The 57,389-nt window shown below is 63.9% G+C and carries 55 protein-coding genes and 3 tRNA genes; 26 read left to right on the top strand and 32 right to left on the bottom strand.

The window, feature by feature from the left end; genetic code table 11:
• The 7 genes from WEB52_14035 to WEB52_14065 form a co-directional block, all read right to left on the bottom strand.
• A partial coding sequence (locus WEB52_14035; protein ID MEX2227558.1) for a hypothetical protein occupies positions 1-470 on the bottom strand: 470 nt, incomplete at its 3' end.
• Positions 471-552: 82 nt separating this feature from the next.
• Positions 553-1,875 carry a hypothetical protein gene (locus WEB52_14040; GenBank protein ID MEX2227559.1) on the bottom strand — a complete coding sequence of 441 codons (1,323 nt, stop codon included), beginning with the start codon at positions 1,873-1,875 and terminating at the stop codon, positions 553-555.
• A gap of 1,489 nt (positions 1,876-3,364) precedes the next feature.
• Positions 3,365-4,069, bottom strand: a complete 705-nt coding sequence (locus WEB52_14045; GenBank protein MEX2227560.1) for an SDR family oxidoreductase — start codon at positions 4,067-4,069, stop codon at positions 3,365-3,367.
• A complete protein-coding gene (locus WEB52_14050) occupies positions 4,066-4,581 on the bottom strand; it encodes an SET domain-containing protein-lysine N-methyltransferase (GenBank protein MEX2227561.1) in 516 nt (171 codons plus the stop codon). The genes WEB52_14045 and WEB52_14050 overlap by 4 nt, the downstream gene beginning before the upstream one ends.
• Positions 4,582-4,641: 60 nt before the next feature.
• Complete coding sequence (locus WEB52_14055) at positions 4,642-5,565, bottom strand: hypothetical protein (protein ID MEX2227562.1); 924 nt, start codon at positions 5,563-5,565, stop codon at positions 4,642-4,644.
• A 140-nt stretch (positions 5,566-5,705) separates the two neighbouring features.
• Positions 5,706-6,740, bottom strand: coding sequence for an SIR2 family protein (locus tag WEB52_14060; GenBank protein ID MEX2227563.1), 1,035 nt, complete (start codon positions 6,738-6,740; stop codon positions 5,706-5,708).
• Positions 6,741-7,166 carry a hypothetical protein gene (locus WEB52_14065; GenBank protein ID MEX2227564.1) on the bottom strand — a complete coding sequence of 142 codons (426 nt, stop codon included), beginning with the start codon at positions 7,164-7,166 and terminating at the stop codon, positions 6,741-6,743.
• Between the two features lie 66 nt (positions 7,167-7,232).
• On the opposite strand from WEB52_14065, the gene WEB52_14070 reads away from it, so the two are divergent.
• Positions 7,233-7,433 carry a hypothetical protein gene (locus tag WEB52_14070; protein MEX2227565.1) on the top strand — a complete coding sequence of 67 codons (201 nt, stop codon included), beginning with the start codon at positions 7,233-7,235 and terminating at the stop codon, positions 7,431-7,433.
• A gap of 104 nt (positions 7,434-7,537) precedes the next feature.
• On the opposite strand, the gene WEB52_14075 is transcribed toward WEB52_14070, so the two are convergent.
• From WEB52_14075 to WEB52_14085, 3 genes are all read right to left on the bottom strand, one after another.
• Entirely contained in the window at positions 7,538-7,777 is a 240-nt protein-coding gene (locus tag WEB52_14075) for a hypothetical protein (GenBank protein ID MEX2227566.1), read from the bottom strand.
• Positions 7,778-9,682 (bottom strand): AAA family ATPase, encoded by a 1,905-nt coding sequence (locus WEB52_14080; protein MEX2227567.1) that lies wholly within the window; start codon positions 9,680-9,682, stop codon positions 7,778-7,780. It lies immediately after the preceding gene.
• 418 nt (positions 9,683-10,100) lie between these two features.
• Positions 10,101-11,345 carry a hypothetical protein gene (locus WEB52_14085; protein MEX2227568.1) on the bottom strand — a complete coding sequence of 415 codons (1,245 nt, stop codon included), beginning with the start codon at positions 11,343-11,345 and terminating at the stop codon, positions 10,101-10,103.
• A 206-nt stretch (positions 11,346-11,551) separates the two neighbouring features.
• On the opposite strand from WEB52_14085, the gene WEB52_14090 reads away from it, so the two are divergent.
• Both WEB52_14090 and WEB52_14095 read left to right on the top strand, forming a co-directional pair.
• Positions 11,552-12,430 carry a hypothetical protein gene (locus WEB52_14090; GenBank protein ID MEX2227569.1) on the top strand — a complete coding sequence of 293 codons (879 nt, stop codon included), beginning with the start codon at positions 11,552-11,554 and terminating at the stop codon, positions 12,428-12,430.
• A gap of 277 nt (positions 12,431-12,707) precedes the next feature.
• Positions 12,708-13,517, top strand: a complete 810-nt coding sequence (locus WEB52_14095) for an ArdC-like ssDNA-binding domain-containing protein (GenBank protein MEX2227570.1) — start codon at positions 12,708-12,710, stop codon at positions 13,515-13,517.
• 257 nt (positions 13,518-13,774) lie between these two features.
• On the opposite strand, the gene WEB52_14100 is transcribed toward WEB52_14095, so the two are convergent.
• Together WEB52_14100 and WEB52_14105 are read right to left on the bottom strand one after the other, a co-directional pair.
• Entirely contained in the window at positions 13,775-14,008 is a 234-nt protein-coding gene (locus tag WEB52_14100) for a KTSC domain-containing protein (protein MEX2227571.1), read from the bottom strand.
• Positions 14,009-14,032: 24 nt separating this feature from the next.
• Positions 14,033-14,155, bottom strand: coding sequence for a hypothetical protein (locus WEB52_14105; GenBank protein MEX2227572.1), 123 nt, complete (start codon positions 14,153-14,155; stop codon positions 14,033-14,035).
• A 309-nt stretch (positions 14,156-14,464) separates the two neighbouring features.
• On the opposite strand from WEB52_14105, the gene WEB52_14110 reads away from it, so the two are divergent.
• The 4 genes from WEB52_14110 (at position 14,465) to WEB52_14125 (ending at position 20,547) form a co-directional block, all read left to right on the top strand.
• Complete coding sequence (locus WEB52_14110) at positions 14,465-15,721, top strand: DNA cytosine methyltransferase (protein ID MEX2227573.1); 1,257 nt, start codon at positions 14,465-14,467, stop codon at positions 15,719-15,721.
• A 668-nt stretch (positions 15,722-16,389) separates the two neighbouring features.
• Entirely contained in the window at positions 16,390-16,818 is a 429-nt protein-coding gene (locus WEB52_14115) for a very short patch repair endonuclease (protein MEX2227574.1), read from the top strand.
• Between the two features lie 121 nt (positions 16,819-16,939).
• A complete protein-coding gene (locus tag WEB52_14120) occupies positions 16,940-18,448 on the top strand; it encodes an ATP-binding protein (GenBank protein ID MEX2227575.1) in 1,509 nt (502 codons plus the stop codon).
• Positions 18,445-20,547 (top strand): hypothetical protein, encoded by a 2,103-nt coding sequence (locus WEB52_14125; protein ID MEX2227576.1) that lies wholly within the window; start codon positions 18,445-18,447, stop codon positions 20,545-20,547. The genes WEB52_14120 and WEB52_14125 overlap by 4 nt, the downstream gene beginning before the upstream one ends.
• A 67-nt stretch (positions 20,548-20,614) precedes the next feature.
• Here the strand turns inward: WEB52_14125 and WEB52_14130 are convergent, their stop codons facing one another.
• The 6 genes from WEB52_14130 to WEB52_14155 form a co-directional block, all read right to left on the bottom strand.
• The gene (locus tag WEB52_14130; GenBank protein MEX2227577.1) at positions 20,615-21,568 is read right to left on the bottom strand and encodes a tyrosine-type recombinase/integrase; all 954 of its coding nucleotides are present in this window, start codon (positions 21,566-21,568) and stop codon (positions 20,615-20,617) included.
• 58 nt (positions 21,569-21,626) lie between these two features.
• Positions 21,627-21,702, bottom strand: a tRNA-Gly gene (locus WEB52_14135).
• A gap of 52 nt (positions 21,703-21,754) precedes the next feature.
• Positions 21,755-22,687: a GNAT family N-acetyltransferase gene (locus WEB52_14140; GenBank protein MEX2227578.1), complete on the bottom strand. Its 933-nt coding sequence runs from the start codon at positions 22,685-22,687 to the stop codon at positions 21,755-21,757.
• 75 nt (positions 22,688-22,762) lie between these two features.
• The gene (locus WEB52_14145) at positions 22,763-23,686 is read right to left on the bottom strand and encodes a hypothetical protein (GenBank protein MEX2227579.1); all 924 of its coding nucleotides are present in this window, start codon (positions 23,684-23,686) and stop codon (positions 22,763-22,765) included.
• Between the two features lie 229 nt (positions 23,687-23,915).
• On the bottom strand, positions 23,916-24,734 hold the full coding sequence (locus WEB52_14150) for an SDR family NAD(P)-dependent oxidoreductase (GenBank protein MEX2227580.1): 819 nt from the start codon (positions 24,732-24,734) through the stop codon (positions 23,916-23,918).
• A gap of 200 nt (positions 24,735-24,934) precedes the next feature.
• Positions 24,935-25,438 carry a DinB family protein gene (locus WEB52_14155; GenBank protein MEX2227581.1) on the bottom strand — a complete coding sequence of 168 codons (504 nt, stop codon included), beginning with the start codon at positions 25,436-25,438 and terminating at the stop codon, positions 24,935-24,937.
• Between the two features lie 140 nt (positions 25,439-25,578).
• Here WEB52_14155 and WEB52_14160 point away from each other — a divergent pair, with 140 nt between their 5' ends.
• The 3 genes from WEB52_14160 to WEB52_14170 all read left to right on the top strand — a co-directional run bounded on the left by WEB52_14160 (position 25,579) and on the right by WEB52_14170 (position 26,519).
• Positions 25,579-25,854, top strand: a complete 276-nt coding sequence (locus WEB52_14160; GenBank protein ID MEX2227582.1) for a hypothetical protein — start codon at positions 25,579-25,581, stop codon at positions 25,852-25,854.
• A gap of 1 nt (position 25,855) precedes the next feature.
• The gene (locus WEB52_14165; protein ID MEX2227583.1) at positions 25,856-26,062 is read left to right on the top strand and encodes a hypothetical protein; all 207 of its coding nucleotides are present in this window, start codon (positions 25,856-25,858) and stop codon (positions 26,060-26,062) included.
• Between the two features lie 154 nt (positions 26,063-26,216).
• Entirely contained in the window at positions 26,217-26,519 is a 303-nt protein-coding gene (locus WEB52_14170) for a hypothetical protein (GenBank protein MEX2227584.1), read from the top strand.
• An 87-nt stretch (positions 26,520-26,606) separates the two neighbouring features.
• Here the strand turns inward: WEB52_14170 and WEB52_14175 are convergent, their stop codons facing one another.
• The 5 genes from WEB52_14175 to WEB52_14195 form a co-directional block, all read right to left on the bottom strand.
• The gene (locus WEB52_14175; GenBank protein MEX2227585.1) at positions 26,607-27,707 is read right to left on the bottom strand and encodes a deoxyguanosinetriphosphate triphosphohydrolase; all 1,101 of its coding nucleotides are present in this window, start codon (positions 27,705-27,707) and stop codon (positions 26,607-26,609) included.
• Positions 27,708-27,846: 139 nt separating this feature from the next.
• Positions 27,847-28,407 carry a hypothetical protein gene (locus WEB52_14180; protein MEX2227586.1) on the bottom strand — a complete coding sequence of 187 codons (561 nt, stop codon included), beginning with the start codon at positions 28,405-28,407 and terminating at the stop codon, positions 27,847-27,849.
• 683 nt (positions 28,408-29,090) lie between these two features.
• On the bottom strand, positions 29,091-30,665 hold the full coding sequence (locus WEB52_14185) for a sensor domain-containing diguanylate cyclase (protein ID MEX2227587.1): 1,575 nt from the start codon (positions 30,663-30,665) through the stop codon (positions 29,091-29,093).
• Positions 30,665-30,853: a hypothetical protein gene (locus WEB52_14190; protein MEX2227588.1), complete on the bottom strand. Its 189-nt coding sequence runs from the start codon at positions 30,851-30,853 to the stop codon at positions 30,665-30,667. The genes WEB52_14185 and WEB52_14190 overlap by 1 nt, the downstream gene beginning before the upstream one ends.
• 226 nt (positions 30,854-31,079) lie before the next feature.
• Complete coding sequence (locus WEB52_14195) at positions 31,080-32,258, bottom strand: acetylxylan esterase (protein MEX2227589.1); 1,179 nt, start codon at positions 32,256-32,258, stop codon at positions 31,080-31,082.
• A 59-nt stretch (positions 32,259-32,317) separates the two neighbouring features.
• On the opposite strand from WEB52_14195, the gene WEB52_14200 reads away from it, so the two are divergent.
• The 8 genes from WEB52_14200 (at position 32,318) to ligA (ending at position 40,528) form a co-directional block, all read left to right on the top strand.
• On the top strand, positions 32,318-33,070 hold the full coding sequence (locus WEB52_14200; protein ID MEX2227590.1) for a DUF3105 domain-containing protein: 753 nt from the start codon (positions 32,318-32,320) through the stop codon (positions 33,068-33,070).
• Positions 33,071-33,197: 127 nt separating this feature from the next.
• A complete protein-coding gene (locus WEB52_14205) occupies positions 33,198-33,836 on the top strand; it encodes an NADH-quinone oxidoreductase subunit B family protein (protein ID MEX2227591.1) in 639 nt (212 codons plus the stop codon).
• Positions 33,837-33,948: 112 nt separating this feature from the next.
• Positions 33,949-34,824, top strand: a complete 876-nt coding sequence (locus tag WEB52_14210; protein MEX2227592.1) for an aminoglycoside phosphotransferase family protein — start codon at positions 33,949-33,951, stop codon at positions 34,822-34,824.
• A 367-nt stretch (positions 34,825-35,191) separates the two neighbouring features.
• On the top strand, positions 35,192-36,301 hold the full coding sequence (gene recA / locus WEB52_14215; GenBank protein MEX2227593.1) for a recombinase RecA: 1,110 nt from the start codon (positions 35,192-35,194) through the stop codon (positions 36,299-36,301).
• 30 nt (positions 36,302-36,331) lie between these two features.
• On the top strand, positions 36,332-36,766 hold the full coding sequence (locus tag WEB52_14220) for a hypothetical protein (protein MEX2227594.1): 435 nt from the start codon (positions 36,332-36,334) through the stop codon (positions 36,764-36,766).
• Entirely contained in the window at positions 36,766-37,425 is a 660-nt protein-coding gene (locus WEB52_14225; protein ID MEX2227595.1) for a regulatory protein RecX, read from the top strand. Before WEB52_14220 ends, WEB52_14225 begins: the two co-directional genes overlap by 1 nt.
• Positions 37,426-37,434: 9 nt before the next feature.
• Positions 37,435-38,478, top strand: a complete 1,044-nt coding sequence (locus tag WEB52_14230; protein ID MEX2227596.1) for a hypothetical protein — start codon at positions 37,435-37,437, stop codon at positions 38,476-38,478.
• Between the two features lies 1 nt (position 38,479).
• A complete protein-coding gene (gene ligA / locus WEB52_14235) occupies positions 38,480-40,528 on the top strand; it encodes an NAD-dependent DNA ligase LigA (protein ID MEX2227597.1) in 2,049 nt (682 codons plus the stop codon).
• Here ligA and WEB52_14240 read toward each other — a convergent pair whose 3' ends face one another.
• Positions 40,529-42,256 carry an HD domain-containing phosphohydrolase gene (locus tag WEB52_14240; GenBank protein ID MEX2227598.1) on the bottom strand — a complete coding sequence of 576 codons (1,728 nt, stop codon included), beginning with the start codon at positions 42,254-42,256 and terminating at the stop codon, positions 40,529-40,531.
• Between the two features lie 128 nt (positions 42,257-42,384).
• On the opposite strand from WEB52_14240, the gene larE reads away from it, so the two are divergent.
• Positions 42,385-43,221 (top strand): ATP-dependent sacrificial sulfur transferase LarE, encoded by an 837-nt coding sequence (larE, locus tag WEB52_14245; GenBank protein MEX2227599.1) that lies wholly within the window; start codon positions 42,385-42,387, stop codon positions 43,219-43,221.
• Here larE and WEB52_14250 read toward each other — a convergent pair.
• A complete protein-coding gene (locus tag WEB52_14250; protein ID MEX2227600.1) occupies positions 43,214-44,923 on the bottom strand; it encodes a proline--tRNA ligase in 1,710 nt (569 codons plus the stop codon). The genes larE and WEB52_14250 overlap by 8 nt on opposite strands.
• A gap of 114 nt (positions 44,924-45,037) precedes the next feature.
• On the opposite strand from WEB52_14250, the gene WEB52_14255 reads away from it, so the two are divergent.
• Complete coding sequence (locus WEB52_14255) at positions 45,038-45,394, top strand: ChbG/HpnK family deacetylase (protein MEX2227601.1); 357 nt, start codon at positions 45,038-45,040, stop codon at positions 45,392-45,394.
• Entirely contained in the window at positions 45,394-46,200 is an 807-nt protein-coding gene (locus tag WEB52_14260; protein MEX2227602.1) for an SDR family oxidoreductase, read from the top strand. The genes WEB52_14255 and WEB52_14260 overlap by 1 nt, the downstream gene beginning before the upstream one ends.
• Positions 46,201-46,221: 21 nt before the next feature.
• Here WEB52_14260 and WEB52_14265 read toward each other — a convergent pair whose 3' ends face one another.
• The 5 genes from WEB52_14265 to WEB52_14285 all read right to left on the bottom strand — a co-directional run bounded on the left by WEB52_14265 (position 46,222) and on the right by WEB52_14285 (position 50,901).
• Complete coding sequence (locus WEB52_14265) at positions 46,222-47,025, bottom strand: nucleotidyltransferase domain-containing protein (protein ID MEX2227603.1); 804 nt, start codon at positions 47,023-47,025, stop codon at positions 46,222-46,224.
• A gap of 5 nt (positions 47,026-47,030) precedes the next feature.
• Entirely contained in the window at positions 47,031-47,945 is a 915-nt protein-coding gene (locus tag WEB52_14270; protein MEX2227604.1) for a sugar phosphate isomerase/epimerase, read from the bottom strand.
• 52 nt (positions 47,946-47,997) lie between these two features.
• A complete protein-coding gene (locus WEB52_14275) occupies positions 47,998-49,215 on the bottom strand; it encodes a hypothetical protein (GenBank protein MEX2227605.1) in 1,218 nt (405 codons plus the stop codon).
• A 326-nt stretch (positions 49,216-49,541) separates the two neighbouring features.
• Positions 49,542-49,865: a nucleotidyltransferase domain-containing protein gene (locus WEB52_14280; GenBank protein ID MEX2227606.1), complete on the bottom strand. Its 324-nt coding sequence runs from the start codon at positions 49,863-49,865 to the stop codon at positions 49,542-49,544.
• Positions 49,866-50,034: 169 nt separating this feature from the next.
• Complete coding sequence (locus tag WEB52_14285) at positions 50,035-50,901, bottom strand: hypothetical protein (GenBank protein MEX2227607.1); 867 nt, start codon at positions 50,899-50,901, stop codon at positions 50,035-50,037.
• Positions 50,902-51,038: 137 nt separating this feature from the next.
• Here WEB52_14285 and nadA point away from each other — a divergent pair, with 137 nt between their 5' ends.
• The 5 genes from nadA to plsX all read left to right on the top strand — a co-directional run bounded on the left by nadA (position 51,039) and on the right by plsX (position 55,678).
• Positions 51,039-52,247 (top strand): quinolinate synthase NadA, encoded by a 1,209-nt coding sequence (nadA, locus tag WEB52_14290; GenBank protein ID MEX2227608.1) that lies wholly within the window; start codon positions 51,039-51,041, stop codon positions 52,245-52,247.
• Between the two features lie 97 nt (positions 52,248-52,344).
• Positions 52,345-52,422, top strand: a tRNA-Pro gene (locus WEB52_14295).
• A gap of 286 nt (positions 52,423-52,708) precedes the next feature.
• Positions 52,709-53,899 (top strand): M20 family metallopeptidase, encoded by a 1,191-nt coding sequence (locus WEB52_14300; GenBank protein MEX2227609.1) that lies wholly within the window; start codon positions 52,709-52,711, stop codon positions 53,897-53,899.
• Positions 53,896-54,681 (top strand): class I SAM-dependent methyltransferase, encoded by a 786-nt coding sequence (locus WEB52_14305; protein MEX2227610.1) that lies wholly within the window; start codon positions 53,896-53,898, stop codon positions 54,679-54,681. Before WEB52_14300 ends, WEB52_14305 begins: the two co-directional genes overlap by 4 nt.
• A 4-nt stretch (positions 54,682-54,685) precedes the next feature.
• A complete protein-coding gene (plsX, locus tag WEB52_14310) occupies positions 54,686-55,678 on the top strand; it encodes a phosphate acyltransferase PlsX (protein ID MEX2227611.1) in 993 nt (330 codons plus the stop codon).
• On the opposite strand, the gene WEB52_14315 is transcribed toward plsX, so the two are convergent.
• Both WEB52_14315 and WEB52_14320 read right to left on the bottom strand, forming a co-directional pair.
• Complete coding sequence (locus tag WEB52_14315; protein MEX2227612.1) at positions 55,679-56,818, bottom strand: J domain-containing protein; 1,140 nt, start codon at positions 56,816-56,818, stop codon at positions 55,679-55,681.
• A gap of 416 nt (positions 56,819-57,234) precedes the next feature.
• A tRNA-Gly gene (locus tag WEB52_14320) sits at positions 57,235-57,309 on the bottom strand.
• Positions 57,310-57,389 lie beyond the last annotated feature (80 nt).

Here is a 57,389-nt window from a genome sequence, read left to right on the forward strand (position 1 = left end):
GAAGGACCCGGTCGGACTCTCACAATGAGTGGACCAAAGATCGGGGGCAGGTCAAAGACAAACGCGTCATTTCCGTCGCTGGTCAGCTTGGCCAGGCCATACCGCACAAGGTCGAGGGCAAGCTCGCACGAGCCGATGCGCCCACAGTGTTGAATCAACGAATCGGCCCATGCGTGAGGGTCGGTGGTCGATGCCGCCAATGGAACACCGACACCGCGCGCACCCTCATCCGCGAACAATGAGAGGGCCTTATTCCATCCGTTCTTTGTCAGTTCGTAGCGATCGCTTTGTAGCTCGCGCTTGCTTGCCTGAGGATCAAGACACAGCAGGTAGAAGAAATATGCATCCATGCTGCGCACGAGTTCGAATAGGGCCATGCGGCGGTCGCCGTCGCCAACGCTTCGCTTGACGCGCGACTCTTCCGCCGTCAGCAGCGTCCGCAGTTCCGACACGGGATCTGTCTCTTGCATGCCGCTCGATCTCAGGTTGCCAGGTGCATGTTGGTGGAGTCGCCACGGCTGAGCTCCTGATGGATTCTATGAGATGGCTCGGTTAGTCCGTTCGCTCCGCGGCTTCGCCATACCGCATGACACCGGCGGCGTCGAGCGTGTAGGTCAGACTCGCGCCGAATATCGTCCCATGCTGCTCCCATTCGAACTCTTCAGCTACGCCGAATTCGCATCGAATTATCGCGCTCAACACCCTTTTGCATCTCGACGCAGCTGTTTCATCGACCGCCGCCAGGTCGCCGTGAACCGCAGAGTTCCTTAGTTGCGTCGTCACTCTGAAATCATCAACGAAGGCCGTATCAAGCTTGTGGCTCTCGGCATAGAACTGGACACGCTCCGTTAGCGTCGAGTCGATCAGCCGTTGCCGGACAGCCTGCTTGACCTCATCACCCAGCGTTGCCGCAAGCTCCATCGCAGCTTCAAAGCGCGCGAGCCGCTCCTGCACCACAGGAATCGGCGAGTTGGTCGAGGCCCAGTAGTTCACGATCGCTTCGACGCCGATGAAGAAGGAAAATAGCTTGTCTGTTGGTGTCGCCGACCGAATGCCCTTCTCGTACCACCTCAGCGAGAGTGCTCTTGCCCTCGACGCTCGACTACTTTCCAGGATGAAAGGAAGCAGAGCGTCGATTGTGTCTATCTCATCGTGGCCAGCAGCCCGCGGGACTAAGGTCTTCACGGGCACGTAGACCTTTCCTTGCTGCTGCTCTCGCGAGGCCTGATAGTCCTCGGCGAAGACGACTTCCCCGGCGGCATGATCGCCCATCGCGAGTGCAATGAGCCCGAGCACCGATTGCACCAGTAGTTGTGCTTCTCGTTCGGTCTCGCCTCGCGCAACTACTTCGATGAAGCGACCCTCGGCGGACGCAGCCTCCATACCTCCGCCCTCGATCACCCACTTTGCTCCTTCCGCGGAAACCTGGTCGAATGGCGTCACTTGCTCCCCTCGCATCTCGCCAGTGACGAAGCGCACGAGGGTGCCGTCTAAGCGTATGACCGTATCCTCTGACCAATCGAGGTATGGGACGGCGATTACGCGGCGGTGAAAGACCCCGAGATCGGGAACGAAGACGAGCTTTGTGGGCGGTGCCGCGAGCCCCTCCGTCCACACCTGAGTGACGTTCTCTCTTTCCCAGCGAATGTTCTCGATGCGATCGACAGCCGTAGGATCGGCGAGCTGCAAAGCGAGCTTCGTGTATTGATGCGGTGGCGACAACACCTTGGAGCCCTGGGCGTCATTGAGCGGACCCGCTAGCGGAGCTTCCTGATCACCAGGCGAGTCTGACGTGCCGGTGAAGAACGAAACACCTTCAATGGGTGGATCCCAGTAGAGCACTCCCCGTTGGTGTTCTTCGCGGCTCAGTTTCAAGGATCCTCCCCGAGTTGCGGGCCAGGTGCGGCGCCACTTGACCTCGCACCATGGCAGGAATAGAAGAACTGTCGGCCCAGGGATGGTTGCGGTCAAGCACCCTCATCCTCACCGATTGGTATAAGTCAGACTTCACGCACGCTTCCATTCCAAGAAGGTTCGAACGGCCAGTTCGAGTGATCGCTGTTTCGCGGGGCTCAGCGCTTGGACGGGCGAGAACAAGCGGCACTGTGCTGAAAGCTCTTCCAGCCAAGCGGCGAGGCGCGGATGCTCTCCCGGTCGGAGCTTCAGGAGTTCGGCCTCCTCCTCCAGCATCTGGAGGTTGTTGGCCGCCCAAGTTGCACACCCATCGGGCGTTGCCTTATCAGGTGACGTACCAAGGAGCCATGACTTTTCACGGCATATTTCCCTGCTGTTCGCTCGACGATGCCATAACGACGACCGAAGTCAGCGTTGGCAAGGATCTCCAAGTTCGCCGAAGCGGTAGCGATTCGCTCACGCTTGTGCTCGAACATGTCGCGATTCAAGTTTCTCTTAGGCATCCTCAGCCTCCGTCTCGCTCCACTCCAACTCGACCTGATACCGCAGCCCCTCCAGCCGGAACCGGCAGCCGCTCAAGTGTCAGCCGTGAGACGACTGAATCATCGCGGAAGGCGATGGCGCGGTCAGGCTTCGCCGCGTCGGGCAGCTCGGCCCACAGGGACGGGTCCACCGGCATGCGCGGATGCACCGCCATGAGCGCGTCGCATGCCGGTCGCGAAGTTGTCCAGGTCGCCGGCGCCGGCCGGCGCGTACACGCGGACCGTTAACGACACCGGGCCGTCGCCAAGCACACGGCCGTCGAGCGCGGCGCACGCGGCAATGCGGAGCGCCTTGATGCGTGGGACCTCGGCCGGCTTGCGCCACATTGAGTTGGCGCCGTCCTTCTTCGGCGGCACGCCCCTGCACTGCGAATGCGATCTTCATGGCGCATGGTACGGCGTGGAAAGCGTGGGCGAGGCCGGCCACGTCTGGAGCGGGACATGGGACTCGACCCCACGAACCCTCTGCTCGGCAAGCAAGAGGGCACTGCGTCGTGGATCCCTGCCTGGGAGGCAAGAGGTCATGGATCGTTCCTTGAGGCATGTGCGCCGGCCCGGCGGCGGGTGCACTCTTCAACCTACACGCGACGAAGGCCGCTGTCGGTATCGGTCCCGCGCGCCGACCGGCGCCCGCGCACGACCGATGCGGCGGTCGTCGTGCGTGGTTCTCTTGGAGCGGGAGATGGGACTCGAACCCACGACCCTCTGCTTGGGAACAAGTTAGGGCTTGTGCAAGCTGCTCCAGATTCGAATTAGGCCCCGAAATCGATGCAAGCTGCACCTAATTAGGCGCACATCTCGCAGCACGTTGCCGCGTCGATCCTACCATAGATAAGAACGCTCGACAGATCGAGTAGTTTCCGCTTTCTGGAAGACTAACGGTGCACTCGCAACGCGTCCAGTGAGGCTTATTCATGCATATCGCCCAACATCGGCCGAACGATCAATTCCTCGACCACGGCTTGCTCGCTAAGGGTCAATATCGCCGCGACTAGCTTGGCGATGTCCTCCGGCTGGAGGAGACGATTCTCCGGGAGGGTCTCGCCCTCCCATAGATCCGTGAGCGTTCCTCCAGGCGAGAGGAATGTCACCCCCACACCGTCGTTCATCAGCTCCCGTCTAAGGTTGATTGCATACCCTCGGAGAGCCCACTTTGCGACTCCGTAGAGTGGCCCAATCGGATAGGGCTCATATGCCGCCGTCGAGCCCATCAAGATGATCTTTGATCCATGCTGAGTCTTTAGGTCATCGATGAACATCGTTACCGTCCGATGGATCGAGAAGAAGTTGACATCCAATGTCTCCCTTAACTCATCGATGGCGCCTCCTGAAAGCGAACCCTCTATGAAGATCCCCGCGTTCAGCACTAGAATTTCGGGCACAAACCCGGAAGTAGTGCAGAACTTGCGCAAAGCGTCCTGGTCCTCGGCCTTTGCCACGTCACACACGAAGTGCGCAATTTTCCCTCGGCAGGCGGTTCGCAATTCACCGGCGGTGCGCTCGAGCGTCTCACGGTTCCGGGCTACAAGGAGAAGTTCGTGACCCGCTCGACCCAGCTCAAACGCGATCGCCTTTCCGATCCCTCGACTGCCACCGGTTATCAGTGCTCTCATTTCGCGTTCCCTTCTCGGTCGCGCCGCATACGTTCTAGCCGTCGCTGGACGAACGGAGCCAGGTGCGCTTCGTACGTCTCATACACCTGCGGTAGACTCCAGTCCCTTCCGGTTATCTGTCCCCGACATGAGGCGGCGCCGCAATTGCAAGACGTCTTCATCACGTAGGTCTGATCCAGAAGCTCAATCGCATAGTCGATGGTTAGCTCCTCGCCGGCGTCAATGTCGCGGCGGGCGACCAGCGTGATCTCATCGTTCAGCCAGAGGTTCGGATCGCAGCTATGGTTCATGCAATCGTCCAAGCCCAAGCCATCCTCAGGCGGTGACGCCAGATAAACATCCTCAGCGAGACCCACGTTCGAGTGAGCCAGGCCCTTGCCGGCCTTGAAATCAGCCATTGTGACGACGACGCCGCCCCAGATGATTACCGTTGCGTTACGCTTGATCGGGCGCGCCGTGAACAAGCCTTCCCCCTCGACTTTGGATGGCCCGACCCACAATCCGTCGATCATCCAAGACTTACGAGGGATCCATGAGAAGTCATACGACACGGACACAGCCCCCGGCTTGCGTCACGTCAACGCACAGGAATCCGGCAAGTCTGCCTCGTAAAGGTTCAGTAGTGAGTTGAGGTAACTCTGGTACGCAAAGTCTTTCGCTGCATCGTGACGGAAAATCGGCCGATAGATTTCGAGGTACACAAAGCGAAGTATCTCCATGATTGCCGCACGACTGAGGTTGCCTTGCGCGATCGGCGTGGCATTCAAAGGTGCGTACATCAGCGCCATGCTCTCTTCGGAGTACTTGCCATTCGCCGCTACGACCATCTGAGGTTGTAAGTAGTCGACATCGACTTTGAAGATGTTGATTCCCAATCGACGCGCCGTCTCGCGGAAGAGCCGAATCCGTGCCTTGCGCTCCGCGTTCTGCTTCTCGCTCAACCGCTGGTCGGGTGCTTGAACTTCAAAGACGATCGCTCGGCACCCGCGAAGCTCCTTGGTCACAAGTCGTCCGAGGGCCTTCAACATATCGGGCGCACACCGACGCCGCGCAAGATTCTCCGTCGTATCAATTCCGTAGTACGCGATGAACAGGAACTTCCACTCCGTGCTGTATATCGCCTTCAACATACAGACGACTTTGTCATTGACCTTACCGACGAAGAAAAAGTGCAGACACGTATGAGTCTTCGTTTTGCGCAGCGCCCTGTCCTCGTCGAGCCACGACACAACCTCAGCCGAGTCGACGCGACACTCCTCGGCAAAGAGCCTCTCATACAACTCAACCATGGCTTCAACGTCACGATCCGAGGACTTCTTCATCCGGCGAACCCGGACAGATTTCCTCGCTCGAATGCGGTCGTAGGCAAGCATCGCCAGCAGCGTCCCGAGCAGCCCGGCGAGCACCAATAGTCCCCATGCTGTGAACGGCGATGTTAACCAATCGGGCCCCGCCGCCCCTATATTCGAACCCTGATCGAATATGTCGAGATTCACCCTCAGCACCTGGTCGCCTTGGAATATTTCTGAAATGTTACAGCGCGCGGCCCAAGAATGCGAACGCTAGTGCTTCGCTAATCCGGGGCGATTCAGACTGAGGTGACGTTCGAGCTACGGCCGACAACGCGTACGTGGACCTAGGGATCCCAAACCTTGCGATCCGCGGCAGTAAAGTCCCGCAAAGAGTTGAAGACGACGACACGTGTTTGCGGCCCGATTCCCCGCTGCAGCACATCACGTGTTCTCCGTCGTGCTTCTGGATCGGGGTTCACGATAGTGAGGGCTCGAAGATTCCCGCCTTTGGTGTTCGTACGGAAGAGTGCCGTCGAGTGCAGATCCGTAGCTGGGAAAGAATAGCCGATCACGACGATGCTCCGAGATGAATAGAGTTCTCGACCAGCGAGCTTCCAAAGACGTGCGAATACGCCTTCGTCGAACCGCTTTTGTGATTCGGGAGGGATTATCGTAAACCGAAGATTTCCCCGCTGGCGGGTATAGGGACGTTCCTTCAAACGCACATTGGCGGGCGTCGCCTCATCATCGACGATGAAGTGCAGTGACCCGTGCAATTTCAGCAGGGTGACTGTGTCCACTCGCGTCGCGATCCGATCTGGCGACCAATGGTGATCTCCTCGAAGGTTTCCACCTCCACCCGGCGAGAGTTCAAACCCATAGCCGTAGTGGGCATTCCACTTTCCGTCGCCGTGCCGCTTGAGGGCGTCGTCAATCAGGCAGTCATAGTTGAAGGACACTACGGAGTCGCCGACGCGGAGCTTCGCCACGAGCGCGTCATGATAGTCACAAGCGAGAGGCTTCTGATTCCCGCGACATATTGACTCCTCGAAAACCGAAGCTATCGCTTGCTGTAACCGCACCCGCTTTTCCTTGAAGTCCGCGGTCTTGAAGTCCCGCTTCTCGCCGGTCGTCTTGAGCATCCGCTCGGAGTGTTCAAGAGTGGTGAACATCGTCTCCATTGTGGTGCGAAAGTTCGTGCCAAACAGCTCGACCGTGTCCTTGATCACGCCATCAATAATCCTCTTGTGTTTCGGATCGTGGATGCGCTGAAGCTGCGTGTGGAAGTCAGCGTCTAGGGGCGGCAGGCACGGATTCACAGTCGGATCGACGAAGCTCGCACCCCGCGTTGCCCCCGCGCCCAACACAATGACAGCCATCTAGTTTCGGCCCTCTCGTTCAACCCAATCCAGTTCGACCTCGTAACGCACAACATCAGTTACGGGCAGCCTCTCGATGACGATCCGCGAGACTACGCAGTCGTCGCGGAAGGCAATCGCGCGATCAGGCCGCGCCTGCTCTGGCACCTCCGCCCACAGCGAAGGGTCCACGGGAGCTCGCGGATGTACTGCCATCAGCCCGTCGCAGATGCCCGTCGCAAAGTTGTCCAGGTCGCCTGCGCTGACAGGCGCAAAAACGCGGACGGTCAACGCCACCAGACCGTCTTCTGGTTCTCGGCCATCGAGCGCCGCGCATGCGGCGATACGGAACGTCTTGAGGCGCTGCACTTCCGCCTGCTTGCGCCACATCGAGTTGGCGCCGTCCTTCTTCGGCGGCACGCCGTCAACGGTGAATGTGACCTTCATCATGGCAGAGTGTAACCGGCGCTCGCTTGTTGGCGATGCACGCCCGAACCCATGTAAGATCCACGCATGAACCCGGCTCTGGAATTCGGCGAGCTCAAGCCAGGCGATCGCATCGAGACAGTCGATGGCTCCATCGCGGAGGTGATCGCTTCCACGGAGGACGGCACGTGGATCCGGGTAAGGTACCTTGAGTCACCGGGCAATCCGTCCCTGGTCGGAACTGAGGATCTATGCTCGGAGGACGATCTCCGGATCGCGAAGGCTTAAAGGAGACAAACCGTAGCGGCCCACGCGCGATCGCTGCGTGGCGGTCAATTCATCGGCGTGAGAGCACGGAAATGGAAAGGGCCGGCGCGAAGCCGGCCCAATCATCAGGCACCTTGTTCCTTGTCGTAATCGAATGGCAGGCCATGCCAGCGCGTTAGCGCCATCCTCGTCGCCCATACTTTTGAGCCGTCCTTGTAGTTGCTCGCCGTCTTCTGCCCGCCCTTGCGCCCGTTTCGCTTCGCGGCGTCGGGGTGTCGTGCGTGCATCGTGAGTGCCGCCAGGCGCGCTCGCATGCTCGGACTGAGCTGCGAGCGCCGGCCGTCGTTGTTCGCGGCGCGGGCCACTTAGGCTCCGACCGGGCTTTCCGCGACGCCGTTCGCCGCATGCCGGAACGGAGCGAGGCGGACCAGCCGATTGCGTCGGTCATCGGGATCGGCCTTCCGCTCGATCTTGCCGCCGTCCTCTAGCTGTCGCAGCGCGGCGTCCAACGACGCGTTGTCGATGTCGTCATCGGCCAGCTTCTCGCGCAAGGTGCCCTTCGGCATCCAGTCGGTAACGAAGCCGAGGACATCCAGGACGAGGCCTTTCGCCAGATCGACCTTGCGACCGGAGCGTCCGGCTGGCTCTTGATCGAGCGCCGACGGCGCCACCAGGAGGAGCTGGGCGGTGCCTCGCTCCTCGCTGATGATTCGTCGGACCCCGAACGGCTGCACCTTCGCCGAACATCGGGCTTTCGCGTGCTCAACGGTGGACGTGTCCTCGCCGCCAATGCTGACCGCGAGCATCGTGTCGAGCGTCGCCTCGATATGGCTGGACCCGCGGAAGGTGCCACCATCCTTGCGATTGTGGTGCAGCACGACGAACGCCGGATCGCACGACCGTCCGGCTGCACGGAGCCGGTTGAAGATCTTCGCCACCTCATCGGCCGAGTTCTCGCTCTCGCGATGCACCTCGGCGAACGCGTCGATGACCACGAGCGCTGGCCTGATCCGCGCGATGACCTCCTTGAGGTCGTCGACGCAGCGGCCATTCGAAAGGTTGAGGCCCTCCTTCGACGCGACTTCGATGGGAAGCGCCGCGCCTTCTAGCCCTGCGCCTCGAATGAGCAATTCCAGTCGCGCCTTGAGGATCGCTGCTGGCGACTCCTCGTCGATCAGAAGCACGGGGCCGGCGATGACCTGGTACTTTCGGAGCCATGGCCGTCCGGAGGCGATCGCTATCGCGAGGTCGAGCGCCAACCAGGTTTTGCCCGACGCCGGCTTACCCACCAGGGCAACCATCCCTCCGCGCGGGATCAACGGCTCAACGAGCCAATCGATCCTGTCCGGGGCTTCGGCGAGGAAGGCTTGAAGCGGGACTGCGGCGAACCCACGATCCCCATCGATCGGTTCGATTCCCGGGTCGGGGTACCGCCGGTAGATGCCGGAGACGACGCTTTTCAGTTCCGCCTTGTCGAACGCGGGATCGCATCGGTCCGCCCATTCGTCGAGGATCGCCTGGGTGACATCCTCAGGGTGGGCACGGCTCTTGAGGTATCCCGCCAGTCTGGCGGCAGCGTCGTTTCGCCCGCCTGCATGGACGCCGGCCAGCAGCTCTACCACCCAGTTCTCGGTCAGCGGAACACTGGTCGGGCGCTCGACTTGCACCTGCGAGGCGATCGCCCGCAACGGCCCGGCCTCGGACGGCTGGCAGAGGGTCAGAAACCGCGTCAGCGGCATCGGCTGCATTGAGCCGCTCGTGAGGACCATGCGCGGGCCGTCGGTCTCGCCAAAGTAGGGGAGGTTGATGTAGTTCCCGAATTCCACGGTGCCGGCATCGTCCTGCTTCGGGAAGATCTCCGTCGTCTCAGGGAGCCCGGCCGCCAGGACCGCGTGACGTAGGATCCGTCGCATCTCGCGTGCGGTGATCGCCTCGTCGGCGAAGAGCCACACGTGGTAGCCCTTCCCTCGGGACTGTTCCATGTAGACGCCAGACGGCAGTTTCAGTGCCGCTAGGGCGTCGTACACGGCCTTTGCGAGCGTCGGATCCTTCCGGTCGATGTCCACCGCGCCGAACCTGCAAGTGCTGTCCGGCATTAGCGGATAGACGCCAAGGCTCTCCTCGCCTTGGAGGTGGCGCCGGTAGTGGTCGAGCGTCACCTCCCCTCGCGCACATCCTCCCTGCGCGAGTCCACGCGCATCCTTGCGCCCCTCGAAGATCGAAGCGAATCGCCTCACCTTCTCCTCGTCCAACCGCGTAGTCGTGTCCATTTCGGACCTTTCTACTACGCTCGTCTAGAGCAACCCTTTGTGGGCAGTCGTCCCGAGCGTGTTCGGGTCGTGAGAAGTCGCCATGTTGGGGGTGAACCGGAATCGAGAACCGGTTGGCTTTACTCACGCTCAGGACGATGGGGTTGGGAGTACGAACCGCAATGCAGATCACGATCAACGAAGGCCTACGCGTGATCTTGATCGAGATCAGCTGCTCGCGGGCACGATGATGCATCCCTGCATCGAAGTGCCAACGAGGGTTCCATAGCGTCGGTGGGTGGGACATGTACACCTCCTGGGACGCGGAGGGCCCCGATCCAAGCGGATCGGTTGCAGCCGAACTCGTGCGCCCAGCAGGGTCGTGCGGGGCGTATCTGCCCCTACCTATAGGGTGGAGTGGACAAGGCGACTTGTGACATTAGGCGGCCAGAAAATCTCGGAGGAGGGGTTTGAGTCGCTGCTTCGTCTTGCGTGCCGTGCTCGGCGGCAACCCTGCTTGCTGGAAAAGCTGCTCTTCGGGGACTCCCAGTTCCTGGGCTCGAATGCAGAGCCGAGCGATTTTGGCCTGGGCGGGCGTCATCGAGGCAAGGATGCGATCGACAATCAGGCTCGATTCGACGAGCCCGTACTCCGGATCGATCTGGCAAGGTTCGTGGCCAAGGTCCGCGAACTGAAACGAGCGCCTAGCGCCACTGCGCGTGTTGGATCCCTCTTCCTTCGGCTTGTAGTCACGATCAAGGCTGAGTTCTCGGCGTAGCTCGCGATTGGAGAGGTCCTTGAGGCGATTTCGCACAGTTCGCGGGTGGCCGTCCCACCCTTGCCAATGCGTGCAGGGAACGCCATCCGCGAGTACCAACTCAAGAGGAAGTTCCGATGACGATTTGACCTCGTAGGCTCGCTCCAACATCAGAACCGCCAAGATGCTCGTGAGCATGTCATCAGCGTCGAAGCCTGGTCGTCTCGGTGTTCCCTTCGGGCGCCGGTCGTCCCTTCGCGCTTGCGCGGGTACCGGCGGCTGATATTCAGGACAGAGTCTCCGGACGGAGTTTGATAGCGAATGCCCTTGAGGGAACTGCGTCGCTGCGCGATCACGCGCGAACGCCGCTTCAATCCGCGCGATGCGCTTGAGTGGCGTACGCTCTTGGAGTGCTGAGCTGATATCGGCGAAGAGTTCACGGACTTCATCCCTCGCGCGTTCCCTGGACTCCGCTCGTCGTTTGGCGATCGAGTCGAGCAATTTCTTGTCGGCCGCCAACTCGGGAACGACTCCGCCGCACATCAGTCTGTCCACCCGCGCACGCCAACCAGGAGGATGCTTCGGTCGAAGCAGCTGGCGACACCTCGCGCCGGTGACGTTTCCCTCGACGCCCATGGCGTCTACGAGCACGAGGCGAACGTCATATGCCAACACGCGTCCATTATCGATGCATGTGAAATGGCCGAGCGCGCCTATGTGATCGAGCGTGCGTCTCCATCCGGTGTGGCAAGTCGCTTGCGGTTGTTCGTGAGGTCCAACCGGGACTGAACTGAACGATGGCCTGACAATATCGTCCTCGAGACGCATCTTCGCAAGCTGACCCGGAAAGATGAGAAGCTGCCAAGTACGAGCTTCAAGGCCCTTGTTGTCGAGTTGCGCAAACACTGATCGACGCAACTTGTCCACGGCGCACGCAACCTGGTCTCTCTCCACTCGTCCGCTAACGTGAGGCACTCCGTTCTGAAGGAACAAGTGCAACACAACGGACAGATCGATCATGTTCATGCATAAGAATCGGCAGCCGCGCTGGCGCAATCAGGATCTGTGTCGGTTTGAAACAAGCTCGTATGTGTTGCGTTCTATCGTCGATGGAATCGACGAAAGGAACGCGTATGGAAATTCGAACAAGACTCACCCGGCTGCGACTGCCTGGACTTGGTAGCGGGTCGGCACTAGACCGTCTCATCGACAAGCTCGACTGGTCCGCGGGGACCCGGCATCGCTTGCTGACCGGCGAGCTGCTGCCGGAGGCGAGACCGTTCTGCACTAGCGGCTACAACCCGCTCGGTGAAGCGCGCGAGCGATATCTCGCCGGCGACCGCGATGAAGCGATCTGGTTGCATTTCGTGGCAACGCTCATCGGATGGGAGCGCCCGGACTCGGTCGATCGCTTTCTCCGCGTCCTCGGCGGCGGACAACGAGCGACGTGGTGCGTCATCACAGCGCACCCTCTCGACGCTATCGCGAGAATTGAAGACCACGCCGCGGTACTGATACGAGAGGCACCGTTCGGGAATCACCGGAAGTATGAGACTCACCGCGGTGATGGGGGCAGTGCTCGTGTCGTGAAGAGCTTCATCGATTGGGCTGAGGCCAACCCGTCCGCGCGCATCGACGCCATCGCCACAACGGCGACTAATCCAGAGCATGCCTTCGATCGCCTTTTCAACTCCCTGAAGGTGTACCGCTTCGGTCGAACTGCCCGCTACGATTTCGCTCGGCTGCTGGCAAACCTCGACGCGAGGTTGAAGCCCGGCTGCTGTTACTTGCAAGGCGCGTCCGGCCCGAGACGTGGCGCCGCGCTGCTGTTCCTTGGTCGGCCGTGGGCGCGGGACGGCGAACTTTCATTCCTTGAAGATCGCTGCCGCGAACTCGCACAAGTCTGCGGTCTGGATCTCCAGGTGATAGAAGACGCCGTTTGTCAGTGGCAGAAAACGACTCCGTCAGCCCGTGTGGAACAAGCACCACGCAACCTTGCGAGGGCGTCATGACCACCACGTGGAACAGTCGCCTCAGCGCCGATGCCAGATCGGCGCGCCGAAACTGCACCTTGCCCGAGCGCGTGCAAGCCGAATACGGATGTCGGTTTGTCGGCGCGCTGAGACGACGCAGAGCCGTCGTGAACGCGCAACGCGTCGTAACGTACGCCTCATTCGCTCAGCGCGTCTCTCGCGCACCTTAGCGCACATGAGAGCGCTTGAGGAACTGTTATCGCGAACGAACGACAGGGCGGCCATGGGGCCGCTCTTCGGTTAGAAGGAGAAACTCATGACCACGGAGAAGACGCAGCGTCTGTTGGCCTCGCTCGAGCAGGCTGTGCTTGGTGTGCAGGATAGCGACGGCTTCAAGGCCTATCTTCGGATGACCGCGAAGTTCCACTCCTACAGCTTTGGCAATGTCCTGCTTATCGCTTCCCAACAACCAGGCGCAACGCGCGTCGCCGGCTATCGCACCTGGCACGCTTTTGGTCGCTACGTGCGAAGGGGAGAGAAGGGCATCGCGATCGTCGTGCCCTACCGAACCATGCGGAACAACGACGCCGGCGAGACCGAGGAGCGCGTGCGGTTCGGCACCGGCTACGTGTTTGATATCTCGCAGACCGAAGGCCAGGATCTCCCGAACGTCCGCTGCCCGCTGCTGAGCGGCGACAGCGCGCGGGATCTCTATGAAGCGCTGGCCTGTCTTGCGGCATCTAAGGGCTTCGTTCTCGATCGCGCACCCCGGCCCGACGAACCGGCCGCCGGCTTCTGGCAGCCAGCAACGCGGACCATCTGGATATCACCAGAACTCTCGACGGATCAGGCCGCGAAGACGCTCGCGCATGAACTGGCACACGCGTTCGATCCGGAGATCGGAGACTATGGTGCCTGTCGTGACGAGCGCGAGGCGGTTGCCGAAGCCGCGGCGTTCGTCGTGTGCGAGCGCTTCGGGCTCGACACCAGCGAGCGGAGCGTGCCGTACATCGCGGGATGGTCGAAGGACATCGAAACGCTCAAGCGCGCGCTCGCGAAGGTCCAGACGATCGCGCACCAGATCTTGGAGACATTGGACGCCACCCAGGCGCAAGCCGCGGCATAGTCGTCGATCACGATCAGACGTACGCACTCCCTGATCTTGATCGACGTTAGCGGGATGGGAGTCAGCGACGCGAAATGCCTGAGAGAGGTTAGTGGTGTCGCGTCACCCTAATATACTATTCGCGGACGTAGCGTAAGTCGGCCACGTTTCTCTCGAGTTTACGGACTTCGGCGCATCGCGATGGATGGAGCGTGGATGCCAGCAAAGACCTCGAATAGAGAGAAACAGCCTGTCGAAGCGCGGCCCCGCGCGAGTCGCTACGTTACCTCCTCGAAGGGAAAGTGCCCAGAGACAATGCGCTCGCTCACGAAGCGCCCCGCGGATGGAGCCTTGATTAGCTGGTCATACACATCGCGCGGCACCAGATAGTAGCGATACGTGCCTCGCTCGCGGAACTCGACCTCAAGCGTCGAATTCTGTGGGTCGTACCCCACTGAGCGGATGCTGTCCGATTGAACCAATACTCGCTGCACAAGCGAACCCTCGGTCATACGCGAGTGTATCACTGTGGAGGTTCACTCTGTGTTCCAGTGCCCGCGCGAAAGCAGGTCGGAGTTGTCCCCCATGCCCCGATCGATGGTGCGGCGCCACTCCGCGCCGCAATCGTCGCAGATGTAGTTTATGTAAGTCTCGGTCACTCGGTCACCAGTATATTTCTTGCGGTAGACCTCGTGCAGACCATGGTATCTACCCGGTCCGCTCGGCTTCCGCGCCGTGCACGCTTGGCAGAGCCGCGGTCCAAGATCTGTCGATACGGGTCTCTCGTCCATGAAGGAATGATCGGCAGCACCCGCCTTGACTGTCTGCTTTACAATGTCCTGACCGCTTGATTCTGAGTACCATTCTGCTAGTCCTAAAGACTCGATCGCACAAGCGGATTACCAGTTCCGCCATCCATGAGATAAGATAGGCCGTTCCTGGAAAGACCTCCTTCGAGGACAAGGCATATGACGCGCGGTCGCTCTACCGTAGTAGACATCTTCGCCTGCTGCGGCGGCATTACCTGCGGGTTCCAATGGGCGGGCTTTCGTCCGCTCGGCGGCGCCGACATTCAGGAGTTGTACCTCCGCACCTACGCCCGCAACTTTCCCGACGCGAAACCAATACACGCGGACCTCGCCGAGCTGCCGCCAGCGCAATTCCGCGAAATGCTCGGCCTAGAGCGCGGCGAACTTGACTGCCTCGTCGGTGGTCCACCTTGTCAGGGTTTCTCAAAAAACGTGCCGGCCATCAACCGCTTTCTCGATGACCCACGCAACCAGCTGATCGGGCGCTACCTCGACTACGTTGAAGAGCTGCGTCCGAAGATCCTGCTGCTCGAGAACGTCGCCGAGATCGTCCGTGCCTACGACGGCGCGGTTACGCGCGAGATCATTACCGCGCTCAATTCTTGGGGCTACGAGGTCGATGTCAAGGTGCTCGTCGCTGCCGACTTCGGGGTGCCGCAAATCCGCCGACGCGCATTCTTTTTCGCAAACCGACTCGGGGCGCCGGTCCTATTTCCAACTCACACACATGCACAGGAAGAGGCCCCATCCGACCTCTTCGGTAACGGCCGCCTCTCGCACGTGACGGTCTGGAACGCTATCGGCGACTTGCCGTCGCTCGAGGCTGGCGAGGGCAAGAGTCCTGTGACGTACACGATGCCGCCGCAGTCCGACTACCAGCGGTTAGTGCGCGAGGGTTCCGACCTACTTCACGACCACGTTTCGCGCCCACTTCGCGATCGGCAGCTCGAGCGCGTTCGTGCGCTTCGTGAAGGTGAGGGAGTACAACAGCTGCCGCCTATGCTTCGTCCCAAGTCTGGCTACAGCGGAGCCTACGCGCGACTGCACTCGCAGGGTGTGGCGCGCACCATCACGCGTTGGGTCTTCCACTCAGGGTCCGGACGTTTCTCGCATCCGTTCGATGATCGGGTTATCACCATCCGAGAGGCAGCACGTTTGCAAGGGTTCCCCGACTGGTTCGTGTTCACTGGCACGTACGTGCAAAAGGCTGCCCAGGTCGGTGAGGGCGTACCGCCGCTGATCGCAAAGGCTTTTGCGGAGATCGCGCAGCAGCTACTTCTTGAACGCGGCCGGGCGCACGACCTTGGCCGGAACTTCGTCCTCGACGGCGCGAGCAACGGGCGCGTCCTTGGGGCTGAGAAGTCCCATGACCGCCTCGACGAACTCGTCCGCGTCGATGCGGGCGGGGCTGATTGACACGCGCGTCGCTTGGTCGGGGATGTGGAAAACCTCGAACAACTGTTTTTGGTTCGGGTACCAGCGAAGCTTGAGCCTACCATCGGAAAACCCCTGCAGGCCCGTAGCCGTCGCGTTCGTCCATTTCCATGCAAATGCCTCTTCATTGAAGGGCGGGTAGCTGCTCTCAACAAGCACGAAATTCTTGCGCGCGTTGTCCTTCAGCAGGATGCCGACGCGCGCGTCAGTGACTCCCTGGTACTTGCCGTCCCCAACGACCTTCTCGTTCCAGTGACGGATTAGCGCACGACCAAGATCTTCCGGTGGTGACGTCGCATCCAGCTTGGCAAACCCTAGGGCGACGGCCTTCTTGAAGATGTCGGCACGCTGGATGACTAGCTCGAACTGCGTGCCAGCCGCGAGGTTGCCCCACTGCACCGCCTTAAGCGACCAACCAATGTGTTTCGCTTGATCTACGGCGTCGAACAGTCGCTTTGTTCGACCCTCAACAAGCGGGTTCGGAACAGGGAGCCCTTTCACGTAGTGGAAGGCCGCCTCCCAGATGAAGTCCTCAAGGTCGTCGATGAACGGCGACGCGAAGCACACGGCGATGGCCGTTGCGAGCCTTCTCTCCTGATGGGCCGAAAGGCCGTAGTAAACTGTCGATGCCACTACTTGGAGCGTATGCGATGCCCCTAAGGCCCGTCAACGAGACAGCGAAGCAACGCTCGAGCATCATGTCTCGCGTTCGAAGTAGCGGCTCGACCCTCGAAGGGCGCGTCGCGGATCTACTTGAAGCGAACGGCTTCGCGTACCGTAAGCACGCCGCCGACTTGCCAGGTAGACCTGACTTCGTGCTCCTTGACGCGAGAGTGGTGGTCTTCGTCGATAGCTGTTTCTGGCATGGCTGTCCGCGACATCTTCGGCGACCTCGCACGAACACGAGTTACTGGACCCCAAAGATCGACGCCAACCGGAGGCGTGACGGACGCCAACGTCGAGCATTGAGGCGTAACGGATGGTCAGTGGTGTCCATATGGGAGCACGATCTTAAGCGAGTCCGCGTTCTTCAGCGGCGCATAGCCCGCCTGCGCTCGTCTAAGCTCGTATCCAGCTGAGCCGAGCATAGGCCGACGCTGGACTCGAACCAATCTCCGCGCCGCCATCATCTTCGAAGTTGACAAGGCCTGCTCCCGCGTATTAACCTGTGCCATGAACCGTTAATCAGGAAGGATAGAAATGGAACCCTACCTGACCCTCTTTGGTCACGTCATCACGTTATCGACCCGGCCAACGCCGAGTTTCCTGGAATATCACATTCGGCCGATGGCCGCTCAAGACACCCCTTCGCCCGGCATGATGCTCGCGGTCGAGCTTGGAGTTGACGGAGACCTTATGGCGTACGCCATGGTTCGGGTGTCGAACGCCTGGGAAGCCAATCCGTATGAGGACGCCCACAGTGCGACGCTCGAGGAGGTCATGCCATTCAATCTGGTCTCGCCTTCTGAGGGTGAGTCGCCTGTGATCTACCGCGTTTGCCATGTCGAGCCCCTCGAAATGGCCCTTGTTCGGCCGGACACGGGCGAACTCGTTGATGTGCGATCGGTGACGCGACTTCCGCGCGCCGGCGCACCCGTCTATCTGCCATGGGGTGATTTAATCGCGCGGACACTCGGGCTCATCGATGACCGAACGCGAGCCCTGGATCTCGGGACCATCCGCGGTTCCGAGGAGGTAGCTGCCTTGATTCGCCGCGACGCAATCCAGCGGCACATGTCGATCCTAGGCGCAATCGGTTCAGGCAAGTCGTATACCCGCGGGGTGATCGCTGAGGAACTGACGAGATTGCGCGTACCGCAGGTGAACATCGACGTCAACGGAGAGATGATCAGCGCCGCCAAGGAGCTCGGGGGGAGGACGGTCGTTCCCGGCAAGGACTTTCATGTGCCCCTGAGCGCTTTCACTGCAGGTGACATCCTCAACGCAGTGCCAAGCCTCGGCGGAAATATGGTGGAGCTTGTCCGACACGCCCACGAGGAACTCCTAGGCGATGCGCGGGCGACCCGAGGAACTTTTGGAGTAGAGGAGCTGATCAATAGGATGAATGAGGAGGCACCTAGGCTCGATATGAAGCCCGTGACACTCAGACCAGCGGTTGCCCGGGTTGGTTCTCTCCGCCGCATGCCCATCCTTGGCGCCCCGTTCGATTGGAAGAGCGAACTGACTCCTGGCGCGTTCATAAACATTGACTGTCGCGGGCGATCGCTCACGGAGCTACGCCTGATCGCGGCGTCTGTGGCCCGTGACATCCAGCGCCTAGGCCAGTCGGGAGCCGTACCCTTCATCGCGTTGTCTGTAGATGAAGCACACTTAGTTGCGCCATCGGACGATGAAACTGTCGCAAAGCAGGTATTTCGAGAACTCGCCCGTATCGGTCGCCATATTCGCGTCGGATTGATCATTACAACACAGGCTCCACGCGACATTGACTCGTCCATCCTCGAACGAACACTCACGCGGTTCATCCACACATTGGAGCCACATCAGCTTCCCGGCATTCGTTCGCTGTTTGCGGATGCATCGGAGGACCTGATCAAGCAAATGCCCAAGATGCCGGTCGGTGTATGTGTTGTAACCGGGGCCATCGAAAATATTCGTCACGCTGCTGTGGTGAAGGTTCGCTCCCGTCGCACAACGCACGGCGGCGAGACGCCGGACATATGGAAGGATCTGGACGAACAGCCATGACTGACGACCGGCAAGCACCTGCAATCTCGACTTCGTCGCAACGGGAACGCGAGATCATGCGCCTTCTCCGCGAGAGGGATGAAAGCATGACGGTTGCGGAGATCTTCGATGAGGTGTCTTCTCGCCTGAGCGACTCACGCACCCTTCAGACGTACTACAAGACCGTTAACAGGCTCGAGGCAGCAGGACGCGTTAGTGCGGCTGACGGCGATGGAGCGCGCGTGTACAGTCTTGTCCCCGGAATCTCGCTCGCACATGCCTTTACCCAGGACGACATCAGCGATGCCGTGCTCTACCGGAGGCCCGCTGCAATCCTTGCGGCGATTGAGCATCACAACGAGTACCTAGAGGCGCATCGAGCAACCACTCTAAGGGTGGCTGGTGAGCGTCTCATGGAAGAAACCGACCCCGCCAGCCTCGTGGCCCTGATGCTCCATGAAGATGTCTCAGTGTTTCGTGCCAAGCTCGACGAGTACCAGGACGCGCGGGACGAAACCTTGCGCGCTAGGCTCGAAGATGATCACCGACACCTTCAGCGTACTTACCTGCGAGAACTCGCTCTAACGCACAAGGCTCTCGTACTACCCATGCTAGAAGCATTGGATATTGGCGGCGTCGTGTATTCCCGAGAAGAAGCTGAGAAACAGATTCGTCGGCGCATCTATGGCGATCGCTGTGTCGGCGCGGCCGGCGCACGTCCCACCACGAGCTTGGACAGCACCGTCGCCGGTAGTGACGCGAGCGTGAGGTTCAGTGAACTACGATTCATCAAAGCGGCATCCTACCGCGAGGACGACGGCGGCCTAGTGTCGATAAATACGAGCGTCGCTGTAGAGAAGCTGGCGCCCGAGGCGGCAAAGTCCCGGGGCAGGGCGATGATGACCCACAGCCTTCCTTTGACGCGCGAAGCGATCGATGATCCCAAGAACCGCGGAATGATCATGCTGCGTGTGGCTTTCCCGGATCTCACGGATTCCGCGTTCGAGCATGCGAAACACGGCGCGACCGATGTGGTCCAGTGGCGCGTTGACGTTGCGGTCTTCTCAGGAACGGCTGCTGATGTGGGAACTGGCGAGATACTCCCGCGCCCAAAGGTCCATCTTCGCGACGGAACCGTGGTGCCCCAGGAACGCGAACACAGGCACTATGTCGATAACGATGCGTATGGGGAGTTCACGCGAGAGGGCGTCCGCCATACCCGGCGGATCCTTCAAGAGTTACGTGACTCTCGCTCCCTCCGTGTATTCGGGGGAACGGTGAAATCCACGCAGTCATACTTCTTCGGATCGTTTCTAAACTGGTTCATCCGATCCGGTTCGCGCCGCGGGAGCGAGCCACCCATAGACCCGAACTGGCAGCTTGCCCGCAGCGCTCAACTGCCCGACCACGTGTACATGACCCACCTGTTCGGAGCGCTGCCCCAACTCGAGTTCAACAACTTCTATAGGACCTTCGTGGTCGTGCGCTCCTTCGCATCGACGACCGAGTACTACATGTCAGGAACTCATGTGGAGGAAGCCGGCGGTTGGCCGCAGTTCATTCGGCGGGTCAGGGAGGGGCGGCGGGAGTTCAAAGCTAAGACGGGTGAACCGCCCGACTGGGACGAGGGTGTCGATCTCGAGGATGACGACTTTGTCTACGTGTGCGAACACGGGGAGTACGCTTCGTTCTACATCGGAACCACCGCTGGTCATCCGGCGCCGCTTGTCCCACGTTATGAGTTCATTCTTCCATCGGTTGACAGCGATACTGAACAGCAGAGACAGGCCTCAGTCCTCGACAGCCAGCAAGCGATCATTCACGCGGTCCAACAGGTCGGCTTCATGACCGACCGCGACCACAACATGCTCACGAACCGAACCTTGGTGCGGATTCTCCCGTCCGTGATTCAGCAGGCACACGATGCCTGCAAATCCTTCGGTGGCCAGCTTGAACGCTCGCTCTACGGTGCCGTTGCTGAGCTTCTCTCAAGAGGAAGGCGGCTGCGTTTAGGGAGTGGCGATATACAACTCCGTCCCGCCGATCCCGAGGCCGTCATCCAATCCCTCTTGGCAGGCGCGACTACTGATCCCGACGACGCCGATTCGCCAGATGTCTGAGCCTGAACTCGCGCGCTCGGGACAACTAGTCACCATGGATCCGGAACCCCTAGAGGTCTGAGCACGCCTAACGTCCCACCAGCCGATCCGCCGGCGACAGCTTCTTGTGCGCTCGCCGAGCGCGGGCGCTGGCCGTGGCCTTCGTGTACCGCTGGACCATCTGGAGCGAGTTCCAGCCGGCGATCTGCTGGAGGTCCTCGGCGTAGCCGCCGGCGTCCAGGAAGGCGATCGCGAACGAGCGCCGGAAGCCGTGGATGCCCTTGAAGGGTACGCCGGCGTCCTGGAACCTCCGCCTGAGGCACATTCGGAGCGCATTGAAGGTCATCGGCTGCCCTCGTGTTGAGATCCAAACGTGGTCTGCCAGCGTCGCCGGGCGCTTCCGTAGGTACTTGTCGAGCATCAGCGCGGCCTTGTTGCCCATCGGGACGACACGTTCCTTCCCGCCCTTCCCTGTGACCTTGATCGCCTGTTCATCCATGTCGAGATCATCCATGCGCATGCCGCACAACTCCGACGCGCGGACGCCCGTGTCGTACAGCACGAGCACCATCGCGCGGTCCCGCAGCGAGGTCCAAGACTTTTCGCCACAGGCCTTCAGCACGCGTTCGAGTCCCTCGGTGCCGTAGTGCTCCTTGATTTGATCCGGCACCTTCGGCGGCTTGATGCGGACCATAGGACTCTCGCGGATCTCGCCCTCTTCGAGCAGCCAGCGGTAGAAGCGCTTGAGCGACCGGTAGCGCTGGTTGACCGTCGAAGGTGCGTTGCGACCTTGCATGTCTCCGAGGAACTCGCGGACGTGCTCCGTGCTCATCGACGGGATCGACGGCATGCCGCGGTCGAGCCGAAAGGCCTCCAGTCGGTGGATCGCGTCGGCGTAGATGTTGAAGGTCTTTTCCGTCAGACCCTCGGCGCGGAGGGTCAGCCGGAAGCTCGACAACAGCGCCTGGATGCTGGGGCCGGCGTCCGCCGGATCCGAATAATTGGGCGCACTGGGATGCAAGCTGCGGGTGGGATTGGTCATGGGGCACACCTCCGAATCTCTTACCTATAGATTCGGCAGCGTGCGCCTAATTATGAACTGGAGCGGGAGATGGGACTCGAACCCACGACCCTCTGCTTGGGAAGCAGATGCTCTACCAACTGAGCTACTCCCGCTCGCGGAGCACGTCTGGAGCATAGCAAACGGCGATCGTACGCATCGATCACATCAGCAGTCGTCACGACGGCGCACGCGTCGCGCCAACGAGCGGCCGCCTTCGATGGCGCGAAACGCCAGCCGCAGGTGCGCCGGCGCCACGAAGAAGCTCACGGCGTCCCCGTCGTGCGGCGCCCATCGCTCCTTGTACGCCCCCGCACCCATATCCACCATGCGATACGAAGACGCAGCGGCCCAGCGGAAGAACAACTCGAACAGCCGCGTGCCGACGCCGAACCGCTCGAACGCGTCGTCGCGATAGCTGTTCATGAAGTAGAGCACGCCGTCATACGGCAGCATCGTGATGCCCGCGACCGCCTGCTCGCGATGCAGCAGGCGGAACGCGTGATAGCCGCCGCGCGCGGAGAGATAGCGGGCCGCTTCGACGATATCGTCCGCGATCTGCGCCTCGCCGAACCGGTCGCCGGCCCAGCGCTCGCTCCAGTTGCGCACCACCCACTCCGCGGCGCCCTCACCGTCCACTTCGAGCGCAAAGCCGCCTTCGCGCTCGCAGCGGTTGCGCGCGCGCGCCACGCTCTCGGCGTTGTGCTGCGCCTTCCACAGCGCATCAAAGTCGACGTTCGTCGCAACGCGATAGCGCGCCTTCGTCTCGGGATCCGATGCCACGTCCGGAGTTGCTCCCAACCACTCGTTGACCTTCACCAGGCGCCCCAGCGCCAGGGCTGCATCCCAGCGCGCCGGGCGCATGACGCCAAACGCGTGCGGCACGATGCCATCGCACACCGACTCGTGCAGCTCGAAGCGCTTCCGCAACGCCAGCACCGCCAGCGGCTCGCCCGCCTCGAGCACCAGCGCGATGCACTTGCGCACCCCCCCGCGCTGCTCCGCGAGCAGGCGAAACAACTCCGGCGGGCAGGCCTCCACGTCCGGCAGCGAAGTCACGGCAGCGTCGAGCGTGCTCGACCAACGCTCGTGCCACTCCACCTTCAACCGCGATGGAAGCGGAAGCGCCGACGTCAGCCGCTCGAGGGGCTCGATCAGATCGATGTCGCCCCTCCCCTACCAGTCAGGCAGATTCTCGTCGAGGCCCGGGGTGTTCGTCAGACGCCGCTGATCCGAACCGTCGAGGTTCATGATGTACAACTCCGGATTGCCATCGCGGTCCGTCACGAATACGACGCGATCGTCGGGGCCCGGCTCGCCGTAGTCGTCCTTCGCCGGATCGTCTGTCAAACGCGTGTCCGACGTTGTTGTCGTGTCAGGATTAGTCATGTCGTGTGCGAAGACATCAAGCTGGTCTTCGCCATCGGGGATGGTCGCGTACAGCAGCGTTGCGCCATCGTCGGTGAAATGCGGGCACACGTCGGCAGTATCCGTCGCGATGAGCGTCGCAACGTCGCCGCCGGCCGGTGATACCGAAATCAGGTCGGAGTCCGTGCCGCCGGGCTCGATCCCGGCGAATGCGATCATCGAACCATCCGGCCGCCACGCCGGAAACTCGATGAACTTCATCGGCTCCGTCAGGTCGCGCCGGTTCGATCCGCCCGCGTCCATCAACGACAGGATCCAATTTGCGCCGTCTTGCCGCACAAACGCCACGGTAGAGCCGTCCGGCGACACGCGCGGCTCGTACTCGGCCTCCGGGGTATCCGTCATGCGCCGGACGTCGCTGCCATCGCGCGCCATGCTGTACAGGTCCGTCTCATCCTGACCATCGCGCGTCGACGAGAACACGATCCGTTGCCGGTCCGGCGACCATGCAGGCCCGGCACTGAACGCCTCCCCGTCCGTGAGTCGCGCCCGATCGCCCGTCGCCGGGTCGATGAGGTAGATGTCCATCACGTCGTCGTCGTCGCCGGAAGCTTCGTACACCACCAGCGGCGCATCGAAGTTGAGGGCGGACGGCGCGACCGTTACATCTTCGGGCTGCTCGCCGGACGAGTCGTCGCCCGCGCAAGCGCCGAACGCGACAGTCGTCGCCACCAAGACTGCGACTGTCGTGGCTTGCGCACGCACTATGTGCCGCCTTGGCGCCGCCCTGACCATCATCGGCGCTTGCCTCGCCTCTTGGCCGCGATTGTACGCAATCGCTTGATCACTGCTTGCCGGTATACGTCAGCCGTCCTTGCACCGTGCTTCTTCATACGCTCCCGCTCTGCCTGCTTGCGAAGCTCGCGCCGCTCTGCGCGCTCGTCACGCGGCGTCTCGTCGTTCACTTGTACTGCGCGAGGAAGGCCTCATCGCCCTGGTACAGGTCCTGACCGTCATTGACGCGATCGCGCAGCAAATGCCGGCTGTAGAAGTGCTGCCCCGAAAGCTCCTTCGCCTCGTCGCCGCAGAGATAGATCGCCGCGCGACCCATCGCCTCGGGCTTCTCGAGCATCGGACTCACCCCCGGCATCGTCTCGTCCAGGCGATGGTAGAGGGTACCCGGCGTCGGCACCCAGCCGTACGGCGACAACGCGAAGACGCGGATGTTGTGCTGTTTCACCTCGCCGGCCAACCCCTGCGTGAGTTCGCGCAGTGCGTGCTTCGTCACCTTGTACGAAATGTTGCCCGCGCCCTCCTGGTCCGCCGCGATCGATGAGATGTTGAAAATGACCCCATCGCCCTGCTTGATCATCTGCGGCAGCACGGCCTGGCACGCAACGGCCGCCCCGCGCACGTTGACCCGCCATACCAGGTCCCAGCGCTTCATCGGCATGTCGACCAAATTGCCGGGCGCCATCACGCCCGCATTGTTCACCAGGATGTCGATGCGGCCGAACTCGTCGATGGTCCGCTGTACGGCCGCGCGGATGCTCTCCTCGTCCGTCACGTCGCATCGCACCGCGATCGCCTTCACGCCTAATGCGGTCAGTTCTTGCGCCGTCGAGTAGATCGTGCCGGGCAGCTTCGGATCCTTTACCTCTTCCGTGCGCGCCGCTCCAGCGATGTTGCAGCCTTCCTTCGCGAACTCGCGCGCCATGTATTCCCCGACGCCGCGGCTCGCGCCCGTGATCAGCGCGACTTTGCCTTCCAGCTCTTTCATCTCCATTCCCTTCTTGCGTCTATTGGATGCTCTGATAATTGCCGGAGCCCGGAAGGCAGTTGGTCACCTGCCGTGTACACGAAGGCAGCCTTACGCGTGCCAATCAGAAGTCACACCCGGGATGCCATGGCCGCGCCTCCCTTCTTCGGCTCGGCCGTCGCGGGCCGAGGGCGCGTACGCTCCGGAAGCCGAGTTCACGGTTATACCCGCGGCCCCCGCCGCTGGTCCGGCTCTCGGCCGCCTGCGTACTTCGGCTTGTAGTCCGGCTCCCGCCCCGCCATCTGGTCACGGTGCATGCGGTCGTGCCGATAATACGACCGCAGCCATTGCATCACCGTCAGGCTGCCGAACATCGGCTGCGATGCCGTCCGTTCAAACTGCTCCGGCTCGATGGTCTCGATGAGCGCGAGCGTCGTCGCTCGCTCCTGCCGAAGCTGCGCCGTCAGCTCCCCGACCGTGCGCTCCGTGGCCGACGTCAACGGGATCCCCGGCCGCACCCCGGCGACGCCCGTCAGGTCCGGGCTATCCTCGGCCAGCGCCCGCTCGACCCACGCCCGATACGACGTCTCCATCTCGGCCAGGTGGGCGAGCTGCTGCTTCGCCGACCACTGGGCTTCCCCCTCCGCATCGGGCCGCGCGAAACCCGCCTCCTTGTCCGAGAGTGCTTCAGCCTGGGCAAGCAAGGCATCCCGTTCCGACGTCATCTTGTCAAGTAATTCGCGTATCGCGTCTGGCGTCGCCATTACGGATCCCTCTCGAACCCTCTCGTTCGCCTGGAACGGCAGTAACGCCCTGCCGTCTCCGAGCGTTGATCGTGATGTCAAGCGTAGGAGAGGGAAGAAGTATGGCCAAGCGCGACCCCGAACGCACCCAGAAGATGCGTATCGCCGTTCGCTACCTGCTCGAGCGGGACTGCCTCGCCAAGGGCAACCAGTCCCGGATTGCGGAGCACTTCCACGTATCGAGGCAGCGCGTGCACCAGATCGTCGTCGAAGAGCGGAGGCGCCTCGGCTGGCCGGCCGGCGACGGGCATCTTGTCGCCGAACCCGCCTACGCCGTCGCGGCGCCATCCATCGCGGCGCCCTTTGCGTACGCCATGCGAGAGGAACGGCAGGTATAGGATGGTCAAGCGCAATCCCGAACGCACCGAAAGGCTCCGGATCGCCGTCCGCCACCTGCTCGAGAAGCAGGCCCTTGAGAAGGGCATCCAGTCGACGCTCGCGCGCCACTTCCACGTCTCACGCCAGCGCGTGCACCAGATCGTCGTCGAAGAGCGCCAGCGATCACAGGCAGCCGCCAGCAGCTCGCACCACGTCGGCGTGAGCTGACGCTGGCGCCAGCTGCAAGGCAGAACAACAACAGAGGAGATGGGCCTCTGTTGTTTGTGTCTTGCGAGCGGCGATCCGTGGGATGCATGGTCCGAACTGGCCGATTCCGCATATGATGGCATCCAGGGACCGTACCTGAACGACCGGACTGCATATGGCCACGATCGGCTACATTACGCTAACACTCGAGGCCTACCCCGAGGGCAAAGCCTTCGTCTCGCGCTGTCGAGAACTGGACGTCGCCAGTTGCGGGGATACCGTCGGCGAGGCGATCGAAGCCGTGAGAGACGCTGTGGCCACGTATCTCAACGCCATCGGGGATCTGGGAGAGCGCGCGCGCATCTTCACTGAGCGTGGGATCGAGATCAGCAAGACAAAGCCCCGGGAGGTCCGCGTCGAGTCCAACCTTCCGCCCAATTCCTTCACGGGGAAGGTAGTCCTGCCAATCGCTGCGTGAGCAAGCGTCCGGACAAACCGAGTCGGAAGAAACCGAACCGCAACGTCTACCGCCTCCCACCTGCATCCCGCCTCCCGCCTCTAGCCTCTAGCCCCTAAACCCCAGCCGCTCCGCAGCCGCCATCGCGAAGTGGTCCGTCATGCCGCTGATGTAGTCCGCCACCCGCCGCGACAGCGCATCGTCCGGGCGCGTGTACTCCGACGATGCAAACTCTTCGGGATGCGCCATCAGACGCTCCCACAGGAACTCGATGACGCGACGCGCGCGGTCCGCCTCCGCGAGCCGCTCCTCCCACAGGTACACGCTGTCGAACATGAAGTCCCGCAGCTCGTCGGTGGCCGCGCGTATGCCTTCGCTCATTACGATTGTCGCATCCGCCGGCAGCGCGCCGTCGACGCGCCGCGCCTGCGCCGCCGCGTATGACGCGTCGACGATATCGCTGACCAGCGTGTCGATGCGCTGCGAGTGCGTCTCGCCGAGTGCCCGCCGTGCGTCCCGCGGCAAATCGTCAATCGTCACTACGCCTGCCCGCAGCGCATCAGCGATGTCGTGGTTCAGGTACGCGACGGAGTCCGATAGCCGCACGGTCTGGCCCTCAAGCGTGCCCGCGAGCGGGCCGCCCCACTCCGCCTGCGACCAGTAGCGCTCGCCCAACTCCTCGAAGATCCCCTCACGCGGTTTCGAATGCTTGAGGATGCCCTCGCGCACCTCCCACGTCAGGTTCAACCCCGCGCCCGACGCTTCCAGCATGTCGACGATGCGCACGCTCTGCTCGTTGTGCCGAAAGCCTTCCGGCAGCAACTTGCCGAGCGCTTCCTCGCCGGCGTGGCCGAACGGCGTGTGTCCCAGGTCGTGCCCGAGCGCGATCGCCTCGGCGAGGTCTTCGTTCACGTCGAGCCCGCGCGCGATCGTCCGCCCGATCTGCGCCACCTCGAGCGTGTGCGTCAGCCGCGTCACGTAGTGGTCGCCGAGGGGTGCGATGAACACTTGCGTCTTGTGCTTCAGCCGCCGGAACGCCTTGCAGTGGATGATCCGGTCGCGGTCGCGCTGGTACTCCGTCCGCATATCGGACGGCGCCTCGTGCCGCATGCGGCCGCGCGACTCCGCAGAGCGCATCGCCGCGGGCGCCAGGAGATCGCGCTCGCGTTGTTCGAGCCGCTTGCGAACAGTGCTGTGGGGGTGTGTCATCGGTGGTTATTGTAGGGTATCGCGTTTGAGGTTCCCTGCGACGCCCTGTTGAGAAGCATCTGCTTCCCAACCAGCGCGGCCTACGCGCTGTCCTATAAGATTGGCTCCGCACAACGAAATCGCCGCAGTTATCGACTGTTCACACTTCACCCCGACTGACGGCGCCGCTGCTTGCCTGCAGCGCATCTATCAGTCTATGAAGGTCCTCGCGTTGCTCTTGGAAGATGACGAGCTGGAGAGCCACAACAACCGCTGCCACAACCGCTAATCTTGCTCCCCCTCGCAGTCCGACTCGCTGTAGTCCAAGCATCGCCAACGGCACCATGACGATTGCCGCAGGAGCAAGTAGCCTCGCTGTGTCCGTCGCGAATGGCAGTTGCAGATAGACCCCTAGTAGCAACGCCGCCAGCCCGGCGTATCGAGTCAGAGAACGTGGATGGGCTAGCAACGCGAGCGGGAACAATAGACCCCAGACACCCCAAGTTAGAAATCGAGCGTCTTTGAACAGATCGCTAAGCGAGCCCGGCCATGATGCACCCACGCCGTATGAGCTCCCTTCGGCATCAAATATGAGACGCGGCAGCGCGAATGCCCCGACGCCCAACAATAGTGACAACGCGATAACGTCAACTCGACGAGCATCGACCGCCGCGACGACCAGGGGGCCGACGAGAACAAGCCCAACTTCCTTGTTGAGCACTCCGAGTACTAGCATTGCCAGCGCCCACGCCCCATCTTCGCGAAAGGCTCGCCCAGGTGCCCACCCCCATCGCCGCCATCGATAGCGGGTCAACAAGCCCTTTATCGATAACGAAGAACTCTGCAACCCAGAACGTCGCCGTCGCGCTGCCAAGGCCGACGTAGCGCAACGGCGCTACGACACCAAGCTCCATCTGGACGTAATACAACGACACGAGGAACACACCGAGCGCGACGAACGTGATTGTCCCGAAGCTCCCCGGAACGAACCCCGCGAGCCATGGCGTCAGCACGCGATACGCAAACGGAGCCGGCACAGCGACACCGTCGCTCATCCGAGAGTAATAGACGTTGTCAGGGCACACGTTCGCAGCGCATGCCGCGCCGTCCGAGATCGTACCTTGCCACGAAACCACGACGTAGAGAATCGCCACGAGTGCAAACGATACGGGAGCGACGCGAACCAACATCCGCCGATGATCCCGTTCGACCACTCTAGGTGTCAATCCGACACGCTTAGAAACGCTCGCCGCTAGGCAGAAAGGTCGATGTTAGTTCCTCCATCGACCTTCGGTCGTCAGCTTGGGTGCTAGTACCCGCGCGTCGAGGGGGTATCCATAAAATCGCCGAGCGATTTACAGACGCCGTTGGCCTCGGCCGCGCTATTGTTCTCGGAGGTCTGGGCTACGCCACCCGCTCGTCGGCTTCCCCACCCTCAAACACCATCACGCGGTTGCGGCCGGCGCGCTTGGCGTCGTAGAGCGCCGCATCGGCGAGGCGCAGCAGATCTTCGGGGCTGCGCGCGCCCGATGCGTGGCCTTCGGCGACGCCGATGCTCACCGTGACGCTCGTGTGGTGCTGCCGGTCCACCCAGAAGTCCTGCGACGCCACCCGCTCGTTCCACGCCAGCGCTGCGTCCGTCGCGCGCGGCAGCGTCAGCGCAGGCATCACGAACACCAACTCATCGCCACCGTAGCGCGCGGCGATGTGTCTGGCGCCCGCCGCCTCGCGCGCGAGCGCGCCGAGTTGCCGCAGCACTTCGTCGCCCGCGTCGTGGCCGTAGGTATCGTTGATCTGCTTGAAGTGGTCGACGTCCGCCATCGCCACGGACAACGGCGAACCCTCGCGGTGCGCCCGTTCGCACTCCGCGTTCAGCACCTCGTCTATGTAGCGGCGATTCGGGATGCCCGTTAGAGCGTCGGTGCGCGCCAGCAGGTGCTCCGAGCGCATACTGTCGAGCAGCTTCTCGTTCAGCGCCGCCAGGTGATGACGCGACTCCGCCAACTCGTGGTACATCTGGATGCCGCGGATCGTCATCGCCGCCTGCGACGCGAGGTCCACGAGGTACGCGATGTTCTCGAACGTCTGCGGCAGGTTCGATGCATAGCTCATGCAGCCGACCGCCTCGCCTTTGACGATCAGCGGCACGACGGCAGCCGAACGGATCAGCGCCGCCCGGAAGAACGCCCGCGCCCGCTCGTCGATCCGCGGATCGTTTTGGATGTCCTGCATCAGCACCGGTTCGCCCGTGCGGAACGCCTCGACCTGAATCGGGTTCGGCTTGCGCACGGCCGCCACCCAGCGTTCGCCCTGCGCCGTGGCTGCGCCCATGTTGTTGATCGCGCGCCGCACCATCGCACCCGAAGCTGCTTCGTAGACATCGATCGTCACCGACGTCATGCCCGAAACGCCGGCGATGATGGTGCACAGTTCGCGCAATACGTCTTCGATGCTGTCGTTGTCGGAGATCAACCGCGCGATGCTGCCCAGCGCGCTCACCTGCTCGTGCTGCTGCGCCGAGCGCCGTGCCTCCAGCGAACGCTGCAGTGCGATCGCGAACGGCGCCAGCGCCGCGTCGAAGAAGCGCATCGCATCGTCCGGCACGCCGCCAGGCCAGTCGCCGCGCACGACGATCATCTCGGCGCCGAGCATTGTCGCCGAAGGCCGCGCGGCGAACGCCGTCAGGTCGCGCGCACCTTCGAGCGGCGCAAATCCGCGGGCACGATCTTGCTCGAACCGAAAGGACAGCGGCCGCCCCGCGTCGGTAAGCTTGCGATGAATCACCCAGAGCGCGTTGTTGTCGGGCAGTGGCTCGTCGCAGAGCCGCGCGAAACCCTCGCCTTCGTCCGCAAACACCACGGCGACATCGCGCGCGCCGAGGCCTTCGCGCAGGAGCGCGCGCATCTCATCGAGCGCAGCCCGCGGCGCACCCGTCGAGGCGATCTGCGTCATGCGCGCGAGGCGCTCAATCTGCTGCATCAGCGCCGGTCGCCTCGCGCATCGCTCTGGCGCCCGCGTCGCGGCGGCGGCACGAAGCTGCCAAACGGGATCAGCGCCGAGGGCGTGAGCGCCCACGCGCCTGCCCGCGGCGACCATGCAACGCTGCGTTCATCCGTGCGCGGATCCGCGGTCTTCCGCTGCGCGTCCTTACGTGTGCCGAACCTCATGCCAACCACCTCTATCAGAGAGATAATCGGCGGTCGCGGCTCCAGATTCAGGCTTCCGCTCGGCGCGATCGCCCCGCACCATCACCACCCCGGAGGATCAGGTGCCAGCACTCATCCTGCGGACGTTATGTGGAGCCAGTTAGTGCGTCTTCATTCGCCGCTGCTGCGCTGCGATGCCGCGCGGGCTTACCCCCCCCCCTCGACGGTGGCCCGGCGGCGCCTGAAGCTAGGCCGTCCACCGCAGCAGCAACTGGTACAGCCGGAACAGCAGCCGCGTGCTGTCGAAGACGATCACGTCCGGCCGCTGGTTCAGCTTCGGCTCCACGTGCTCGAACAGCCGCACTTCATCGAAGTGCGCGGTCCCGCGTTCGCCGATCGCATCCTCCAGCCGCCGCGACTCCGTGTACGGGATGAACGGGTCCGCGCGGTCGTGGATGATGAACAGCTCCGCCTGCACCCGCTCGATGCTCGTGCGCGGCGAAAGATATTCGAGCTCTGACACCGCCGATGCCGGCAGCCTGTTGATCAGCGCCGGCACCGCCGCCGGATCTTCGTTGGACAGGAATTCGTACGAGCTGCGCCCGATCGGCGAGAGCGTCGCCAACTCCGCCGGCCGCGGCTGGTCGTCTCGCACGAACCAGCGCCAGAGCAGGTCGCGGTCGTCCCCGTCCTCGACCGAGCGGATGATCTGTTGCGCCATCACCTCTTCGGCGTGTTCGCGCGGCGTCCACTCCTCGGCGACCTCGCCGTACTCAATGTGGTGCGTCGCGATCGCGCCGAAGGTCTGCAGCGCATCGAAGTAGCCGCCGAACGACACCACGTGATCGACCTCGTCGGCGATACGCGGGTCCGCCGCCGCCACGAGCGCCAGCGACCCGCCGACGCTCGCGCCGAAAAACCCGACGCGTGCCGGATCCACCGTCGGCAGTGACTGCACGTACTGAAACTCCGCCACCAGCGCGTCGATCTCCTCCGCCACGACCTCCTCATCGTCCAGGCGTTCAGAGAACGGCACGACGATCACGACCCCGGCCCGCGCCGTGTCCTCCGCGATGCGCACCAGCCGCGGCTCGTCCAGGTCGAGCGGCGGCGCACCCATCGAGAAGACCACGCCCGGATGGTTGTCACCGGACGCCGGCATATACAGGTCCGCTTCGATACTGCGCGGCCCGTTGCGGCTCTCGTACTCGATCGTGATGCGCTCGCGCGTCGGCGCCTCGGTGATGAACTCGATCGGCCGCAGCGGCAGATCGACCTGAAGCACCATGTCCGGCAGGTAGATCGCTGCGAGCACCGCCACCCGTCCGCGGTGCGTCAGGCTCAGCAGGAACGGCATGCCGCCGATCAGCGCCAGCGCGAGTAAGAGCGGCCAGATCCGTATGAGGAAGCGACGGAGCAAATTCATTCTTCGCCGAAGTCTAGCGGCTCCCCCTGCTGGTCAATCGCGCCGGTATAATCCCGCCCATGTATTCCCGGCTCACCTGGATGGACTGGACCATGCTCTCGCTGATCGCGCTGCTCGCGGCGTTCCACGCGGCGACGCTCGGCGGCGTCTTTCGAGGCGAAGACGCAGGCACGGGGCCGGCGTTCTTTGACCTCAGCCGCCTGCCCGAAGGCAACGCGCCCACCGGCCTCCGCGAACCGACCGCCGCCGACCGCGCCGAAGCCGACGCCAGCCCCGACCTGCCCGGCCGCTTCGTACCGACGCAGGGGAAACGCCACAGCGGCGTCTGGCCGGGCGACCGTGTGCCGTACTGCCCCCAGGGCGAAGTGCGCAGTGATTGTTACGCATCACTGCCGCCTTCATCGGGTTTGCACGCGCCCGTGCAGCGCGCCGTGCGCCTCGAGGACGGCTCGGTGACGCCGCTGCCGCCGAACCCTGGTGTTTATGAGTTCAATCTCCCGCGCGAGGCCGTCCCGCACCTGCAGGAGCACGCCGGCGTGTTCGTCGGCTACAACTGCGCCACCGACGCTTGTCTCGACATCATCCCCACGCTCGAAGCGCTTGTCATCGAAGAATTGTCCGTCGGCGCGCGCGTCATCATGGCGCGCTTCAGCGACCTCCCGCCGGACACGATCGGCCTCGCCAGTTGGACCCGGGTCGATACGTTCGACGCGACGGAGTTCGACGCCGTGCGAATCAGCGCTTTCATCAAGACGCATAGCTGCCGCTTCGACCCCGAAGGCTTCTGCAGGGAGGACGCTCCGCAATCGTGACGCGCCCCCGTGCCTGCTTGCCAACGCTACGGCGTGGCTAGCGACGGCTGCCCGCGGTCACTTGTGAATAATTGCCCAATCGTGCGACAACCCCCACAATGCACTCGTGAGTTCCATCCAGCAATCCATCCCGCTCGTCGGCCAGAACGTCGAAGAGGCCGTCGATACCGATGTCGAGCAGAACATCCTGCTCACCGGCGTCGACACCGTCATGAACTGGGCACGCAGTTCGTCGCTGTGGCCGACGATGTTCGGTCTCGCCTGCTGCGCGATGGAGATGATCGCCACCGCCACCCCCCGCTACGACATCTCGCGCTTCGGCGCCGAGATCTTTCGCGCTTCGCCGCGCCAGGCTGACCTGATGATCGTCTCCGGCACCTGCACGTGGAAGATGGCGCCCGCGATCCGTCGCATCTGGATGCAGATGCCCGATCCCAAGTGGGCGATCTCGATGGGCGGCTGCGCGATCATGGGCGGCCCCTTCGCGTACGCGTACAGCGTGCTCCCCGGCGTCAATCTCATCGTCCCGGTGGACGTCTATGTGCCCGGTTGCCCGCCCCGCCCGGAATCACTGCTCACGGGCTTGATCATGCTGCAGAACAAGATCATGGACTCGCGCGTCACCGGCCAGCGCGAGACCCCGCAGCCCGACGGCGACTTCAGCCGCTACCTCCCGCCCGACGACCCGATCCGGCGCGAACTCGAATCACTTTTCCCGCCGTATCCCGAGTTCAAGGCCGAAGAGTCGGCGCTCTGGGAGGGCTAGCCAGCCCCACGTGCGATCTGCCCAAAGGCGCACACAGCATAGCCGCGTATCCCTGCCGCATTCATCGAGGTTGCAAGACGTGCAACTCCCTGCTGCATTCACTCAGGTAGTGATGAGCGTCCACGGCGAACGCGGACGCGCCTGGCTCGAAGCGCTGCCGGCGCTCCTCGACGACATCGCGCGCGAGTGGCGCATCGAGATCCGTGAGCCGTTCGCGCTGTCGTACAACTACGTCACGCGAGCGCGCACGCACGACGGGGCGGACGTCGTGCTGAAGGTGGGCGTGCCATCGCAGGCGCTGGCGAACGAGATCGCCGCGCTGCGCCACTTCGATGGCCGCGGCGCCGTGCGGTTGATCGCCGCCGATGTCGCCCGCGGTGCCATGCTCCTGGAGCGCGTCATCCCCGGCGACACCCTCAAGGACGTCGATGATGACGAGTCCGCCACGGCGATCGCTGCCGACGTGATGCGCGCCATGTGGCGTCCGCCGCCGTCCCGGCACGACTTCCCGACGGTCGCCGAGTGGGGACAGGGCTTCACGCGGCTCCGCCAGCACTTCCGCGGCGGCACCGGGCCGCTGCCCGCGCGCCTCGTCGCGATGGCGGAACACACTTACGGCGATCTCGTCGCCTCCTCCGCGCCGCCCGTGCTGTTGCACGGCGACCTCCACCACGAAAATATGTTGCACGCCGCGAACGGGCGTTGGCTCGCCATCGACCCGCAGGGCGTGGTCGGCGAGCCGGTGTATGACACCGGCGCGCTCCTGCGCAACCCGCACGAATGGCTCGCCGGCGCGGCCGATCCGGCGCGCCTTCTGTCACGCCGCGTGACGATCCTCGCCGAGCGCCTCGGCTTCGACCGGCAGCGCATCCTCGACTGGGCGATGGCCCAGGCTGTTTTGTCGGCGTGGTGGCACATCGAGGACCACGAGGCCGGCGGCATCGAATCCGCGATCGCCGTGGCGGAGGTCTTCGCGGACATGCGCTAACCGCGGTGTCGCGTCACGCGCTTCGTCGCGCGGCGACGAGTCGGCGCGTCGCCGCCGAAATTCTTCACGTTGCTGCAAGCTTCGGCCGTCAACCTACCGACGCCGCCGGACGTTTTATGTACTGCGCGGCGAGCGGGTCCTGGCTCTGACCTCCCCCATCCCTGGCCGGACCTGCTCGTTGCACTTCTTCCCGCCCGCCCCACGTCGCCATTCCCACCTCGATCAGAGGTAAAATCATTCGATGACACGCTGCGCCCGATCAGAACAAATGGTCTTGACACCGCACGGCCGCCGCCCTAAGATTGCGCGGTCGATAGATCGTTTGTTCTAGCCCGTCGGGCTATGCGCTGTGGGCAGGAGGCACGCCATGGCAAGGAATGAAAAGACGCCGGCATACTCTGGGAACGATCCCGTGAAGAAGGACCAGGCGCTCAAAGACGCACTCGCCGATATCGAAAAGCGCTACGGCCACGGCGCCATCATGAAACTCGGCGATGCGCGCGACTTCAAGGTCGAGGTCGTCTCCACGGGCTCGCTCGCACTTGATATGGCGCTCGGCGTCGGCGGGCTGCCCCGCGGGCGCATCACCGAGATCTACGGCCCGGAAGGCGCTGGCAAGTCGACGCTCGCGTACCACGTCGTCGGATCCGCGCAGAGGACCGGCGGCATCGCCGCCTATATCGATGTCGAGCACGCGCTCGACAAGGACCACGCCGAATCGTGCGGCATCAACGTCGCCGAACTGCTGATCTCGCAGCCCGACACCGGCGAACAGGCGCTCGAGATCTGCGATGCGCTCGTCCGCAGCAACGCCGTCGATGTCATCGTTGTCGATAGCGTCGCGGCGCTTGTGCCCAGAGCGGAGATCGAAGGCGACATGGGCGACTCGCTTCCCGGCCTGCAAGCGCGCCTCATGTCGCAGGCGCTCCGCAAGCTCACCGCCGTCATCTCCAAGTCCCGCGCGACGGTCATCTTCATCAACCAGTTGCGCGAGAAGATCGGCGTCGTCTTCGGCAACCCGGAGACCACGCCCGGCGGTCGCGCACTCAAGTTTTACAGCTCCGTGCGCATCGAACTGCGGCGCGCCGAATCACTCAAGCAGGGCACCGACATCATCGGCAACCGCGTACGCGCCAAGGTCGTGAAGAACAAGGTGGCGGCGCCGTTCCGCACTGCCGAGTTCGACATTCTCTTCAGCGGCAAGCACCGTGGCATCAGCCGCGAAGGCGACATCGTCGACCTCGGCGTCGATGCGAATGTCGTCAAGAAGATGGGCGCGTTCTTCAGCTACGGCGAACTCCGTCTCGGCCAGGGGCGCGAAGCGGCGAAGGAATACCTGCGGCAGAACCCCGACCTCGCGCGCGAGATCGAAGAGCTGATCGTCTCGATGACGCCGGGCGCCGTCGCGGCGGCCAGCGCGAATGGCCATGCTGCCGCCGCGATCGTCGAGCCGGACGAACCGCCGGTACAGGCATAGCGTCGCGCTCGCAACGCCGGTCGATTGATGATGGCCTACGACTACTTCGTTGCGTCGCGATACCGGAACAAGCAAGCGGTGCTCGACCTCGTGAGCCGGATTCGCGCGCGCGGCAAGTCCGCCTACTGCTTCTTCGAATCCGACGAAGCACAGTTCGGAGTTGTTACGCCTGATGAAGATCCGGAAGCGATTATGCAGAAGTTCGAGTCGCTGATCGGCTGGCGCGACGATCCGAAGGTCATAGCGATCTTCGAAGCAGACATGAAGGCGCTCAGGGATTCCGCCGCCATCATCCTCCTGCTGCCCGCAGGCAAGTCCGCGCACATCGAGGCGGGCGTTGGCTACGGACTCGGCAAGAAACTGATCCTGATCGGCGAGCAGCATGAGACCGAGAGCCTCTACCTGATCTTCAGCGAGGCGTACGCGTCCGTCGAGGAGTTCGTGGCCTCCATGAGCGACAATTGATGCTCGTCACCGCAGTCGTACGCAAACCGCGCCGAGCCGGCCGCGTCGACGTGTACGTCGATGGCGAAGTCGCGTTCGACGTGCAGCGCGATACCGCGCGCACCAGCGAACTGCGTCCCGGACGCAGCATCGAACCGGCAGAGATCGAGGCGATCATCGCCGCCGACCGCAAACGCCAGGCGCTCGAGGCCGCGGTCGCACTACTCGCGCGCCGTCCGCGCAGCGAGCGTGAGGTGCGCAGCCGGCTCGCGCAACGTAAGTTCCCAGCGCCCATCATCGAAGAAACGATGGCGCGTCTCGATGCACTCAAACTCATCGACGACGCCGCGTTCGCGCGTTACTGGGCCGAAACTAGAGATCGCACGAGTCCGCGTGGCCGGCGGCTCGTCACGCAGGAATTGCGCAGCCGCGGCGTCGATGCCGGCATGGCCTCCGAAGCGACCGCCGAACTATCCGATGCCGATGCCGCGTACCGCGTGGCTTCTCGGCGGGCGCGCTCGCTGGCGGCCGCCGACTACCAGACCTTCCGCAACCGGCTCGGCTCCCTGCTGCAGCGCCGCGGCTTCGGCTGGGACGTCGCCGGCGCCACGGTCGAACGCTGCTGGCAGGAACTCGGACGCGCGGCCGCGGAGGATGATCTCGTATCTGGCATCGAGTAGGCTGATCCGGTGAGCCTCCGCACGGTTATCGTCTCGCTGCTCATCCTCGTCGCGTTCATCGGAGCCTCATGCGGCGGTGGGAACGGCGGTACATCCGCGCCCACGGTCGAGATCGAAGGGTACGAACTGACGGGGCCCAGCCGCGAAGGTTCGCTGATCCTCACCCGGCCCGACGGCCTGTACGAGTTCACGATCGCGGGCGCAGAGATGCAACCCCTGGTCTCGCCCGATGAACCCGGCTCGTTCATCTTCGACCCCGCGATCTCGCCGCAGGCGACGCAGATCGCCTACGTCGTGCAGCCGCCGCCGCGCGTCGTTGACGGCGCGTACGACTCGGGCTCGGATATCTGGATCGCCAACCGCGATGGCACCAACGCGCGTCTGCTGTACGAGCATGAAGAGCCAAATCAACTCACACGCTTCCCGCACTGGGCCGATGAGAACACCGTCTACGCGATCATCCAGGTCATCGAGCAGGTCGAAGGGATCACGCAGGTGGTGTACACCCTGCAGCGCATCGACGCGGGAACCGGCGAGCGCGCGATCGTGCTCGAAGATACCGTGGCGTTCGACATCTCCCCGGCGGGGACACGCATCGTCTATGCAAAGCTCGATCCGACGACGAGCGAGACATTGCACGCCGTCGACATCGACGGCCAGGGAAACGCCGCGGAGCTCGTGCCCGTCGATGAGGCGCTTGCGCCGTTCAATTCGCCGCACTTCTCCCCCGCCGGGGACCGTATTGCCTTCGCCGCCGCCGATCAGAACGCAGCGCCGCCCACCGGCCAGCTGTTCGTAACGAGCCAGCCGGTGGCGACAACGCTCAATGGGCTGCCGGAGGACATCTGGCTCATCGACGCCGATGGCAGCCGTCCGCAACTCGTCGCCAGCCTCCAGGAAGACATACCGGCGCTCACCTGGGGCGGGGACGGCGAATACATCTACGTCCTCGGCGTGAACGCGCTCTACGAGATCAGCCTCGGGAATGGCGCCATCGAAGAGATCGGCGAAGGCGCCTTCCATGGCCAGCTCGTCTGGGCGCCGGGAGAGTGACGTGAGCGTCGAATCCGAAACTCGCGACTTCTCGCAAGCGCAGCTTCGCATCGAAGAACTCCGGACGCTCATTGCCTACCACGAGCATCGCTACTTCGTCCTCGATGCGCCGGAGATCTCCGACGCCGAGTTTGATCAGCTCATGGCGGAACTGCGCGCGATCGAATCGGCGCACCCGGAGTTGATCGCGCCCGATTCGCCCACCCAGCGCGTGGGCGGAGCGCCCGTCGAGACCTTCGGGATCGTCGAGCACCGGGTCCCGTTGCTGTCGCTCGCAAATGCGTTCGATGCCGGCGACCTCCGCGCGTGGCATCGGCGCGTTTCGAACCTGCTCGAGCGCGACGACTTTCAGATGGTCGTGGAGCCGAAGATCGATGGACTCGCGGTCGCACTCGTCTACGACAACGGCCAGCTCCACACCGCTGCCACGCGCGGCGACGGCGCGCGTGGTGAAAACATCACGCAGAACGTGCGCACCATCCGCACCATTCCGCAGCGCTTCCCCACAAAGGGCGCGCCCGGCCGTTTCGAGGTCCGCGGCGAGATCTTCATGACCAAGAGCGGCTTCGAAAAGCTCAACTACGACCGCGGCGAGGCCGGCCTGCCGTTGTTCGCGAGCCCGCGCAACTCCGCCGCAGGCTCTGTGCGCCAGCTCGATCCGAAGGTGACGGCCAGCCGCCCCCTCGATGCGTTCATCTACCAGCTCGGCTGGCAGGACGATGGCAAGGCGTTCGCTTCGCACTGGGACGTGCTGAAGTGGTTCGAGAAGCTCGGCTTCAAGGTGAATCCGAACATCGCTCGTTTCGACACGATCGACGAAGTAGCGCAGTTCTCCGCCGACTGGACCGAGAAGCGCGAATCACTCGACTACGAGATCGACGGCATCGTCGTGAAGGTCGACTCGCTCGCCTATCAGCGTCAACTCGGCGTCGTCGGCCGCGAGCCGCGGTGGGCCGTCGCGTTCAAGTTTCCGCCCACGCAGGCAACGACGAAACTCCTCCGCATCGATGTCAACGTCGGCCGCACGGGCACGCTCAACCCGTTCGCCGTGCTCGATCCCGTGCGCATCGCGGGGGCGACGGTAAAACTCGCGACGCTCCACAACGAAGACGACATCCGCCGCAAGGACATACGCGTCGGAGATATCGTCATCGTGCAGCGCGCCGGCGATGTCATACCGCAGGTCGTCGGGCCCGTGCTCACAAAGCGCGCTCGCAGATCGAAGCCCTTTGCGATGCCCACGGCATGCCCTGTCTGCGGCACGGAGGTCGTCCGCCCCGCCGGCGAGGCGGCGTACTATTGCCCGAACCGCCAGTGCCCGGCACAGCGATATCGTCTGCTCGAGCACTTCGTCAGCCGCGGCGCCATGGATATCGATGGTATCGGCGAGTCGCTTGCCTACGCGTTGATGGATCGCGGCCTCGTCCGCGACGGCGCCGACCTCTACTTCCTGCACGCGAAGCGCGACGACCTGTTGGGCCTCGAACGCATGGGCGAAAAGAGCGTCGATAAGCTGTTGCGCGGTATCGAGGCGAGCAAGAAGCGGCCGCTCGGGCGGGTGCTCGTCGCGCTGGGTATTCGCCACGTCGGCGGCGAAGTCGCATCGACGATCGCCAATCATTTCGGCAGCATCGATGCGATCATGGACGCCTCGGTCGCCGACATCACCGCCATCCCCGGCATCGGCGAGAAGATTGCCGACAGCATCGGCGAGCATTTCGCGCTCGACGAGAATCGCGCCGTCGTCGAAAAGCTGCGCAAGGCCGGCGTCAACCTCCGTGAAAAGGCCGGCGGCGCGCGCGAGGGACCGCTGAGCGGGCTGTCGTTCGTGGTCACCGGCCGGCTCGAGCGCCTGTCGCGCGACGCTGCGGAGTCACTCGTCAAACGTTGCGGCGGCGCTGTGTCCGCCAGCGTCACGAAGAAGACGAATTATCTCGTCGTGGGCGCTGAACCGGGATCGAAGCTCGCGAAGGCGGAGAAACTGGGCACGGCGATCCTCGACGAGGATCAGTTCCTCGCGCTGCTCGCCGAACACGGCATTGAGGCGTAGTCAGGCGGCAGGCTCTTCGCGCGTCGGGTCGAGGTCCTCGTCGTGGCCGTCGTGCATGCGGTGACCGGTGTTGTCACGCAGGTCGGGGCGCGATGCCATCAGGCGCTCGAACGAGTCGACGACATGCGGATCAAACTGCGATCCGCAGTTGGCGCGCACTTCCGTCATCGCTTCTTCGTGCGACATCGCCGCGCGGTACGGACGGTCAGAGGTCATCGCATCGTACGCGTCGACGATCGAAAAGATGCGCGCTTCGAGCGGGATGTTCTCTCCGGCGAGGCCGAACGGGTAGCCCATGCCGTCGTAGCGCTCGTGGTGGTACAGCAGAATCGGCAGCGCCTTCTCCAGGAATCCGACCTTCGACACCATCACGCCGGCCAGCAGCGGATGCTTGCGCATCGCTTCCCATTCCATGGGCGTGAGCTTCTTCGGCTGCTTGAGCACCGCGTCGGGCACGCCGATCTTGCCGACGTCGTGCAGCAGCGCGCCACGCTCGATATCGACGAGCCCGCTCTCCGTGACGCCCATGAACTTCGCCAGTTGCACGGTGAGCTTGGCGACGCGCTCGCAGTGGCCCTCCGTGTCATTGTCCTTCGCATCGAGCGCCGCCATCAGCACCTTGAGCGTGGTGTCGTAGCTGTTCTCCAGTTCGTTCGCGTCGGAGCGCACGCGCGCGAAGAGTTGCGCCTGTTCGACCGCCGCGACCGCCTGGCTCGCCAGATCCTCCACGAGACGCACCTCGGCCGGCGTATAGTTGTGCGCGCCGGCAGCGCGCAGCACGGCGACGGCTCCGACCACCCGGTCGCGCATCGCCAGCGGCACGCAGAGCAACGGCGACGAGCCGTCGATCTCCGGCGTCTGCCCCAGCAGTTGCGTATAGGTGCCCGCTGACTGTGTGGTCACGACCGTCTGGTTCGTCGCGATGCAGCGTCGTATGAACCACTCGTCGAGCGCGCGCTGGTGCAATGTCAGGTCGCCCGTCGTGCGGTCGTACGTCGTCTTGAGCAGCAGGTCATTCGTGTCTTCATCGAGCAACGCCACCAGCCCGAAGCGGCCATGTGCCAACCCCGTCGCATCGGCCGCGAGCTTCGTCAGCACATCGTGCAAGTCGAGCGAGGAGCGAAGTTGCTCGCCGGTCTCGAAAAGATACTTGAGACGCAGGTGTGATTGCACGTGCGTCAAGATGCCCCACCAGAACGCGAACTGCAGCAGCACCCACGCGCCCGCCGTGAAGAGCACGCTGATCACGATGATCTCCCGCTGCGCATGCGTGATGGCGGCGTCGACCGCACCGGCGTCGTGGCCGACCTCGACGACGAACGCTCCCGTCCGCGTCGATGTCACGAACAGTCCCTCGCCGGCCGCCTGTTCGCGTCGCCAGGCAAGACCGCTCTGCGTGAACAGGGCGGGGCTCTCCGGCGCACCACCCCTCGCGAAAACCTCGGTCCCGTCGGCGGAAACGATGCGTACGTAGCGCGTGCTGCCCGAAAGCAGCGGCTCGACGGCAGCGGCCGTCAGATCGGCGTCGAAGTCCTCCGCTCGCTGCGGCAGCGTCACCGCGATCGGTTCAGCGACGAGTTCATGCGTTTCGCGAGCGACGATCTGCTCGTGCCACCCGGCCGCAAGCTGCGTCGCGATGTACGCGGCCGTGACGAGCGCAAGCGCGCACACAGCAAAACTGACGCCGGCGAAGCGCACGTAGGGTCGCGAACCTGAATAGCCGCCCATATCACCTCATGAGGGGTTCCGACTGGTGAATCATCGGCGTTCAGCTTCGCTCGCTACAGCCTTTATCGCCGTCTCCGCGCGTCAACGATCGACGAGCGTAGATTCAACGCGATGCTATAGTGATGGCCATGGAAACCAAGCTCCAGGCTCTCCACCGCATCGTGGGTGAGATGAATTCGGCGCTCGTGGCCTTCTCGGCCGGCGTGGATAGCACGTTCGTCGCCGCCGCCGCTGCCGACGTCCTGGGCGAGCGCGCCCTCGCGGTCACCGGCGTCTCCCCGTCGATTCCTGCATCGGAGGTCGAAGAGGCGAAGGCGCTCGCCAGCCAGATCGGCATCCGGCATGTGCTGCTCGATACGTCCGAGATGGACAGCCCCGGATACGTCGAAAATAGCCCCCAGCGGTGCTACTTCTGCAAAACCGAGCTCTATTCGCTGCTCGAAGACATGGCGCGGCGCGACGGCTACGCCTACGTCCTGGATGGCTGCAACCTCGACGACCTCGGCGACCACCGCCCGGGACGCGTCGCAGCGGCCGAGCACTGCGTGCGTAGTCCGCTTATCGAAGCGCAGCTCTCGAAATCCGAGATCCGCGAGCTATCGAAGGACCGCGGGCTGCCGACGTGGGACAAGCCCGCCATGGCCTGTCTGTCGTCACGCATCCCATACGGTACGCCGGTGACGGTGCAAGCGCTCGACCGCATCGGCGCGTCGGAGGCGTTCCTCCGCGGCCTCGGCATACGACAGTTGCGCGTCCGCCATCACGACGACGTCGCACGCATCGAGGTCGATGCGGACGCGCTCGCGATCGTGGTGGAGCATCGCGAACGCATCGTGCGGCGCCTCAAGAACTTGGGCTACAAGTACGTGACGCTTGATCTCGCCGGCTTCCGCTCGGGCTCGATGAACGAAGGTCTGGCGAACGCGACGCAGAGTTCGACGATCGAACTCATCTCCCTCAGCTAGCGTCGGCGCTCTTCCGCGCGAACTTGCGGACGGCTTCCGCCGCGCCGGCGAGCGGCACGATTGTGCCGTCCTTCTCGGTGCGCAGTTTTATCTCGGCGCCGCCGTTCTCGATGCTCCGCGGGCTGACCGTCACGCGCACGGGCATGCCGAGCAGGTCAGCGTCGTTGAACTTGACGCCGGCCGAGCCCTCTTCGCGGTCGTCATACAGCACCTCGCACCCGGCATCTTGTAGCTGCTGGTACACCTGCTCGACACTTTCGCGCACGCCGGGCTTGTCGTAGCCCAGCCCGACGAGATGCACGTCGAACGGCGCCAGTTCGGGCGGCCAGATGATCCCCCGTTCGTCGTGGTTCGCCTCGATCGCGCCCGCGAACACGCGTCCCACACCGATGCCGTAGCAGCCCATAACCGGATGCTGCAGGTTGCCCTCTTCGTCGGCGTACGTCGCTTCGAGCTTTTCCGTGTACACCGTGCCGAGCTTGAAAACGTGGCCCATCTCCATACCGCGCTTCGCCTCGAGCTGCCCGCCGCAACGCGGACATGCATCACCTTCGCGCGCGAGTGAGATATCGGTGACGATGTCGGCCTGCCAATCACGGCCATGATTCACGTTGCGAAGATGCACGTCAGGCTTGTTAGCCCCCGCGACGAGGTTCCGCGAGTCGAGCACCGTATCATCCGCGACGATCGTGATGTCCTTCAGTCCCACCGGCGAAGCCGACCCCGCGACCAACCCGTGTTTGCGCACGCCATCATCGTCCAGCAGCGTCAGCTCGACGGCCTTGAGCGCGTTACGAAGTTTCGCCTCGTTAACCTCGAGGTCGCCGCGGATCGCCACGAATGCGGGCTTGCCGTCGGCCTCGTAGAACACCGCCTTGAGCGTGCGATAATGCGGCACCTTCAAAAAGTGCACCAGGTCGTCGATGGTCCTCTGTCCGGGCGTCGCGACCTCTTCCATGGGCTGCGGGTCTTCCGGAGGCAATGCGTGCTTCTTGTGGTCCGCCTTCTCGTCCGTCGCCGCGTAGTTGCAGCGAGGACATATCAGCACCGTCGACTCGCCGACGTCCGTGATGAAGATGAACTCTTCGCTGTCGCGCCCGCCGATCGCTCCCGAGTCGGCAAGCATCGGCAGCGTGGGCACGCCGCACCGCTCGAAGATCCGGACATACGCGTCGCGCGCGGCGTTGTAGCTGTCGTCAAGCGCTTCCCACGTCGCGTCGAAGCTGTACGCGTCTTTCATCGTGAATTCGCGCACGCGCATCAGGCCGCCGCGCGGGCGCGCCTCGTCGCGAAATTTCGTCTGGATCTGGTAGACCATGAGCGGCATGTCGCGATAGCTCTGCACCTGCCGCTTGAACAGGTCTACGACGACTTCCTCGTGCGTCGGACCGAGCACGAACTGGCGTTCTTTGCGGTCCTGCACATGGATCAGCACGTCCGACATGGTTTTGGCGCGGCCTGATTGCTCCCAAAGCTCGGCCGGCTGGATCGCCGGCAGCATCACTTCCTGTCCGCCGGCGCGATCCATCTCCTCGCGGATGATCTGCTCGATCTTGCGGAGCACCTTCCAGCCGACAGGCAGATAGCTGTAGATGCCCGCCGCGAGTTGCTGCGCCAGTCCCGCGCGAAGCATCAACTGGTGGTTCGGCGTATCCGCATCGGCTGGCGCGTTTCGCAGCGTCTTCGCAAAGAGCTTTGACATTCGCATGGTGGCCGTAGCTTAGCGAATGCGCCGCCCGAGCAGTACGACGGCGGTTGATCGCTCGCGCCCCTTCCGGCACGATGGGGCTCCTCCGGCACGACGAAGGAGCCGCTCGTGACGAAGACGCTCGAACTCCTGAGATTCGCGCCCGACGACCGCGTGCGAATCATCCACGCCGACGACCGCGGATTCTCGCACGCGTCGAACGTCGCCGCGTTCGAGGCGATGGAGCGCGGCAGCCTGACCTGCGCATCGATGCTTGTCCCGGCGCCCTGGTTCATGGAGACCGCCAATCTCGCCCGGCAACATCCGGCAGCCATGGCGCCGAACGACTGCGCGCACCGCGCGAAGGAGTACGAGATCTTCCGCACGCCTGATATGCGCACCTACTGCGAGAGCATCGGCGTCAGGCCCATCGGCTATCGCGAGATCCGCGATCGGTTACGCGCATCGCTCGGCGCGGCGGTGTGATGCAACTCGAAGGCGCCGTCGTCATCGTCACCGGCGCCAGCGCTGGCATCGGCCGCGAGACGGCGCTCGCCTTCGCGCGGCGCGGTTCGCACCTCTCACTCGCCGCGCGACGGGAAGATCGGCTGCACGACCTCTCCCGCCGCATCGATCGCATCGGCGTCCAAACGCTCGTCGTACCGACCGACGTCGGCCGGGCCGCCGACGTCGAGCGCATGGTGCGCGCGACGGTCGAGCGCTTCGGACGCATCGACGTGCTGGTGAACAACGCCGGCTTCGGCTTCAGCGGCACGATTGAGGAGACCACCGAGGCGGACATGCGCGAGTTGATGGACGTGAACTACATGGGCGCGTTCAACGCCACGCGCGCCGTGCTGCCGCACATGCGACGCCAGCGGCAGGGTCACATCGTCAACGTCGCTTCGGTGGTGGGGAAGCTCGCTTTCCCGTTCCACGGCGCCTATTCCGCGACGAAGTTCGCGATGATCGGCATGACGGAGTCGCTGCGCGGCGAACTCGACGGCTCGGGCGTCACGGCGACCGTCGTGCTCCCCGGCAGCACCCGCACGGAGTTCTTCGACGTCCAGCGCACGAACGACGGTCACGTTTCCGCGCCGACGGGCCCGCAGCAGAACGCTGAGCACGTTGCGCGCGCCATCGTGCGCTCCGTCGACCATCCTGTCCCCGAAGTCAACGTCTTCCCCGGATACCGCATTGCCTACGGGCTCAACGCGTTCTTCCCGTCACTGCGTGACTTCGCCGGCCGTCAGTTCTACCGTCGCAGCAAGGGCAAGCCACGACGCCCATAGAACTGTGATGGCTATCGGCTGTCACCGAGTCGACGATCGCAACGCGCGCTGAGCCAGCGCCCGCGCATGCCGGACGACTTCGCGTTGTTGTTCAGAGAGCAGCGGCATGATCTCCTCGGACGCGAACAGATAGAGGCGGAGCGTCGCCGCCGCAATCGCCTCATGCGACTCGCCGTTGAGCGCCAGGGCGGAGCGCTGCGTCGACGCCCATGGCTCACCCATCGATTCGACGACGAGGTCCCAGAGACGGTTCTCGCTGCCGTAGAGCATACGGCGGTGCAACGCCATGATCGGCGCGAGACGGACCGCAAGCAGCGAGCGCTGCACGGCGGCGCCGAGCAGCTCGCGGCGCTCGATCATGGCGACGAGCTTGTGCACCTCTTCGGCCCAGCCGGTCGTGGCCTCCGCTACCCAGGCGTCGCACGCCGTCGCGACGGCATCCCAGGAGAACGCGCGCGCCTCTCGCTTGAGCTGTTTGGCGACGCCTGTCGGATCAACGAGGATGCGCGCCTCACGCCAGCCCGGCACCGACGTCGGGATGGAGCGCGGGTCGCGGAACGAAGCCCGCGCCCTGGCCGCCGTGTGAGGCGATACGGTGACGAGATGCCCGTCACGGCGCGAGATCGCCCAGGTCGCGTGCCATCGCTCTCGGCGCGGGCGCGCGTATACCGCGATAAGATCGATATCCGACTGCGCGTGAGCCGTACCTGTCGCATGGCTGCCCGTCAGCAGGACCGCGAGCGCGCCATCGTCGTGGAGGTCGCGTGCGACGCGTCGCGCAACGGTACGGGCGGCGGCGCCTGAATCGCCGCTCGATGACGACATGCGACTCAGATAACGCCGCGTTCGCGCAGGAACGGGATCGCGTTCGCGACGGCTTCCGCCGGCTGCGACTGGTTGATCTCGAACACGCGCAGCGCCGCTTTCGGGATGCCCGCGGCAATATACTCCCACTCGACGGTGCCGTTCCCGGGCGCGCGATGGTCCGCCAGCCCATCGACGTCGTGCAGGTGGGCGCCGATCGTGCGCGCGCTGTTCGTGTCGAGCCAGGCGCGCTTGTCGACCAGCCCCAGGCGCCACTGCACCTCCGCGTGCCCGACGTCGTGCCAGTAGCCCGCGACGTCAGGTGCATAATCGGCGAGCAGCGCCGCCGCTTCGTCGGCTTGTGGAAACTCGTGGTAGTGCAGCCGGTTCTCGATGCCGATGGCGATGCCGCGCGCTTCGCCGTAATCGGCGAGCACGCGCAGCGTCGCGCGCGCCTTCTCGAACCACGGCGCTGACTCGTCGACGCGCCGCCGCTTGATGATGGCGCGCAACTCCTCGACGCGTTCGCCTTCGCGCGTACCCGAATCGTAGAGACGCCGCAACTCGCGCTCCTCCTCGAACATCGCGTTGCCGACGCCGCCCAGGTGTACGACGACGAACTTGCCGCCGACGCGCTTCGTGAACTCGATGCTCCCCTTGGTGAAGCCGATGGCCGCTTCGCGCTCACTGTCGTCGAGCGCGGCAAGGTTTAGCGAACTGTTCGAGCGCTCCGTAGCGTCACGCACGAGCGGCGCCGGCGCGTGGATCGACGAGATCTTGACGCCGTGGCGCTCGATCAGCCGAGTAAACGGCACCTCCGGCGTCGAATGGCTGACCTCGATGGCGTCGTAGCCCAGCCGTGCGACCTCATCGACAAACTCATGCATGTCGTCGATGAACCGCTGCTGCTGCGCCCACATCGTGCTGAGAGAGAGGGTCATAGCTGGAGGATAGATGCTGGCAGCGGGAAGCGGGAGTCGCGACCTTACAGCATCATTGCTTGCGTCCAAGCGCCCGTACGATCGCCTCGAGCGCTGCGCTGGAGGCGTACGGGTTCCCGGAAGGCGCGATGGGCGCCTCGATCGTGATCACGGCCGACGCCGTGCGCAACTCCGCCGCGAAGCGATCCGGCGCGGCGCCACAGGCGTCACTCCAGGCATAGATCGTTGCGGTATTCGGCCCAACGTCGAGCGAGCGTTGTTCGACGCACACGCTCTGCGCCCATGGCGCGACCGCGTCGAATGGCGCGGTGCCTGAGCGTACGTACGACGCCTGCGTGATAACGACGAACGGCGAGGCAAACTCGTCATCGATCGGGACGTATTCCAGCCGCACGCTCGATCCCGTTTCCGTCACGCGCACATTGCTCAGCGCGATCGGGACGATGCCGTCGCGCCACGTGTACTCCGGTCCGAGCCAGTACAACGGCTCGGCGACCAGGGGCTGGTCGAGCGCAAAGTCCAGGTTGCCTGGGCGCAGCGCTGCTTGGCCAAAGAAATGCGCGGGCACGCTGTCTCTCGCGACGAACTCGTGCTGGAAGTACGTCTCCGTCTTCGTGCGCGAACCGCCGCCAAGGCTGTCGTGGTGATTCGTCCGCCGCACGCTCGGCAGATAGGTGATGGCGTCGACGAGCAGTTCGTCGGAAACCGTGACCGTCGAATCGATCCCGGAGTACTTCGCCTTCGTGCGCACGGCGATCACATCGATGTCGCCGAATCTCCGACCGGACTCCACGCTCACCGCCGCGCGCGCACGGTCGAGGAGACACGTCTGATACACCGAGATCACGCGTTTCGCGGACTCACGGCATCCTTCGATCTCAGCTTCGTGCATGCTGCCGTTGCCGGCGCTGTATTCGTTGCCGCCGTCGAGCAGACGCTCGAAGCGCAACGGGCGTCGCGGATCTCCGTTGCTCCGGATCACGCGCGCGCGGTCGTTCTCGGCATCGATCCAGGCCTCGATCTCGGTCACCGGCCTGTAGTCCGAGTCGGATTCGACGTTCGCCGTGACGTGGACGATCATGCCGGGCCGCGTAAGCGCCAGCGCCACTCTGCGGTACACCTCGTCGACCGGAGGCGCCGCGCGCTTCGAACGCTCGTCTTCCCCTGAGGCCAACGTGATCACGGTCAGCGACCCGATCGCAATCGCCGCGAGGAAGAGACCGGCAATGAGAGCCTTCCGTGAAAGACGTCCCCTCGCACCGATGGTCACGGGATATCGCCTCCTTCGGAGGATCTCACTATTCGCTCGAGGACGGCGATGAGCGGCGGAATGTCATTACTCGCGGTCTGCCAGACAACGTCGACCGTCGATGTGCACGATGATGTGGCGCATTCCGATGATCTCGCGCCACGGCACATCAACGTACGCGGCACGCTGGTCTCCCGTAAGACGGCTCGGCGCCTCCCCGACGACCTGGAGGAGGTAGACAAGGGCCAGCTGCAGATCCTCGTCCGTCGAATTCGGCGCGCGAGATACCTGTTATACGCCGGGCAATTCGGCGAGCGTGTACCAGCATGTCGACGAAGAATGCGTCATCAGGTCGCCGCATAGATGGGCCGGGCGGACTCCAGGATCCGCCTGCGACGGATCCAGTTCTCACTTGTTTCTACGAGATGACGCTTAACGAGGTCGACGTTACGTCCGAAGATCGTGCGCAGCTCATCTTCCATGTCGAGTTGTTCGCCGAGCGAGGGGCGATGGTCCTCGTCGAACGTGACGAGCAGATCGATGTCGCTCTCATCGTCGAAATCGTCGCGCAACACCGAGCCGAACAGTTCCAGTCGCACGATCTTCCATTTCCGACAGAATTGTTCGATCTGCTCGGGCGTGCCGCCCAGTCGTGTGTGCACCTTCGACATGACGCCACTATAGCGCGCCGCACCGGTTGGCCGCGCCAGGAAGAAGCCTGAGGCAAGCGAGAACATCACGACCCGTCGAGGGCTGCCATCGCCCGCCGGGCTCCGCGGCGCTACAGACCTCCGGCGCCCTACTTAGGCTGTTCCCCAAACGCCTGCGCACGCGTCATCGTCACGATGATCCACGTCGCCTCGGCGGTCGCGTATACGACGCCCGCGTCGTCGAAGAGCGCCGAGGTGCCGTAGAACTTCCGACCGTCGCGTTGGCGCGCGCGGCCGACGACGTGGTAGCGGGCGTCCGGTGGCGGCACGCGCAGGTACCGCACATCGAGTGAGCCGAGCAGAACTGGTCGTTGCGCAACAGTTCCTCCTGCTGCTCTCGCGGCAAACAGATGCCAGAACCGCAGTCCAGCGCCGACGCGACGATCGACGACGCCAGCCCGCCTCCGGCGTCGACGAACGACGGCTCCGGCGACCCCGCAGCCCACGTCACGCCGTGGCCGGCGAAGCGTGGGTAGATGTGCAGCCCCAGCGCGTTGCGCGGCCCGCACGAGAAGCAGCCGATCACCGGATGATCGCCCGTCTCCTCGAAGAACGGCGGCGTCGAAGGTTCCGACCCGCGCGCCATCTCGCGCACGAGTGCGTCGAGTTCGGCCGGCATCGACGACAGTACGTCCCCGGCGCGCGCCGGTTGCGCGAGCATCGTGACCTCGACGCGTCCGCTGATCAGTGAAGCATCGCCGTCACGCACCTCGACGTCGTACGCCCCATTCGCTCGTGCTGTCTTTGCCTGCAGATCGCGGCTGTGCGGGATGCCTGAATGCAGCCGCGCAGTCACGCGCGTCACGGCGGGATGCGCGATGCCGTCGCGTGTCGCCGCCTCGATCGCCGGACACGCCAACGCTCCGACAGCCATGCCGCCGTTCACGTTGCCCGGTGGCCCTTCGACCCGCGCCGGAAAGCGAAGCGAGGTGCCGCTCGCGCCGTGCGTCGCGATGCGGTCGGGGTTCCCGGGTTCGCAGCAGTAGCAGTTCGTCATCAAGACGCAGGATCGCACGGCGATGCGCGCGTAGCCACAGGGCGGACGTGTTGACAGTTAGGGACGCCCGTGATAAGTTAGTGTCATAGAGACACTAAGTACGACACGCTCTTGTATGACGCCCTCGGAGGCCCTCGATGACTCCTGCGGCCATCGCTGAAAAGAAGACCACCCCCAACGTCGGCGGCATCGGCTGCGAGAGCGACGCGATCGAGACGGCGCCGCTTTCGGCCGAGCGCTCCTTCGCCTACTGGCAGCAGGACATCCCACGCGAGTACTGGGATCTCGACGCTCCCGCACTGACCGCGCGCATCGCCGAGGCACGCAACAAGCTCGGTACGCGTCTCATCGTGCTCGGCCATCACTATCAGCGCGAGGACATTATCGCGTTCGCGGACCTGCGCGGCGACAGCTTCAAGCTCGCGCAGTTCGCGGCGGAACACCCCGAATCGGAGTACATCGTCTTCTGCGGCGTGCACTTCATGGCCGAAGCCGCGGACATCCTCAGCGCTCCGCACCAGAAGGTGATGCTGCCGAACATGGCGGCCGGCTGCTCGATGGCCGACATGGCCGATCCCGACGACGTCTTCAGCGCCTGGGCCGAGATGGAAGAGCTTGGCATCGCGCAGGACACGATGCCGATCACGTACATGAACTCGGCCGCCGCGCTAAAGGCGTTCGTCGGCGAGCACGGCGGCGCGGTGTGCACGTCGAGCAACGCGCGCAAGGTCATGGAGTGGGCATTCGCGCAGAAGAAGCGCGTGCTCTTCTTCCCCGACCAGCACCTCGGACGCAACACCGGCGACGCCATGGGCATCCCGCTCGACGAGATGGTGCTCTGGGGCTGGTCGCGTCCTTACGGTTCTATGGGCGGCCGCACGCTCGAAGAGCTGGGACAGAGCCGCGTGCTGCTGTGGGCGGGCCACTGCTCCGTGCACCAACGCTTCACGCCGGCGCAGATCGACGAAGCCCGCGCGAAGTATCCGGACATCACGGTGATCGTACACCCCGAGTGCCGGTACGAGACGGTGCAGGCATCCGACCTCAATGGTTCGACGGAGTTCATCGCGAAGACGATCGCGAACGCGCCGGCCGGCTCGAAGTTCGCCGTCGGCACGGAGATCAACCTGGTCGCGCGGCTCGCACGTGAGAACCCGGACAAAACGGTGTTCTGCCTCGACCCCGTCGTCTGTCCCTGCTCGACGATGTATCGCGTGCACCCGGCGTATCTTGCGTGGACGATCGAGTCGCTCGCCGAAGGCCGCGTCGTCAACCAGGTCATAGTGCCGGAAGCGATTACCGCGAACGCGAAGATCGCGCTCGACCGCATGCTGGCGATTAAATAGCGCCGGCCACCGCAAACAAGCGCCGACTCGCGAAGCACGGACTTCTACTTGACCGCGCTTTATTGGCGCCGCGACGTTTGGTAAGATGCCTCGCCGTCGGGGTGTAGCTCAGCCAGGCTAGAGTGCACGGTTCGGGACCGTGAGGTCGATGGTTCAAATCCATTCACCCCGACCATCTTCCCCCAGTTGTCAGTCTTGAGTTTTTAGTTGTAAGTTCCCGGGGATCAGCGTGTCTCTCGAATCCGGCTTTCATCTGCAGATGGTGAACATTTATATCCGCGCCAGGAAAGAGTGTGGATACAACGCCACGCGCTTCCTGCAAATGCTCGACGGGCCGGAGCGCGGCGTCTCCGTCGCCAAACGCAATTTCCGCCTCTAACCTCCAGCTTCCAGCCTCCAGCTTCCAGCGCCGCCTCCCGGCCTCTCGCATCCCGCTTCCAACGTCCGCTACCCTTGCCCCGATGGACGCCAACGAGCTGAAACTCCGCGCCATGCGTGAGGTCGATGCCCACGCCGATGAGCTGGTCGCGCTCAGCATGCGCATCCACGCCAATCCCGAACTCGCCTTCCACGAGGTGCAGGCTTCCGCCTGGCTCGCCGACTTCCTCGAGAAAGAGCACTTCGAGGTGACGCGCGGCATCGCCGGGCTGCCGACGGCGTTTCGTGCCGTCGCAGGCGAAGGACGCCCGACCGTCGCCATCATCGCCGAGTACGATGCTCTCCCCGGCATCGGCCACGGCTGCGGACACAACATCATCGCGACGACGGCGGTAGGCGCCGGCATCGCCGTACGCTCTGTGATCGATGCGTTCGAGGGCGCCGTGCAGGTGATCGGGACGCCGGCCGAAGAGGTCTACGGCGGCAAGGTGCCCATGATCCGTGAAGGCGTGTTCGATGGCCTCGACGCCGCGATGATGACGCATCCCGCGACGCGCGACGCCGTCATGGCGAAGGCGCTCGCGTGCGCGGAACTCAAGGTCGAGTACTTCGGCGTCGAAGCGCACGCGGCTGCCCAGCCCGAGCGCGGCATCAACGCGCTCGAGGCCATGATCATCGCGTTCAACGCCATCAACTCGCTGCGCCAGCACATGCGCCGGACGGCGCGCGTGCACGGCGTCATCACTCACGGCGGCGACGCGCCGAACATCGTGCCGGGCCATTCGGCCGCGAGCTTCCTCATCCGCGCCGAAGACGACGAGTACCTGGAGGAACTAAAGACGCGCGTGAAAGCGTGCTTCGAAGCGGGCGCGCAAGCGACCGGCTCGCGGCTCGAACTGACGTGGAACCCCAACCAGTACGCCGCGATGAACACGAACCGCGCCATCGCCGAAGCGCATCGCCGCAACCTCGAAGCGATCGGCCGCAACGTCCCTGTCGATGACAACCCGCGCCCGCTCGGCAGCACCGACATGGGCAACGTCAGCAAGGTGTGCCCTTCCATCCATCCCGCGATCGCGATCGCACCGCTCGAGATCAACGGCCATTCGCCGCAATTCGCCGAGTACGCCGCATCCGACGCCGGCAAGCAGGCGGTGATCGATGGCGCAAAGGCGCTCGCCATGACCGCGATCGACATCTTCACCGATGCGTCGCTGCGACTCGCCATGCGCGAAGAGTTCGAGCGCGCGATGCCCGCCCCGCCTGCATCATGACGCAACCCGACGTCGTCTACGGGGACGACGAACTCGCCGCACTCTACGATCTGGTATACGCGCACTACACTGACGATCTCTCTCTGTACGAGCAGTTCGCAGCGCGTGGCGAGACGCCCTCGCTGGAACTGGCTGCGGGCAGCGGCCGCGTCGCGCTGCATCTCGCGCGCAACGGACATCGCGTCGTCGGCATCGACACGTCGCGGCCGATGCTCGCACGCTTTGAAGCCGCGCTCGACGACACCACGCGCTCCAACATCCGCCTGGTCGAGGCCGACATGCGCGACTTCGATCTCGGCGAGACGTTCGATCTCGTGTACTGCGCATTGGATTCCTTCGAGCAGCTGCTCACGAACGACGACGCTATCTCAGCGCTGCGATGCGTCGCGCGCCATCTGAACCTTGGCGGCGTGTTCGTCACCGAGCTGCGCACGCTCCGCAGCGTCGATTGGGCGCCGTCTCCCCAGGCGCCGCTCAGCTTCGAATGGACGCGACAGGATCCCGGAACCGGGGGGATCATTACCAAGCTCTCATCGATGCGCGCATCACCTGCCACGCAAACGACGACCACCACGCTCATCTTCGACCGCGCAGCTTCCGATGGCACGGTGCGCCGGCGGACATTCGACGTAACACTGCGTGTCTTCGGCAGGCACGAGTTCGAACTCCTGCTCGCCCACGCCGGTCTGCGCGTGACGCAACGCTACGGCGACTACGATCTCTCGCCCCTTACGGACGACGGCGATACGATGATCGTGGTGGCGGAGCGGGAGGGAGCCTGAACCATTGCTGATCGCACTCGATGCCATGGGCGGCGACCATGCACCGGCCGAGATCTTGGCCGGTGCTATTCTTGCCCGCGATGAGCTGAGCATTGACTGCGCTCTCGTCGGCTCCAGGGACGTGATCGAGGCGGAGTTGACGCGTCTCGGCGAACAGCCCGCGTCATGGCAGATCGTGCACGCCAGCGAGGCGATCGCCATGGACGAGCACCCCGCCCAGGCCGTGCGTGCGAAACGCAACGCCTCCATCAACATCGGCATGGACATGGTGAAACGCGGCGTCGCCGGCGGCCTCGTCTCCGCCGGCAACACGGGCGCCGTCATGGCCTCGGCGCTGATGACGCTCGGCCGCATCCAGGGCATCGAGCGGCCGGCACTCGGCACGCTGGCGCCCTTCACCGAACGCGGCGTCCTCGTCCTCGATGTCGGTGCCAACGCCGATGTGAAGCCGAGCTACATGGTGCAATTCGCCCAGATGGGCTCCGTGTACGCGGAGCGCGTGCTCGGCATCCCCAACCCGCGCATCGCGCTATTGAACATCGGCGGCGAGGAGACGAAGGGCAGCGAACTCGTACAGGACGTGCACGCGCGGCTGCAACACGCCGGCGTACACTTCATCGGCAACATCGAAGGCGGCGAAGTGCATCTTGGCAAGGCCGACGTCATCGTCACCGACGGATTCACGGGCAATGTCGCCGTGAAGGTCACCGAAGGCGTGGCGGATTTCATCTTTCGTGAGCTGCGCTCCGCACTCACGTCGAAACTGCGCTACAAGATCGCCGCCATGGTGCTGCGCCCCGGCCTCCTCAAGCTGCGCGACCGCATGGACCCGGGGACGTACGGCGGCGTGCCGCTGCTGGGCGTCAACGGCTTCGTCATCATCGCGCATGGCAACTCCAACGCGCGCGCCATTCGCAATGCCGTCCGCACCGCCAGCGAGGGCGCGCAGTCCGGCATGCTCGATAGCATCCGCAGCGCGCTCGCGCGCAAGTCGTAGCTACCGCCGCCGCGCGACCATCTGCGCAGGCACCTCAAGCTTGCGTCCGTCCCAGCGCACCGTGATCTTGCCCGTCGGCCGTACAGGCTTGCCGCTCTTCGCATCGCCAATGCGTTCGATGATCGCGTCCCACCGCACGTCGAATACCACGCGCACGGGCGTGTTCGTCGGCAGCTTGAGCGGCGCCTGGATCGCCTTTCCGCCCGCGTCGCACCGCGCCAGCCACACCGACGTATCGATGTCGACTGTCGTGGCGGCCGTACTTATTAGCAGCATCGTCGCACGCACTTTCTGCTTCATGTCCACCGTGCCCAGGTCGAGGGAAAGCGGGCTCACGCTGACCACCGGCGGATACAACAACGTCCCCCGCACGCGGAACTTCGCTTCGTCGCCCGGCCAACGCACCGTGATCGTCGCGTCGAGCGCGTGGCCCCGGATCGAAGGCTCGTGACTGAACGCCGGGGCATCCCAGTCGATCCCGATCGTCAACACGAATCGTCCTTCGATCGTCTTCGAGGACGTCACCTTCACGACGAGCGGCGCCGCTGCGTCCACGTTGATGACGTACGGCGCCAGGCGCTTCCACGTCAGGCGCACGTCGCGTGTTACATCACTCCGCCACGCAACGTCGCCGAGGTCGATGGCGGATTCGGGCAAGCCTTCCGGACGCGGAGGTATCGCAGGCTTCGGCGGCGCCTCCGGCCGCTTCGTAAAGCGCGCTGCTCGCGGCCGGGGCGGCGGTGGCGGAGGCACGATCCGCGCAGGCGTTTTCCCGAAGTTGCCGAGCGCCCATTCGACGCGCGCGAGCAACCGCGGGAACGTCGAGAGTTCTCCGCACAGCTGCCGTGCGACGCGGTCGGCGAGCTTCGGGTCGGCGTTGCTCGCAAGGCCCAACACGTGCCACGGCGCGCCGTCGAAGAAGTGCGCGACGTGTTCGTTCGGCTTGGAACCGCGTCCCTTCAGTTCGTCGTACGCAACATTGATCTGCTGCGCCGCTTCCAACGACCCGCCGCGGTCGGGATGGTGCACCTCGATGTGATAGCGGTGGGCGGCCTTGATGGCGCACTCCGGCGCGCCGGGCGCCAGCCCCAGTCGGCGCCAGTGGGCGGCCAGCCGTTCGTCCTTGATCGTGGGTGGCAAGCGGATCCTCCGAGCCGATTGTATCGGCGAGGCGGCGCGCCGCCAGAAGAAGCCGCGACAACGAGAAATTTCGAACGGGGCCGTCGCGCAAGCACGAACTGCATGCCATACGGGCAGCCGCGCGACGACGCTCGTACCTCGCCCGGGACTGCTCTCGATCCCCACGGTGCCCCGAGCTTCGCCGCGCGCTCCGGCATCGAGTGCAGCCCGACGTGCCCCGGAAACGAGCCAGCCCGGGTCGAAGCCACGCCCGTCCTCGCGCACCGTGAGTGTTAGGGCGTCGCCGTCTCGCTCCAGCCGCACCTCGCATGTTGCGCCCGGGCCCCGTCGTCGTTCCGCTCGTCACTCCGATGATGCCGAGGCGCCGGATCAAAACGCGCGCGCCTCGCAAGCGAGCCGCGCGCATTATCGTCAACTGGAGCGGAAGAAGAGATTCGAACTCTCGACCCCCTCCTTGGCAAGGAGGTGCTCTACCGCTGAGCTACTTCCGCGAGGTAGCCAGTATAACGGCGCCCGCCCGAAGCAACAACGCGCGAAGATCGGCGCCCTGCCGGGGTGAATGGAAGCCGTC

The organism is Dehalococcoidia bacterium (assembly GCA_040902535.1).
Taxonomy (GTDB): domain Bacteria; phylum Chloroflexota; class Dehalococcoidia; order DSTF01; family JACRBR01; genus JBBDXD01.

Excerpts from the sequence above, each read along its gene's own strand:
- WEB52_14045 (MEX2227560.1), bottom strand. The coding sequence starts at position 4,069 with ATGAGAGCACTGATAACCGGTGGCAGTCGAGGGATCGGAAAGGCGATC.
- WEB52_14050 (MEX2227561.1), bottom strand. The coding sequence starts at position 4,581 with ATGATCGACGGATTGTGGGTCGGGCCATCCAAAGTCGAGGGGGAAGGC.
- WEB52_14060 (MEX2227563.1), bottom strand. The coding sequence starts at position 6,740 with ATGGCTGTCATTGTGTTGGGCGCGGGGGCAACGCGGGGTGCGAGCTTC.
- WEB52_14065 (MEX2227564.1), bottom strand. The coding sequence starts at position 7,166 with ATGAAGGTCACATTCACCGTTGACGGCGTGCCGCCGAAGAAGGACGGC.
- WEB52_14070 (MEX2227565.1), top strand. The coding sequence starts at position 7,233 with ATGAACCCGGCTCTGGAATTCGGCGAGCTCAAGCCAGGCGATCGCATC.
- WEB52_14080 (MEX2227567.1), bottom strand. The coding sequence starts at position 9,682 with ATGGACACGACTACGCGGTTGGACGAGGAGAAGGTGAGGCGATTCGCT.
- WEB52_14090 (MEX2227569.1), top strand. The coding sequence starts at position 11,552 with ATGGAAATTCGAACAAGACTCACCCGGCTGCGACTGCCTGGACTTGGT.
- WEB52_14095 (MEX2227570.1), top strand. The coding sequence starts at position 12,708 with ATGACCACGGAGAAGACGCAGCGTCTGTTGGCCTCGCTCGAGCAGGCT.
- WEB52_14100 (MEX2227571.1), bottom strand. The coding sequence starts at position 14,008 with ATGACCGAGGGTTCGCTTGTGCAGCGAGTATTGGTTCAATCGGACAGC.
- WEB52_14110 (MEX2227573.1), top strand. The coding sequence starts at position 14,465 with ATGACGCGCGGTCGCTCTACCGTAGTAGACATCTTCGCCTGCTGCGGC.
- WEB52_14115 (MEX2227574.1), top strand. The coding sequence starts at position 16,390 with ATGCCCCTAAGGCCCGTCAACGAGACAGCGAAGCAACGCTCGAGCATC.
- WEB52_14120 (MEX2227575.1), top strand. The coding sequence starts at position 16,940 with ATGGAACCCTACCTGACCCTCTTTGGTCACGTCATCACGTTATCGACC.
- WEB52_14125 (MEX2227576.1), top strand. The coding sequence starts at position 18,445 with ATGACTGACGACCGGCAAGCACCTGCAATCTCGACTTCGTCGCAACGG.
- WEB52_14130 (MEX2227577.1), bottom strand. The coding sequence starts at position 21,568 with ATGACCAATCCCACCCGCAGCTTGCATCCCAGTGCGCCCAATTATTCG.
- WEB52_14150 (MEX2227580.1), bottom strand. The coding sequence starts at position 24,734 with ATGAAAGAGCTGGAAGGCAAAGTCGCGCTGATCACGGGCGCGAGCCGC.
- WEB52_14155 (MEX2227581.1), bottom strand. The coding sequence starts at position 25,438 with ATGACGTCGGAACGGGATGCCTTGCTTGCCCAGGCTGAAGCACTCTCG.
- WEB52_14160 (MEX2227582.1), top strand. The coding sequence starts at position 25,579 with ATGGCCAAGCGCGACCCCGAACGCACCCAGAAGATGCGTATCGCCGTT.
- WEB52_14165 (MEX2227583.1), top strand. The coding sequence starts at position 25,856 with ATGGTCAAGCGCAATCCCGAACGCACCGAAAGGCTCCGGATCGCCGTC.
- WEB52_14170 (MEX2227584.1), top strand. The coding sequence starts at position 26,217 with ATGGCCACGATCGGCTACATTACGCTAACACTCGAGGCCTACCCCGAG.
- WEB52_14175 (MEX2227585.1), bottom strand. The coding sequence starts at position 27,707 with ATGACACACCCCCACAGCACTGTTCGCAAGCGGCTCGAACAACGCGAG.
- WEB52_14185 (MEX2227587.1), bottom strand. The coding sequence starts at position 30,665 with ATGCAGCAGATTGAGCGCCTCGCGCGCATGACGCAGATCGCCTCGACG.
- WEB52_14190 (MEX2227588.1), bottom strand. The coding sequence starts at position 30,853 with ATGAGGTTCGGCACACGTAAGGACGCGCAGCGGAAGACCGCGGATCCG.
- WEB52_14195 (MEX2227589.1), bottom strand. The coding sequence starts at position 32,258 with ATGAATTTGCTCCGTCGCTTCCTCATACGGATCTGGCCGCTCTTACTC.
- WEB52_14200 (MEX2227590.1), top strand. The coding sequence starts at position 32,318 with ATGTATTCCCGGCTCACCTGGATGGACTGGACCATGCTCTCGCTGATC.
- WEB52_14210 (MEX2227592.1), top strand. The coding sequence starts at position 33,949 with ATGAGCGTCCACGGCGAACGCGGACGCGCCTGGCTCGAAGCGCTGCCG.
- recA (MEX2227593.1), top strand. The coding sequence starts at position 35,192 with ATGGCAAGGAATGAAAAGACGCCGGCATACTCTGGGAACGATCCCGTG.
- WEB52_14220 (MEX2227594.1), top strand. The coding sequence starts at position 36,332 with ATGGCCTACGACTACTTCGTTGCGTCGCGATACCGGAACAAGCAAGCG.
- WEB52_14225 (MEX2227595.1), top strand. The coding sequence starts at position 36,766 with ATGCTCGTCACCGCAGTCGTACGCAAACCGCGCCGAGCCGGCCGCGTC.
- WEB52_14240 (MEX2227598.1), bottom strand. The coding sequence starts at position 42,256 with ATGGGCGGCTATTCAGGTTCGCGACCCTACGTGCGCTTCGCCGGCGTC.
- larE (MEX2227599.1), top strand. The coding sequence starts at position 42,385 with ATGGAAACCAAGCTCCAGGCTCTCCACCGCATCGTGGGTGAGATGAAT.
- WEB52_14250 (MEX2227600.1), bottom strand. The coding sequence starts at position 44,923 with ATGTCAAAGCTCTTTGCGAAGACGCTGCGAAACGCGCCAGCCGATGCG.
- WEB52_14260 (MEX2227602.1), top strand. The coding sequence starts at position 45,394 with ATGCAACTCGAAGGCGCCGTCGTCATCGTCACCGGCGCCAGCGCTGGC.
- WEB52_14265 (MEX2227603.1), bottom strand. The coding sequence starts at position 47,025 with ATGTCGTCATCGAGCGGCGATTCAGGCGCCGCCGCCCGTACCGTTGCG.
- WEB52_14270 (MEX2227604.1), bottom strand. The coding sequence starts at position 47,945 with ATGACCCTCTCTCTCAGCACGATGTGGGCGCAGCAGCAGCGGTTCATC.
- WEB52_14280 (MEX2227606.1), bottom strand. The coding sequence starts at position 49,865 with ATGTCGAAGGTGCACACACGACTGGGCGGCACGCCCGAGCAGATCGAA.
- WEB52_14285 (MEX2227607.1), bottom strand. The coding sequence starts at position 50,901 with ATGACGAACTGCTACTGCTGCGAACCCGGGAACCCCGACCGCATCGCG.
- nadA (MEX2227608.1), top strand. The coding sequence starts at position 51,039 with ATGACTCCTGCGGCCATCGCTGAAAAGAAGACCACCCCCAACGTCGGC.
- WEB52_14300 (MEX2227609.1), top strand. The coding sequence starts at position 52,709 with ATGGACGCCAACGAGCTGAAACTCCGCGCCATGCGTGAGGTCGATGCC.
- WEB52_14305 (MEX2227610.1), top strand. The coding sequence starts at position 53,896 with ATGACGCAACCCGACGTCGTCTACGGGGACGACGAACTCGCCGCACTC.